Source organism: Psychrosphaera sp. 1_MG-2023, assembly GCF_030548245.1.
GTDB lineage: Bacteria > Pseudomonadota > Gammaproteobacteria > Enterobacterales > Alteromonadaceae > Psychrosphaera > Psychrosphaera algicola.
Window position 1 is genome coordinate 1 of the sequence record NZ_JAUORW010000007.1, and the last position, 57,671, is coordinate 57,671.

At 39.9% G+C, this 57,671-nt stretch carries 46 protein-coding genes (1 of these 46 running past the window's edge); 20 read left to right on the top strand and 26 right to left on the bottom strand.

Annotated elements, in window-relative coordinates:
- The first annotated feature begins 1,153 nt into the window (after nucleotides 1-1,153).
- From Q4575_RS08060 to Q4575_RS08080, 5 genes are all read left to right on the top strand, one after another.
- Nucleotides 1,154-1,768 (top strand): hypothetical protein, encoded by a 615-nt coding sequence (locus Q4575_RS08060; protein WP_215965393.1) that lies wholly within the window; start codon nucleotides 1,154-1,156, stop codon nucleotides 1,766-1,768.
- A gap of 40 nt (nucleotides 1,769-1,808) precedes the next feature.
- On the top strand, nucleotides 1,809-2,747 hold the full coding sequence (locus Q4575_RS08065) for a slipin family protein (RefSeq protein WP_303522215.1): 939 nt from the start codon (nucleotides 1,809-1,811) through the stop codon (nucleotides 2,745-2,747).
- 12 nt (nucleotides 2,748-2,759) lie between these two features.
- Nucleotides 2,760-3,221: an NfeD family protein gene (locus Q4575_RS08070; RefSeq protein ID WP_303522218.1), complete on the top strand. Its 462-nt coding sequence runs from the start codon at nucleotides 2,760-2,762 to the stop codon at nucleotides 3,219-3,221.
- A gap of 117 nt (nucleotides 3,222-3,338) precedes the next feature.
- A complete protein-coding gene (locus Q4575_RS08075; RefSeq protein ID WP_215965396.1) occupies nucleotides 3,339-6,044 on the top strand; it encodes a CHASE domain-containing protein in 2,706 nt (901 codons plus the stop codon).
- A gap of 75 nt (nucleotides 6,045-6,119) precedes the next feature.
- The gene (locus tag Q4575_RS08080) at nucleotides 6,120-7,322 is read left to right on the top strand and encodes an acyltransferase family protein (RefSeq protein WP_303522221.1); all 1,203 of its coding nucleotides are present in this window, start codon (nucleotides 6,120-6,122) and stop codon (nucleotides 7,320-7,322) included.
- 108 nt (nucleotides 7,323-7,430) lie between these two features.
- Here the strand turns inward: Q4575_RS08080 and Q4575_RS08085 are convergent, their stop codons facing one another.
- From Q4575_RS08085 to Q4575_RS08095, 3 genes are all read right to left on the bottom strand, one after another.
- Nucleotides 7,431-8,813: a Na+/H+ antiporter NhaC family protein gene (locus Q4575_RS08085; RefSeq protein ID WP_303522223.1), complete on the bottom strand. Its 1,383-nt coding sequence runs from the start codon at nucleotides 8,811-8,813 to the stop codon at nucleotides 7,431-7,433.
- Between the two features lie 235 nt (nucleotides 8,814-9,048).
- Nucleotides 9,049-10,803 (bottom strand): diguanylate cyclase, encoded by a 1,755-nt coding sequence (locus tag Q4575_RS08090; protein WP_303522224.1) that lies wholly within the window; start codon nucleotides 10,801-10,803, stop codon nucleotides 9,049-9,051.
- Between the two features lie 182 nt (nucleotides 10,804-10,985).
- A complete protein-coding gene (locus Q4575_RS08095; protein ID WP_303522226.1) occupies nucleotides 10,986-11,522 on the bottom strand; it encodes a transporter substrate-binding domain-containing protein in 537 nt (178 codons plus the stop codon).
- Between the two features lie 498 nt (nucleotides 11,523-12,020).
- Between Q4575_RS08095 and Q4575_RS08100 the strand changes: the two genes are divergently transcribed.
- Nucleotides 12,021-13,550 carry an EAL domain-containing protein gene (locus tag Q4575_RS08100; protein ID WP_303522228.1) on the top strand — a complete coding sequence of 510 codons (1,530 nt, stop codon included), beginning with the start codon at nucleotides 12,021-12,023 and terminating at the stop codon, nucleotides 13,548-13,550.
- A 110-nt stretch (nucleotides 13,551-13,660) separates the two neighbouring features.
- On the opposite strand, the gene Q4575_RS08105 is transcribed toward Q4575_RS08100, so the two are convergent.
- Complete coding sequence (locus Q4575_RS08105; protein ID WP_215965401.1) at nucleotides 13,661-14,479, bottom strand: mechanosensitive ion channel family protein; 819 nt, start codon at nucleotides 14,477-14,479, stop codon at nucleotides 13,661-13,663.
- A gap of 52 nt (nucleotides 14,480-14,531) precedes the next feature.
- Nucleotides 14,532-16,097, bottom strand: coding sequence for a hypothetical protein (locus tag Q4575_RS08110; protein ID WP_303522230.1), 1,566 nt, complete (start codon nucleotides 16,095-16,097; stop codon nucleotides 14,532-14,534).
- A 295-nt stretch (nucleotides 16,098-16,392) separates the two neighbouring features.
- Between Q4575_RS08110 and Q4575_RS08115 the strand changes: the two genes are divergently transcribed.
- From Q4575_RS08115 to rraB, 5 genes are all read left to right on the top strand, one after another.
- Nucleotides 16,393-18,387, top strand: coding sequence for an SUMF1/EgtB/PvdO family nonheme iron enzyme (locus Q4575_RS08115; RefSeq protein WP_303522232.1), 1,995 nt, complete (start codon nucleotides 16,393-16,395; stop codon nucleotides 18,385-18,387).
- A gap of 165 nt (nucleotides 18,388-18,552) precedes the next feature.
- Nucleotides 18,553-20,445: a GGDEF domain-containing protein gene (locus tag Q4575_RS08120; RefSeq protein ID WP_303522234.1), complete on the top strand. Its 1,893-nt coding sequence runs from the start codon at nucleotides 18,553-18,555 to the stop codon at nucleotides 20,443-20,445.
- A 68-nt stretch (nucleotides 20,446-20,513) separates the two neighbouring features.
- Nucleotides 20,514-22,820, top strand: coding sequence for a DNA topoisomerase IV subunit A (gene parC / locus Q4575_RS08125; RefSeq protein WP_303522236.1), 2,307 nt, complete (start codon nucleotides 20,514-20,516; stop codon nucleotides 22,818-22,820).
- A gap of 96 nt (nucleotides 22,821-22,916) precedes the next feature.
- Nucleotides 22,917-23,660, top strand: coding sequence for a 1-acylglycerol-3-phosphate O-acyltransferase (locus Q4575_RS08130; RefSeq protein WP_303522238.1), 744 nt, complete (start codon nucleotides 22,917-22,919; stop codon nucleotides 23,658-23,660).
- Between the two features lie 3 nt (nucleotides 23,661-23,663).
- Nucleotides 23,664-24,005 (top strand): ribonuclease E inhibitor RraB, encoded by a 342-nt coding sequence (gene rraB, locus Q4575_RS08135; RefSeq protein WP_215965407.1) that lies wholly within the window; start codon nucleotides 23,664-23,666, stop codon nucleotides 24,003-24,005.
- Between the two features lie 85 nt (nucleotides 24,006-24,090).
- On the opposite strand, the gene Q4575_RS08140 is transcribed toward rraB, so the two are convergent.
- Nucleotides 24,091-25,278 (bottom strand): MFS transporter, encoded by a 1,188-nt coding sequence (locus Q4575_RS08140; protein WP_303522241.1) that lies wholly within the window; start codon nucleotides 25,276-25,278, stop codon nucleotides 24,091-24,093.
- 151 nt (nucleotides 25,279-25,429) lie between these two features.
- Here Q4575_RS08140 and Q4575_RS08145 point away from each other — a divergent pair, with 151 nt between their 5' ends.
- Nucleotides 25,430-26,326, top strand: coding sequence for a LysR family transcriptional regulator (locus Q4575_RS08145; RefSeq protein WP_215965409.1), 897 nt, complete (start codon nucleotides 25,430-25,432; stop codon nucleotides 26,324-26,326).
- Nucleotides 26,327-26,351: 25 nt separating this feature from the next.
- Here the strand turns inward: Q4575_RS08145 and Q4575_RS08150 are convergent, their stop codons facing one another.
- Both Q4575_RS08150 and nhaD read right to left on the bottom strand, forming a co-directional pair.
- Complete coding sequence (locus Q4575_RS08150; protein ID WP_303522244.1) at nucleotides 26,352-26,849, bottom strand: ATP-binding protein; 498 nt, start codon at nucleotides 26,847-26,849, stop codon at nucleotides 26,352-26,354.
- Nucleotides 26,850-27,238: 389 nt separating this feature from the next.
- On the bottom strand, nucleotides 27,239-28,480 hold the full coding sequence (gene nhaD, locus Q4575_RS08155; RefSeq protein WP_215965411.1) for a sodium:proton antiporter NhaD: 1,242 nt from the start codon (nucleotides 28,478-28,480) through the stop codon (nucleotides 27,239-27,241).
- Nucleotides 28,481-28,723: 243 nt separating this feature from the next.
- Here nhaD and Q4575_RS08160 point away from each other — a divergent pair, with 243 nt between their 5' ends.
- The 3 genes from Q4575_RS08160 to Q4575_RS08170 are packed head-to-tail and all read left to right on the top strand — an operon-like array spanning nucleotide 28,724 to nucleotide 31,533.
- Entirely contained in the window at nucleotides 28,724-29,332 is a 609-nt protein-coding gene (locus tag Q4575_RS08160; protein ID WP_272181825.1) for a phospholipid-binding protein MlaC, read from the top strand.
- 2 nt (nucleotides 29,333-29,334) lie between these two features.
- Nucleotides 29,335-30,192: a mechanosensitive ion channel family protein gene (locus tag Q4575_RS08165; protein WP_215965413.1), complete on the top strand. Its 858-nt coding sequence runs from the start codon at nucleotides 29,335-29,337 to the stop codon at nucleotides 30,190-30,192.
- Complete coding sequence (locus tag Q4575_RS08170; protein WP_272181827.1) at nucleotides 30,193-31,533, top strand: magnesium transporter; 1,341 nt, start codon at nucleotides 30,193-30,195, stop codon at nucleotides 31,531-31,533.
- Between the two features lie 180 nt (nucleotides 31,534-31,713).
- Here the strand turns inward: Q4575_RS08170 and Q4575_RS08175 are convergent, their stop codons facing one another.
- The 4 genes from Q4575_RS08175 to Q4575_RS08190 all read right to left on the bottom strand — a co-directional run bounded on the left by Q4575_RS08175 (nucleotide 31,714) and on the right by Q4575_RS08190 (nucleotide 36,126).
- Complete coding sequence (locus Q4575_RS08175) at nucleotides 31,714-31,989, bottom strand: hypothetical protein (protein WP_215965414.1); 276 nt, start codon at nucleotides 31,987-31,989, stop codon at nucleotides 31,714-31,716.
- Nucleotides 31,990-32,080: 91 nt separating this feature from the next.
- Entirely contained in the window at nucleotides 32,081-32,962 is an 882-nt protein-coding gene (locus tag Q4575_RS08180) for a LysR family transcriptional regulator (RefSeq protein ID WP_215965415.1), read from the bottom strand.
- Between the two features lie 139 nt (nucleotides 32,963-33,101).
- Entirely contained in the window at nucleotides 33,102-35,096 is a 1,995-nt protein-coding gene (locus tag Q4575_RS08185; RefSeq protein WP_303522249.1) for a flavohemoglobin expression-modulating QEGLA motif protein, read from the bottom strand.
- Complete coding sequence (locus tag Q4575_RS08190; RefSeq protein WP_215965417.1) at nucleotides 35,080-36,126, bottom strand: glutathione synthase; 1,047 nt, start codon at nucleotides 36,124-36,126, stop codon at nucleotides 35,080-35,082. Before Q4575_RS08190 ends, Q4575_RS08185 begins: the two co-directional genes overlap by 17 nt.
- Before the next feature lie 288 nt (nucleotides 36,127-36,414).
- Here Q4575_RS08190 and maoP point away from each other — a divergent pair, with 288 nt between their 5' ends.
- Nucleotides 36,415-36,759 (top strand): DUF413 domain-containing protein, encoded by a 345-nt coding sequence (gene maoP / locus Q4575_RS08195; protein ID WP_215965418.1) that lies wholly within the window; start codon nucleotides 36,415-36,417, stop codon nucleotides 36,757-36,759.
- Between the two features lie 180 nt (nucleotides 36,760-36,939).
- Here maoP and Q4575_RS08200 read toward each other — a convergent pair whose 3' ends face one another.
- Both Q4575_RS08200 and Q4575_RS08205 read right to left on the bottom strand, forming a co-directional pair.
- Nucleotides 36,940-37,737, bottom strand: a complete 798-nt coding sequence (locus Q4575_RS08200; RefSeq protein WP_303522253.1) for an alpha/beta hydrolase family protein — start codon at nucleotides 37,735-37,737, stop codon at nucleotides 36,940-36,942.
- A 72-nt stretch (nucleotides 37,738-37,809) separates the two neighbouring features.
- Nucleotides 37,810-38,976, bottom strand: a complete 1,167-nt coding sequence (locus tag Q4575_RS08205) for an alcohol dehydrogenase catalytic domain-containing protein (protein WP_215965420.1) — start codon at nucleotides 38,974-38,976, stop codon at nucleotides 37,810-37,812.
- Nucleotides 38,977-39,195: 219 nt separating this feature from the next.
- On the opposite strand from Q4575_RS08205, the gene Q4575_RS08210 reads away from it, so the two are divergent.
- On the top strand, nucleotides 39,196-40,053 hold the full coding sequence (locus tag Q4575_RS08210; RefSeq protein WP_215965421.1) for an AraC family transcriptional regulator: 858 nt from the start codon (nucleotides 39,196-39,198) through the stop codon (nucleotides 40,051-40,053).
- 10 nt (nucleotides 40,054-40,063) lie between these two features.
- On the opposite strand, the gene Q4575_RS08215 is transcribed toward Q4575_RS08210, so the two are convergent.
- The gene (locus Q4575_RS08215) at nucleotides 40,064-41,143 is read right to left on the bottom strand and encodes a 6-bladed beta-propeller (protein WP_303522256.1); all 1,080 of its coding nucleotides are present in this window, start codon (nucleotides 41,141-41,143) and stop codon (nucleotides 40,064-40,066) included.
- A gap of 114 nt (nucleotides 41,144-41,257) precedes the next feature.
- On the opposite strand from Q4575_RS08215, the gene Q4575_RS08220 reads away from it, so the two are divergent.
- Nucleotides 41,258-42,841 carry an MFS transporter gene (locus tag Q4575_RS08220; RefSeq protein ID WP_303522259.1) on the top strand — a complete coding sequence of 528 codons (1,584 nt, stop codon included), beginning with the start codon at nucleotides 41,258-41,260 and terminating at the stop codon, nucleotides 42,839-42,841.
- 404 nt (nucleotides 42,842-43,245) lie between these two features.
- A complete protein-coding gene (locus tag Q4575_RS08225) occupies nucleotides 43,246-44,103 on the top strand; it encodes a hypothetical protein (RefSeq protein WP_303522262.1) in 858 nt (285 codons plus the stop codon).
- Between the two features lie 94 nt (nucleotides 44,104-44,197).
- Here Q4575_RS08225 and Q4575_RS08230 read toward each other — a convergent pair whose 3' ends face one another.
- The 10 genes from Q4575_RS08230 to rpsU form a co-directional block, all read right to left on the bottom strand.
- Nucleotides 44,198-45,445: an NAD(P)/FAD-dependent oxidoreductase gene (locus tag Q4575_RS08230; RefSeq protein ID WP_303522264.1), complete on the bottom strand. Its 1,248-nt coding sequence runs from the start codon at nucleotides 45,443-45,445 to the stop codon at nucleotides 44,198-44,200.
- An 85-nt stretch (nucleotides 45,446-45,530) separates the two neighbouring features.
- On the bottom strand, nucleotides 45,531-45,839 hold the full coding sequence (locus Q4575_RS08235; protein ID WP_303522266.1) for a 2Fe-2S iron-sulfur cluster-binding protein: 309 nt from the start codon (nucleotides 45,837-45,839) through the stop codon (nucleotides 45,531-45,533).
- A 24-nt stretch (nucleotides 45,840-45,863) separates the two neighbouring features.
- On the bottom strand, nucleotides 45,864-47,021 hold the full coding sequence (locus tag Q4575_RS08240; protein ID WP_303522269.1) for a cytochrome P450: 1,158 nt from the start codon (nucleotides 47,019-47,021) through the stop codon (nucleotides 45,864-45,866).
- Between the two features lie 355 nt (nucleotides 47,022-47,376).
- Nucleotides 47,377-49,650, bottom strand: coding sequence for an FdhF/YdeP family oxidoreductase (locus Q4575_RS08245; protein WP_303522272.1), 2,274 nt, complete (start codon nucleotides 49,648-49,650; stop codon nucleotides 47,377-47,379).
- A 3-nt stretch (nucleotides 49,651-49,653) separates the two neighbouring features.
- Nucleotides 49,654-50,415, bottom strand: coding sequence for a formate dehydrogenase accessory sulfurtransferase FdhD (gene fdhD / locus Q4575_RS08250; RefSeq protein ID WP_303522275.1), 762 nt, complete (start codon nucleotides 50,413-50,415; stop codon nucleotides 49,654-49,656).
- 129 nt (nucleotides 50,416-50,544) lie between these two features.
- Entirely contained in the window at nucleotides 50,545-51,216 is a 672-nt protein-coding gene (locus Q4575_RS08255) for a PilZ domain-containing protein (RefSeq protein WP_303522277.1), read from the bottom strand.
- Nucleotides 51,217-51,493: 277 nt separating this feature from the next.
- Nucleotides 51,494-53,329, bottom strand: a complete 1,836-nt coding sequence (rpoD, locus tag Q4575_RS08260) for an RNA polymerase sigma factor RpoD (protein ID WP_215965431.1) — start codon at nucleotides 53,327-53,329, stop codon at nucleotides 51,494-51,496.
- A gap of 253 nt (nucleotides 53,330-53,582) precedes the next feature.
- On the bottom strand, nucleotides 53,583-55,337 hold the full coding sequence (dnaG, locus tag Q4575_RS08265) for a DNA primase (RefSeq protein WP_215965432.1): 1,755 nt from the start codon (nucleotides 55,335-55,337) through the stop codon (nucleotides 53,583-53,585).
- Between the two features lie 152 nt (nucleotides 55,338-55,489).
- Nucleotides 55,490-55,936 carry a GatB/YqeY domain-containing protein gene (locus Q4575_RS08270; RefSeq protein WP_215965433.1) on the bottom strand — a complete coding sequence of 149 codons (447 nt, stop codon included), beginning with the start codon at nucleotides 55,934-55,936 and terminating at the stop codon, nucleotides 55,490-55,492.
- Nucleotides 55,937-55,965: 29 nt separating this feature from the next.
- Nucleotides 55,966-56,181, bottom strand: coding sequence for a 30S ribosomal protein S21 (rpsU, locus tag Q4575_RS08275; protein ID WP_105053374.1), 216 nt, complete (start codon nucleotides 56,179-56,181; stop codon nucleotides 55,966-55,968).
- A gap of 376 nt (nucleotides 56,182-56,557) precedes the next feature.
- Here rpsU and tsaD point away from each other — a divergent pair, with 376 nt between their 5' ends.
- A complete protein-coding gene (gene tsaD, locus Q4575_RS08280; RefSeq protein WP_215965434.1) occupies nucleotides 56,558-57,616 on the top strand; it encodes a tRNA (adenosine(37)-N6)-threonylcarbamoyltransferase complex transferase subunit TsaD in 1,059 nt (352 codons plus the stop codon).
- 18 nt (nucleotides 57,617-57,634) lie between these two features.
- Here tsaD and plsY read toward each other — a convergent pair whose 3' ends face one another.
- Nucleotides 57,635-57,671 carry the 3' end of a glycerol-3-phosphate 1-O-acyltransferase PlsY gene (plsY, locus tag Q4575_RS08285; protein WP_215965435.1) on the bottom strand. Its footprint extends 554 nt past the window's final position, so the window shows 37 of its 591 coding nt (coding positions 555-591); the start codon falls outside the window, past its right edge; its stop codon occupies nucleotides 57,635-57,637.

Sequence of the window (57,671 nt, forward strand, 5' to 3'; positions counted from 1 at the left end):
AAAAAATGCTCGCGAATAAAACAACAACTTTCAGGGAATAAAACTTAACAACTATACAGTTAGACACAGCAATTGGATTTAGTTCAATAAAACGAGAAATAAATTTAAAGCTTTATTTTTAGGCGGTCAGGAGCTGTATTTTCGCTGCTTATTCCGACCTCAAATGTTAGGCAAAAAAAAGCGAGCATTAAAAAATGCTCGCGAATAAAACAACAACTTTCAGGGAATAAAACTTAACAACTATACAGTTAGACACAGCAATTGGAATTAGTTCAATAAAACGAGAATTAAATTTAAAACTTTATTTTTAGGCGGTCAGGAGCCGTATTTTCGCTGCTTATTCCGACCTTAAATGTTAGGCAAAAAAAGCGAGCATTAAAAAATGCTCGCGAATAAAACAACAACTTTCAGGGAATAAAACTTAATAACTATACAGTTAGACACACTCATTGCATTTAGTTCAATAAAATTCGAATTAAATATAGAGTTTTTAATTGGGGCGTTAAGAAATGGGGTTGAGGTTTTTAAGAAATTTAAATTTTAGGCAAAAAAAACGAGCATTAAAAAATGCTCGTGAATAAAACAACAACTTTCAGGGAATAAAACTTAACAACTGTACAGTTAGACACGCTATGTGAATTTAGTTCAAAAAAATCGAAATTATTTTCTCAACGACTTACTATTTACTAATAAACGCGAATATTAAGCAAAAAAAACGAGCACTAATAAATGCTCGTAAATAAAACAACAACTTTCAGGGAATAAAAACTTGAAACTATAAGGTTAGACAGGCTAATTTTAAAAAGTTCAAATAATTTGCAAACTAGTTTAATTAGGTGAGATTTCGTCTTGTTTCTGATGTAAAAGATCAATCGTTAATATTTAAATTAAAGGCAAAACGACAGATTTGACTTATGTGTCGCAGTAAGTTCGAACCCCTGGGCATAAAAAAGCTTAAGCACGACGTTAAAGCGATAGAATCGTAAATAACGACAATGTTGAATTTAAAGTAATAGGTCTGAGCGTTACGAGTCGGTAAAAAATAAAAAGCGGATTATTAAGTGCCAATAGGTTTAAAATAGTTAAACTAAGGTTAAAGGTAATGAAAGTTTATGAGAGAAAATTCATAAACGTTATATAGGGAGACTTCATTATGTTCACAAAAATTATAGCCACAATTTTTTTTAGCTTGCTTCTTTACGGTTGCACGACCCCCCCGCCAAAAAATGTAAATAACATTTGCGAAATTTTTGAAGAACGACCGGATTGGTGGGATGCAGCTAGTGATATGCAGGACAAGTGGGGAACCCCGGTGAATGTCATCATGTCTATGATGTATCAAGAGAGCTCCTTTAGAGCCGATGCTGCGCCTCCAATGGAGTATTTTCTCGGATTTATTCCTATTGGGCGGGCGAGCAGTGCGTATGGTTATTCTCAGGCTAAAACTGGTACATGGGATGAATATATAAAAGAGACTGGAAATAGTTGGGCCGACAGGGACGATTACGATGACGCTATTGATTTTATGGGGTGGTTTACAAATAAAACAAATAAAATCAATAAAGTATCGAAATGGGACGCTAAAAATCAGTATTTAAACTACCATGAGGGGTGGGGTGGTTATAAGCGTAAAACTTACCGTAAGAAACAATGGCTAGTTCGTGTTGCAAATAAAGTTGATAGTCGAGCTAAAACCTATGGACAGCAATTGAAAGGGTGTGAAGATTATCTAAATTCAAGCTGGTTGTGGCGCCTTATTTTTTATTGATTTTAGCAAGTAAATTAATTTAGGAAACTAGGAAATGATAATGGAAAGTATTTTTGAACATGTTTTAACGTTTCAATTTGCGTTATTGGTATTGATAGTTGTATTACTAAAGTCGTCAATTAAATTTGTACCGCAAAATAGAGCTTTTTTAATCGAACGTTTTGGTAAATTTAATAAGTCGATAGAAGCGGGTCTTAACTTTATCGTGCCATTTATTGATAAAGTTGCTTACGACAGATCGTTAAAAGAACAAGCTGTAGACGTGCCAAGTCAGTCCGCAATTACCCGGGACAATATATCATTGACCGTTGATGGCGTATTATATTTCCGTGTACTTGACCCATACAAAGCATCGTATGGTGTCGACAATTATATCTTTGCTGTTATTCAGTTGTCACAAACAACGATGCGAAGCGAAATCGGTAAAATGGAATTGGATAAAACGTTTGAAGAACGTGATAGTTTAAATAGTAATATCGTGTCTGCTATTAATGATGCCGCGGCGCCATGGGGTGTTCAGGTTTTAAGATATGAAATAAAAGACATTGTCCCACCTTCTTCTGTTATGGAAGCGATGGAACGACAAATGAAAGCTGAACGAGAAAAACGCGCGCAGGTTTTAGAATCGGAAGGTGATAGACAAGCGGCGATCAATGTAGCAGAAGGACAAAAGCAGGCCCAAGTATTGGCGGCTGAAGGTGAGAAAGCTGAGCAAATATTACGTGCTGAAGGTGAAGCACTCGCTATTATGCAAGTTGCCAAAGCTCAGGCTGAGGCGCTTGAAACGGTTGGTAATATCGCGAAAACAGAACAGGGTCAAAGTGCGGTTCAACTAGATTTAGCTACAAAAGCAATTGCGGCTAAACAAGCAATTGCTAAAGAATCATCTGTGGTTTTATTACCTGACAGTAGCACAGACGCGTCAAGCATTGTGGCGCAAGCGATGACCATAATTAACACACTAAACTCAAAAAAGTAAGGTGGAAAGCCAATGACGCTATTTAGTGAAACTTATCAAGTATTGTTAGCGGCGGGTCTTATACTCGCGGCCATCGATATTCTCGCTATGGGATTTGCTACATTTTTCCTGACTATTTTGGGTTTAGCCACTATATTGACTGGTATGTTAGTGTTCTTTGGCCTAATCGGTGAAGGTATGCTCGCCATAAGTTTGTCTATAGCGTTATTTTCTATCGTTTGTACGTTGTTGCTTTATAAGCCATTAAAATTATTACAAAGTAATTCAAGTGCTGCTCCGGCAACAGTACATTCAGACTTGACTGACATGACCTTCATTCTTGAAGACGATGTTGGACCAAATCTAGTAGTCAACTATCATTATTCAGGCATTGATTGGAAGCTTAAAGCGAATGAGCATATAGGCTCAGGGACATTGGTTGCTGTTTATAAACTTGAAGTTGGCGAAATGTATGTCCAACCTTTTACAGATTAGTTGAATATACGACGTAATGTTCACACTAGTAAATTTAAACCCTACTTTCTATCTTTTGAAACGAGATTGAGCGCCTATAGTAAACCTGTAGGCGCTTCCGTTGGTTAAAGGAATATTTTGAAAAACATATCAATTGTATTATTTGCATTTATTGCAGAATTTATTTTCTCGAAAATTGGGTTAATGTTTGCTATTCCCTTTGGCTTTGCAAGTTCTATCTGGCCAGCAGCCGGCATTTCGTTAGGTATTTATTTATTATTTGGGCGTCCTGCTCTTGTTGGTGTGTTCTTTGGTTACCTTCTCGCTGTCTATCACTCAGGTATGGCGTTTGATTTGGAAACATGGGCTCTGCCAGTGACCTTATGTGTGTGCAGTTTATTACAACTGATTATTACAAAACGCATAATATTCAAATATATAAAGCTACCAGTGGAGACCTCTAAGCTTTCTAAACTCGTTAAATTTTTGCTCATAATTGGACCGCTATCCTGTTTAGTTGCAAGTGCCTTAGGCGCGTCAATTCTTTATGTTGTAAATGATTTGAATTACCAAGAAGCCATTTTCACGTGGGCTATTTGGTGGGTCGGTGACTTTACAGGCGTACTTTTTTTTGCACCTTTAGTTCTATTTATTAAACCCAACGCCATTGTTGAAACCCCTGCACAACCTTTAAAAATAGTATTCTCTAACGTCATTGTTTTTTGTTTTATTAGTCTGCTGTTTGCATTCTCAAGTGATAAATATCAAGCGCAAAATCAATTAACATTTGAACAAAAAACAACAGCATTTATTAAGCAATTTGAAAATGCTCAGGAATCAATTAAACATCAACTTTTAGCATTAAGTGGCTTGTTTCAATCAAGTGACTTTGTCTCGCGTAATGATTTCGAAAACTTTAGTCAAAAAATAGCGGATAAAAATATTAATTTACGTGCTGTTGCGTGGATCCCAAAAGTAACCCGAGGCAATAGAGCTGCGTTTGAACAAAAGGCTAAAAGTGAAGGGTTCGACGATTTTGAGATTAAGTATCTTGCTGCTAAAGGGTTTAAAACATCCCCTCAAGCCGCCGTATATTTTCCAATTTTATACTCCGAACCGTTAAAGTCCAACAGAGCCGCGTTGGGGTTGGACTTAAATAGTCATCCGTCGGTAAAAAATGAGCTTCGCGAAGCAATGGAGAATGATAAGTTTACTGTTACCGCAACTCTACCGCTTGTGCAACAGCAAGATAAGTTCACTGGAGTGATTGTCTACTATCCGGTATATAAGTCAGGTGCGCTCGATCCTACTCGTCCTCATTTGGAGCAACTTCTTGGTTCGGTAGAGGCTGTGTTCGAACTCGACGTTTTGCTCCAAAATCTACCTGCCGCCGATCAAGACGAGTTTGCGTTTGAGTTTACGTATGGCGCGGGCAATACGTTTCAATCAAAGGGGTTTAACAGTAATGGATTGTTTTCCCATCAAGTCTTAGTCGATGTATTTGATAAACAAGGGACATTGCGATTTACCAGTTTAAAAGAGTTTGAAAGTCATTTAGTCGATTGGGCAAGTTGGTTGGTTGTCGTTGGTGGCACCTTGTTTGGGGTTGTCAGCATTATCTTTTTATATTCCATCACAAGTTTTAGTGCCAATTTAGAAATGCAAGTTTTGAAAAAGACTCAAGACTTAACTGAAAGTAATAAAAAACTGGAATTAGCGAATAGGGCCAAAACCATGTTTTTAGCCAATATGAGCCATGAATATCGTACACCACTAAATGCTATTATTGGGTTTACTGAAATTGCAAAACGACAAACCAAAGATGTTGAAGCAAGCAAATACCTAGGGAAAATTGAAGCCAGTTCACAAACCATGCTAAATATCGTCAATGATGTGTTAGATATTTCTAAGATCCAAACAAATGAGTTTGAGCTCGAAAATTCGTCGTTTCAACCAACTGAAAGTTTGAATCATGTCGCAGACATGCTGAGAGAAATTGCCCTTGGCAAAGGTTTAGATTTTATAGTTGATATTGATGACCTTGGTGATATTTGGGTCAAAGGTGATAATTATCGTTTTAAACAAATCGCAATTAATTTACTAAGTAACGCCATTAAGTTTACAGATAATGGGTTTGTTAAATTGTCCGCCACAGTTTTTAGTAAAACAGTTGATAGTTACCAGCTTCAAGTCGTCGTTAGTGATTCAGGTTTGGGAATTGAAGAAGATAAGCAAAAGATTATTTTTAAACCGTTTCAGCAGGCGGAAAGCACTACAACTCGGCGGTTTGGTGGAACAGGGCTAGGACTATCGATAGTCAACGAACTAACGCACTTAATGTACGGTGATATTCAAGTATCAAGTAAAGTAGGTGCGGGCAGTGAGTTTAGAGCAATGTTAATGTTTAGTAAAAGTGAGCCACAGATTCTAAAAGCCACCTTAGACGATAAAGAAGAGGTTAATGAAGAGAGTTTTGTTGGCTTAAATGTCCTTATTGTTGAAGATAATTTAGTTAATCAAGAAGTTGTTAAAAAGCAATTGGAGTCGCTTGGTGCGGTACCTTCAGTGAGTAATAACGGGCAAGAATGCTTAGATTATTTGCAATCAAACACGCCGGATATCATTTTGATGGATTTACAAATGCCGGTTCTCGATGGTTTTATGACGTCTAAAGCTATTAGAAATAATCCAAATTGGGATGGTATTTCAATCATTATCCTCAGTGCCAGCGTTACGCAAGAAGATAGGTTAATTGCAAGAGAATTAGGGATAAAGTCGTATCTTGCAAAACCATTTTTCCTAGAACAGCTCAAAGCGGTTTTAAGAGTCAACCTGCCTTCATAAGTCTGGGCGCGTTGTTGTACAAGTGCATTTCAAAATTGAAAAATATGTAGTTATCGAAAGTAGGAGATTTGGTTGATGAAAGGTTGGTTTAATCGATTTTCAGCCCAGATATTAGCCACTCTACCACCGCAAAGATTATTGTCTCTTGATGTTTTTCGTGGCGTTACGATAACGGCGATGGTGCTCGTCAATAATCCCGGTAGTTGGTCCTATACATATGCCCCTATGGCCCACGCGAAGTGGCATGGTTGGACCCCGACAGATCTTATATTTCCTTTTTTTGTGTTTATCATTGGCATATCTATGGCCATCGTTATGGATAGAAAACCCAAAACCCCTGAAATAAATACCAAGTTGATTAAAACAGCATTTGTCCGGGGAGCTAAATTATTTGCGCTTGGGTTGTTTTTAGCCGTTTTTTATTATGATTTTACAAATCCAAAATTTGATTGGCTCGAACAGCAAGTTATGTCTATTCGTATTATGGGCGTTCTACAGCGCCTAGGCCTAATATTTTTTGCAACAGTTTGCATTGTACTCTGGTTTAAACAAGTCGGCAGAGCGTTGGTTATGGCAACGTTATTATTAGGATATTGGGCGATATTGATGTGGGTGCCATACGGTAACGAACATACCGGCCTTTTTGTGGGGAAATTGGAATTTGGTAATAATATAAGTGCGTGGTTGGATGACACTTTATTTGCTTCTAAAAATCTCTATTTTTCTTCTGCAACGCCGTTTGCGTTTGATCCCGAAGGTGTTTTAAGCACGTTTCCTGCAATTGCCGGAGCATTAGCCGGGGTATTCACTGGTGAATTATTGTTAAAAAAACATATCCCTTTAATTAAGAAAGTAAAATTAATGTTGATTGCCGGAGGGGTATGTTTATTCGTGGCAAAAATTTGGTCTATTTATTTGCCAATTAATAAGTCAATTTGGACTTCAAGTTATGTGGTGATGAGCACGGGATGGGGCCTAGTTTGTTTAGGCGTGTTGACATACATCGTCGATATTAAAAAATTCAAATATTGGACAGCGCCATTTGTTATATTTGGTGCCAACGCCATTGCATTTTATATGTTCTCAGCGATAGTCGCGCGGTTACTTATAATGATTCCTGTTGCAGACACGACATTGCACGGCTGGCTTTTTCAAAAACTATTCCAACCCTTATTTGGGAATTATCTCGGTTCGTTGATGTTTGCTATTGCATTTTGCCTTGGCAGTTTTTTAGTTATGAAATGGCTCTACCAAAAGAAGATATTTTTTAAGGTTTAAGCAAATAGTAAACTTAAAATAGGCCTCAATTGAAATGAGGCCTATTTAGTAAATATTCTATATCTATTGGCATTACGCTGTTGAACACCCAAAGTAGTTATGGCGTCGCTAAATCATCATTAATCCCAACACAACATAACCGATGATCGATAGTGCACCACCAAATAGAGCATATGGGAGTTGTGTTTTAACGTGCTCTAATAAGTCACAACCAGACGCCACAGAGCTCACAGCGGTTGTATCTGAAATAGGGGAGCAGTGATCGCCAAATATGCCGCCACCTAAAATAGCCGCTAGAATTAGTGGTGCAGGAAGACCGATTTCGATTACAAGTGGCATTCCAATGGGGATTAATATTGCGAACGTTCCCCAGGATGTACCCGTCGAAAATGACATTAAACCGCCGGCAATAAATAACATGGCTGGGACTAGAAATAGCGGTAAGTTATCTGCGACCAAATTAGCAATAAAAGCACCCGTACCTAATTCTTTAAGGCTAGCGCCAAGTGCCAGTGAAAATAATACAATTGTCACTAAAGGAAGAAGGTCTGACATGCCTCGGAAGCCTAATGTAGTAGCCTCTTTATGATTAAACTTTTTAGAGCCAATTAACATAAAATACGCTGTTAAACAGGCAAGAGATGTCGCATATAATACGGACTTAGAACCCGAACCGTCGGTAAAATTACCATTTCCTGTTAAAAACATAAAACCGACCATAGACACTGACATAACGGCTAACGGTATTAACATAAAGGCTGGATGACTAGAGGGACTGGTTATTTCCGACTCTTGTTCGTTTAAGCTTGTATTTTGTTCCGCGACTTTCATTGGCCCGTGGGTCTTATCGGCGATGATGGTATAGAGCACGATAAGCAATGTGATAATTGGGTATAAATTAAAAGGGATTGTCTGCAATAAAATGCTCACCGTCGATTGTTCTAATTCATAAGCTCCCATTAGTCCTAATATGTAGGCTCCCCAACCGTTAAGTAAAATGAGGATACATATTGGTGCAGAGGTGCTATCGATAATATAAGCCAAGCGCGCTCGGCTCATTTTGAACTTATCAAACAGACCACGGGAGATAATACCTGCCATTAAAACACTTAAATTTGATTCGATGAAAATTGCCACACCGGTGAAAAAGGCTAGGAAACGAGCACGTCGAGGTGTACCGCTTAAACCTTTCTTAATTAAATAGTTGACCGTTGCCGTTACACCGCCAGATTTACGCATAAATATGAGTAAGGCGCCGACTAACATCGAAAATATTAAGATCCTGGTATTTCCCGGAGAACTAAAAACCGCCACAACACGGTCGATACCAGCCAATAAAAAATGACTAATAGCGGGGTCGTCTTGTTGTTTAAACATGAGCAGCAATTCTGAGCTAAACATTGCCAATAGCAACGCTAGAACAACTTCTTTTTGCCACAATACAACTATTATGGCGATAATTGGGGGAAGAACGGTTAACCACTCAGACACAAAAACTCCTCGTTCGGACACTTAGCAATTGTCTTTTTACTATTGCAGTAATGTTAACTGGTTCAAATAAAAAAGATAGTTAGATTCGTTAGACATCTGGAACAAAAGCGATAAAACGTATTGTGAGCGACAACGTGCGGTGAATTTACCGAAAAGCGCTAAACACCTGCTAAAAGATGCAATCACGCGCGAATAAACTAACTAAGGAGTTTTTAAAGCTCTTTGTGTCAAAGCTTTATTGGTTCACGAGTGCGAGTTGATTGGCAAAGACTTGATCTCGGCCACCGTGCTTAGCACCATAAAGCGCGTCATCGGCAAGCTGAATGAGATCTTCAAGTCTTACGGCTTTGACATTTTTACCATTAATATGAGAATCATGAGTACCAGCAACGCCGATGCTTGCGGTGATATATAAAGTCTCGCCACCATAATAAATGGCGCTAGAACTCACTGCGACTCGAAGCTTTTCTGCCAGTAGAATACCTTCTTTTTGATTTGTATCAGGCAGCAATAATATAAATTCTTCACCCCCCCAACGAGCCAAAATATCGCCACGGCGGGCAGTTCTATCTAGAACCTTCGCTATGTGAGTCAAAACCAAATCTCCAGTTGCATGTCCGTATTTGTCATTTAGTGACTTAAATTTATCAATGTCGAGCAATACAGCTGTGACGTCTTTTTTCTCGTGCCGCAATCGTTGCCAAAGTGGTGCAATAGCCTCTCTGAATCCTCGACGATTGTTTAGTGAGGTTAGTTCGTCAGTACGAGCATTTTCTTCGGCGATAATTTTATCTCGCTGTGCCGTCCTAAATCGTTCAGCAAGTAAAATGGCCAATAATATACCCTCTAAAGCCATACCGACTTCAATCGCTTTAAAAGTAAAGTCGTTGTAAGGCAAGATGCCAGCGACAGCAGAAGTGCTGATCCCAATGCATGAGGCAGCCGTTACAGATGCGAAGAAAAACAAGTTTGCCGAAGCTATGTTATTTTTTACTGCTTTAAAGCCCATAATAATAAATAAAAAGGCAAATGATGAATTAAGTGCAAATGCCAGTATCATCGAAATTTGGAGATTATTAAACAACGCCCCAATTAACATTCCAATAGGTATACTGCTTGCTACCCAAACCACAAATTTATTTAGTTTTGGCGCATACATTTTGGTTTTTAACGTTGTCCTCGCAAAGTGCAACCCAAATACACTGTAAGTAATCATCAAGGAGATATCCATCCAGTCTTGATATAACGGACCCAAATTAGGTGTGAATATGGTATGCAGTTGTCCTGTATAGGACAAGCTGTTAAAGACAAATCCAGTTAGATACAGTGCATATAACCCAAATTCATTTTGCCTAATTTTGATAAATAAAATGAAATTATATGCAGCGAGAGCAAACATCAATCCATAAATTAGACCATATTCATATGCCGTACTAATGTCACGTTGAATCGCTTGTTGAACCTCATCAAGCCTGATTGGAATAACCATAGGGCCTTTAGATTCAACTCTGATAAAAATCTCAGAATAACCAACTTCAAATCCAGTCTCAAACGCAAATACTCGATATTGCATCGGTCTTTCTTCATAAGGAATGCCGTCGCCCCCACTAACCGCACTTAAGGTTTTGCTGTTGTGGACAATATACGTGTCAACGTAGTCCAACCAAGGTGTTTCGATAGCCAGGCGGTAATTTAAATCTAAATGAGCGGGGCGATATATCCTTGTTTTCAACCATACTGTTGGTACCCCTAGACCAAAGGTGAGGGAGCTCCCAGTACTTTTTTTTACATTGCCTTGGGTAAAACGCAATTTCGCTTGTTCAAGGGTTAACCGTTGCCCGTCTATTTCTTGGAAATAGCTGACATTTTTGCCAATGGCGCCTGAATTAAAACGGTCGAGGTGAATTGTTTCTTCGGAAGTTGCTGAAAAACTAATGAGAATTAAAAGTAGCACTAGGATAGCATTCGATATTTGTTGAAAAACAAACATAATGTTTACTGCCTCGAATGTCGGTACTAATTTAAATGGGTGTCTAAATTTTAGAATAAAAAACTGTAATATGCAGTAATAAATCAACATTTAACCTTACTTCATAACACTTCGACGGGGTTACAAAGTTTATTCTGTTAAATGTTTGAGGTTTTATAATGTTAAGTTTTTGGTTATGTGTATTATTTCTCGTGCATTTTTAAGGCGTCAATTATCTTGTTGGCGTTGGCAATGTACTTTTCATTCTGCGCATTTTTATAACATACCATAGCTTCATCCGCTTCGTAGATAGGCTGCTCTTTGTTGTAGTAAGGAAGGTGTCTTTCCCCTATTTTGTGCTGCGCTGCAATAAGGTCAGGAAGGTATGCCACGATTGCATCTACACGTTCTCTTTTAAGCATTTTCAGCACAAGTTCGTCTGTGTTAAGTTCAACGTAATTTGCAAAAATTCGGTTACGAATATTACCAAAACCTAGGCCGCGCTTTAACGCAATATTTTTGTCGGCTAAAGATTGGTTTAGTAACGCTTTATTTTTAACAAATATGTACGCGTATATAGTCTTAAGTGGCTTACTCTGGATGAACCTTTCCTTGTTACGCATCTGGGCGGTACTGGCTGGAAAAATACAATCTACAAGTTTACGCTCAAACATTCGGTCTGCCCGAGCCATAGGTACAAAATCCAATATTGAATCTTCTAGTTGCCGGATAAAATTCATATAGTCGTTTGATAATTTTGAATTTACGTCAATAGCGCCGGGAATAATTCCAATGGTAACTTTTGTGACTGCATAGGATTTGAAAGACAGCAAAACCGCGCACATCAATGTGCACACGAGGAAAATTAAGTCCGTTTTGTTTAGCCGCGTCATTATTACCACTCTTGAAGCTCTGAATTCTTATTCAAGCAAATTGGGGATTAATATGCCAATTTAAAAAACTATAACTTATTAAATATTTGTTTGTCGCTATATTTTAGCTCTGTAAAATAAATTTATCTATGGGGATAATTTGTAACCTAAATTTCAATTGTTTGCTAAAATTTTCAATTATAAGTGCATTAAGGTGTTAAGAAAGCGTTAAAAATCAGTTAGTCTTAATTACTTAAAAAGGTAATGTTATGGTCAAACCAAGTTCAATGCATTATTAATGCTTTGCTTCTTTAAGTAACATTAATAGAATTGCTCAAAGGTAATAACCATTTACAAAAGGATTGTATGTCAAGTTCTTCCACAGCGTCTTTTGACCGAGTTGTTGCATTAGTTTCGGTTGTTATTTTAGCCGTTTTAATGTGGTTTTCTGCGTCTTTATATTTTGAAAATGATATTAAAAGGAAGTTAGTAAGAGAAGCCCAATCGGGTATTGAAAAGTTAGACATCATTATTTCAGAAGTCGCCGAGACTCTGCATCAGTTAAACAACATACCCGAACAAGATTGCAGCAAAGATTTACTAATTCAAATGCGTCGAGAGTTGTTTAAATCTAACTTTATAAATGACATAGGATTTATACGCAATGGCAAGTTGGTTTGCACAACAGGCTTAGGCGTCTTAGACAATCCGATAGATGCTGCTGATTCTGACTATGTGAGTTTAAACGGTTTTGAAGTTTCAGTTAACCATAATATTGCGCTATTTGATAACCTGTATTTAGCCAGTATCGCCCGCTTAAAATCTTATAACGCGGTTATTAGAGATGAGTCTCTAAATGGCTTAGTGGACAACCAATTTCATTGGCAGTTGGTATATCAAGATAATGGAAAAAACATTCACATTGTCGGTGAAAAAGGCATATTTCAGCCTGATAATTTGTCCACCTATTCTAATTTTGGTTGCAGTAAAAAAGCACCTTATTGTATAGGCTTGTTAAGTGACAAAGGTCAGCTATATAAACATTATCATCAAAGTCTTAATTTAACCTACCTACTTATTATTTGCTTATCGTTAATTTTTTACGTGTTAATTAGAAAACAATTACGTAAATATCGCTCAATAAAATCAAGAATTAGGCGTGGATTTGGCAATGATGCATTTTATTGCCTTTACCAACCAATAGTTGAATTGCGCTCAGGCAAGATTGTTGGGTGTGAAGTTTTGGCTCGATATAAAGATATTCAGGGGCATGTGTATCCTGATGAATTTATACCGCTAATTAACAAATTGGAGCTTACCTGGTCATTTACTGAAAAAGTTATTTTGGAAACGCTTAGAGATGTAGAGTTGATTGCCCCAGAATTGAAAGGGTTTAAATTTAACATCAACTTTTTTGCTAAAGATATATCTAGTTCACAAGTGTTGGAAATCCTTAAATTACCCGAATTGTTAGAGTCAAAGGTGCAGCTCGTTATTGAGATCACAGAAGATGAAAAACTGTCGACTCGAAGCAGTGCTAAAGCGCTTAAAAAACTTTCTGATAAAGGCTTTTTAATTGCCGTAGATGACTTTGGTACTGGCTATTCAAACCTTAAGCAATTACGAGACATTAGCTGCGATACACTGAAAATAGACCGCAGTTTCATCAGTGAGATGGAAGATGGTTCAATCCGTTCAACATTAATACCTCATATTGTGGATATTGCAAAACAGCTGAACTTAAAAATCGTCGCAGAGGGCGTTGAAAATGAAATGCAACGTTCAGCATTACTAGATGAAGGTGTGGAGTTTGCCCAGGGCTGGTTATTTGGTAAAGCGATGCCAATGGCAGAGTTGTTGGCATTAATAAAAAAGCAAGAGCAAGAGCAAGCTTAGGTTGTAGCCTTAATTAGAATATTCGGATGACGCTTAGACATAAAAAAACCAGATATAAGTTTTTATATCTGGTTTTTATTTACGGTCTGAATACAAGACAATGTATGTTATCAGTCGTTTTTATGAACGTGAACATCCATTTGTGGGTAAGGGATGCCGATTTCAGCTTCATCTAGAGCGATTTTAATTTGTTCAGTAAGATCGAATTTTACTGTCCAAAAATCTGCTGTATTTGTCCAAGGCCTAACAACGAAGTTAACAGAAGAATCTGCAAGTTCAGCGACGGCAATTGTTGGAGCTGGGTCAGCTAATACTTTCTCATGACTTGTTACGATATCAGTTAGAAGCTTTTTAGTAACTTTAAGATCAGCGTCATAGCTTACGCCAATTACCATATCTACACGACGGGTAGCTTCACGTGAATAGTTAACAATTGCGCCGCCTGTGATTGTAGAGTTAGGGACGATAACAACTTTGTTGTCACCGGTTTTAAATATAGTTGAAAATATTTCAATTTTTACAATGCTACCAGCTACGCCAGCCGCTTCGACAAAGTCACCCGCTTTAAATGGTTTTAAAATGATGATAAGAACACCAGATGCGAAGTTTGACAACGAGTCTTTTAGCGCTAAACCAATGGCTAAACCAGCCGCACCTAAGATAGCGATAAAGGACGTTGTTTGTACACCAATTTGCGACAGCGCCATTAGCACAACCGCCACTAAGACGAGTGCATAAACCAAGCTACCTAAAAAGCCACTTACAGCTTTATCTACATTCTTTTTCTTTAACGCTTTTTCTAGCAAACCACTAATTGCACGAGCAATCATTTTACCAACGATAAAAATCGCTATGGCATAAGCTAGCTGAATACCAGATTCAACTATTTGATCTGAGTTATTTGAAAACCAATTAACTACTTGTTCCATGAAACTTCCTCTTAAAAATTAAACTTAATAATATGATTTGAATATGACAACGCTATGGCATTGATCCATAGGTCGTAAACTTTAGTACGGCTTCCGCTACTTTATTCGTATTTATCGCGTTTTCAAAGACGTGGGTATTAAATTGACTGTTTTTCGTCAATTTTGCACTCTCCTTTAGATTTACATCGCGAATTGTCGAAGTATTGTCGGTAATTACTGGCTTGTCACTTTTTATTTGCGTGCCTAGTATTTTTTGTTGCTCAGGTTTATTTGATCTTGATTTTCTAACTAAACCTCGTGTTTTCCTCGCAACCTGCGAAAACGAGCCGTTAATGAGGTAATAGGTCCCATCAAATTGCGTAGTTGGCAGCTTGTCGTCTGGGTAGTCGAGTGTGCCGAACGCTTGAATCGATTCACTGCCATAGGGGGCTGTCACGTCAAACTGACCGATATCAACCCAACGGTTAATTTGTTCAACTCCGAGGTAGTGAATGAATTTCTGATTATCGCTACTGTCATTTAAATCCACTAAATATGACTGTGACTTTTGACTATTCTGGCTGTGACCTACGAGATAAAAATAGCCAGGATGCGAAAGCTTTACCAGTAACTTAACGGTTTGGCCTTTTTCAAATAACAAATCTCGGGAACCTTTATTTGTTTTAATCTGGATCTTGAAGTCATTGCCAATTATATGTTCTTTAATGAGTTGTTGGTCAAACTCTAATGATTTAGGTAGGTAATCTAAATTGGCAATTGAGCCTAATGTCAATTGCTGGCTATTGGCATGGACAATTTGTTTGTTTTTTTCTTTAACTAGGGCAATTAAGTTGTTTTGAATGCTGATGTGCTTTTCATTATACGAATAGTTTCCTGTTAGCTCGTAAAAAGCATAGTCTCGGTCAGAAATAACATCTAGATGCGAAATTATTTTTGCCCTGAGTGTTCTAGAAAATGGCGTAACTTCTAACGATTCAATTGGGGTGAATGGCTTCACAAATATACGACGGTATTGTTTTAACGGAGTTGCAATCGCAATAGCGAGTTCGTCGATATTGGAAGGTCGACTTTGAATATTAGCCAAAGCGCTATTAATTTGTGGCTCACTCACAATAGGGCTGCCAATGGGGGTATTTGGTGCGAGTAGTTCATAAACGACAACGATTGTTTTGAGCTGTTCATGCAGCAATAACAGCTGCTGTAATTGTGCAAACTTGTCGTTACCTAATGACTTTTTAGTCAGTTCCCAGAGTTCATCAATTTGACGAATCAGCCGAGTTATTTTGGCCGCATATAGTTCAGCCTGTGCTTCGCCAAGCTCTACGGTGCAGTGATGTTCGTTATTAACCTGTAAACAATCGTTTTGAGTCCCCATAATCTGCAGTTGCGACGACAATTTGCTGGTTAGTCGATAGTAATTTGCTGTTTGAGTGCCTCGCTCAACGTGCGTTTTAGTTTCAACGTAGACGTACAGATTTTGCTGTAAATCAGATAAAGCGAGCTGTTTTGCCTGCGCCAAAGATTTGTCGACCCCGAGCCCCATATAAGACATTGCCATTAATGATTGACAAAAAAACGACAATAACAGGGTCGCTAATATAGAAATGTTTTTTGACATTTAAATGCCCTCATTAAATTTTGTTGCTTTTTATCAACCGTTTATACCATCGACTTGCGTTTGTAAATCGACCTAAGCTCGTTCGATGTTAGCGTATTAGTGTAAACACTGTGTTGCAAACTTTAGGCCTAATTTACATCGGCATAAAGATTGCTTTTGTACTTAATAAATAATTTGTACTTAATTAATAAATTGATTGGTCATAAAACCAATAGGCTCATTTCGATAGTCGACAAACTTTAAAATTAAGTTGGCTGGTACAGTAATAGGTGATGGAGATTGCGTGGGAAATAAAATGATTAACCAGTTAGCTATCTTTATTTTTGCTTGTTTGTTGATGCAAACGGATTCTCTTGCTGGATCAAAAATAGAAAAAATCGCGCTGGTGATTGGCAATGCGAATTACGACGACTCTGATTTGAAATTAGACAATCCGATAAATGACAGTGTGGCAATGAGTCGCAAGCTTACCGATCTTGGTTTCCAAACTCATCTAATCCACAACACGAATAAAGGGGCGTTTGAATCAAAGTTTGCAGAGTTTATCGCTGATATTAATGTTTTGAAGGCGAAAAACGACAATGTTGTAGTAACTGTGTTTTATGCGGGTCATGGTGTTCAGCTAAACAGAGTGAATTATTTAGTGCCCGTTGATACGCAATTGATGCAAAAAGAAGAATTGAATAACCGTGATATCGAACAGCAATTTATCTCAATGCAATGGGTGACCGAACAGCTAGAACAACAAAATAACTTATTGAATATTGTGATCTTAGATGCCTGCCGGGATTTACCCTTCACCTCACTAAATAGCAAAGTGGGCGGGTGGACTGAAATTGTGAAACCGAACTTTTTTGTGGCTTTTGGAACCGGTCCTGGTGAACAATCTCTTGACGGAAAACGAAATGAAAACAGCGTTTATGTCTCTGCTATTTTGTCCCATATCGACTCCCCGGGCATAAATTTATCACAGTTGTTTCAACGGGTTAGGCTGGACGTAATGGAGGAAACTGAGGGGTTTCAAGTTCCTCAAGAATCAAATCGGTCGGTTTATGATTTTAGCTTCAGTCAAACCCAATCTAGCAGTAGCCAGTTTTACATTGCCTTTTTAATTGCCATTGTCGGTGTTTTGGCGCTGGGGCTATTGCTCTTATGTAAACTAAAGGTATTTTCTGAATTTAATCCTTTGCAAACATCTAAATATAGATTGGCCAGTGTCGCTGTATTTACCTTGGTGGTTGGTGGTTTTACATTAACTCAATTTATCGATTCATCAGGGACAATTGAGCAGTATTTCAAAAAGTTAGCGGTGTCACTTAATACCAAAAGTGATGGGGAAAATGGGGCTATAAATGGATCTGAAATTGACGCAGGAACTTTTGATAAAAAAAGAGCAAACAAAACCACTGAGCAGATGAGCGCTGAACAAACGCCTGCTGAATATACTGTTATTGAATCAAATGAAATGGCAATCAATGCAGACCGAGGGTTGAAAAGAGTTTCACCAAAAAGCGTCGCGTTTGGTAATAAACCTGGCGTGTTAGATGAATTTGAAGCTAACAGGACAGAACAAACCAACAAACAAATTGTAGAATCAATGTTAAGGGCAATGGTTCGGTTTGAAGGCGGTTCATTAGAACTCGGGTCTAATCAATTTGGCAAAGAATCAAAGCCTGTCATTGTCACCTCAGTTGGGGCTTTTTCGATAATGTCCCATGAAGTAACAAATGAAATGTATCTACTTTGTGTAGACAGTGAGTCATGTGTCTTAGACTCAGTGAAACGTTCGTCACTTGATGCTCTGCGTCCTGTCGAGTCAGTCAGTTATGAACAAATAACAAAACAATTTATACCTTGGCTTAATGGCCTATCTGATATCAAATTTCGATTACCTACAGAATTAGAGTGGGAATATGCTGCCAAGTTTGGGGTGGATGACCCATTTAATGAAAAATTACTTTTAGGTGAAATAGAAGCCAATTGTGCCGATTGTTTTGGTAAAAGCTTTGGACGCAGAACCGCGCCGGTTATGAGTTATTCACCTTCAATATCAGGGGTATTTGACTTACTTGGAAATGTCAGTGAGTGGACAGCAAGTTGCTGGACCCCGAATTACCAGCAGCAATATTATGGCGACCCCTGGCCGAACATCAACAATTGCTCAAATGTCGTGATCAGGGGGGGCGCTTGGCACCAAAAAATGAAAAACATCTCTAGTACGGGCCGTGAGAAAATGGCCAAGAGCAGAAAAAGCGGCACCATTGGTTTTCGCTTGGCATTGTCGTTTTAGTTATCTTTAACATTGCGTTTCAAAGTCTAAAGTTGAAGGTATTTAGCTAATAAAAAATAGTCGGATTGGTTTTTGTCTCGTTACCTGCCAAAATAGTGACATACGTTTAATCGATATAACTGTATAGAGCGATTGAAATTAATGCTTAAATTTGTGTTGCAGATAATGTCAGCTTTTACTTTGTTAATTGTTAGTTCAGTTGCTTATAGTCAAAACTCGCCTTTTGTTGACGATGATAAAGTGGTCGTTGTTGGCTCTATAGACGCCTTAGAAATTGAGCAGATGCCAGCAAAGTTTGCTGACTTTTCCGCCATGATTAGCTATATCGATTCACAGCAGGACGAAAGGCCAAAGCGTGTATTGCAGTCAATAATCCGGTTTTTGAAGGAGAGTTCGTCACTTTCCCCAGAACAAAAAAAGGTGCTACTGACACATAAAGCCCAGCTTCAAAAACATTTAGCTATGCCTCACAAAGCCATAGCAACTATGGCTGAAATACATCAATTAGAGCCCAACTTAGACAATACCGAAAAACAACAATATGCAAGTGAACTCGCTGAATTATATCAACAGGTAGGGAATTATTATCACGCCATTGAATATACTCAGGCGGCTTTTAACTTTGCGATCTCAAATCAAAATGTGCGTGATGCGGTTATGTTCGGTCAGAGGTTAGCCAGCTATTTTTTATTCTTAAATGACCTAGACCAGGCGCAATCTTGGGTCGCCAAGGCGGAAAACTTGGCTGTTAAACAGGGAAATAACATAACTAAGATTGTCTTCTATTTAGAAAAGGCTCGTTGGCATAAAGAAAACCGAGAGTACTTTTTAGCAGAAGTCGCCGCCAAAAGTGCAATAAACATTGCATCTCACTTATCTCTGCCAAATATTGCACGCGAAGCGTCTCTTTTGTTAGTTGATGTCTTATTAATCGAGCGTAAATTTTCAACTGTTGAGCCATTGTTACAATCATTATTTGACCAAGCGCATGCCATTCGTGACCGAGCAGCACAATTTGAGGTAGTGATAGCAATTGTCGAATTACAGCTTAAACAGAAGAAAATTGAAGAAGCACAGCACTTTTGGACAATGGCGAAACAATTACAACGATTTGCCTATTCAATGCCAAATGCACAAAAGCTAAATAATCAATTGATAGGGCAACGAGTTCAGATATTAATGGCGCAGGAAAAATGGCAGCAGGCGCAAAGTGAAATTGTCCAAATACCATATCAAAATAATGTTCAATGGTATGCCCGTTACATGTCCATATTATTCAATGTTAACGACAACATAGACATTACCGCAGAGCTTGCGGCGTACGTAGAGTTATCAATAGAACAAGCGAGTCAGGCAAAACTACAAAAAATAGCATACGAATCAAAATTGTTAGCGATAAGCAAAGAAAATTTACAACAGCAGTTAGCGTTAATCCAAGTTAACGCCGACAATACGATTAACAAACTTCGTCGTTTAATCGATGCGAAGTCAAATTTAGTCACCGCCTTGTTTGTCATCCTTATCGTTTGTTTAATAACGATTTATATTAGGCATTTTAAGCCTACAAACTTACTCATTGCCGATAGTTTAACTGGCCTGCCCACCATTAATGGGTTGCCTGATATTACTGAACCATTACTTTTGCAACAAACGCCATTTTCGTTTTTGTTATTCGACCTAGATAATTTTTCGCAGCTCAATGAAAGCCAAGGGTTATCAGGTGGAGATCAAGTTTTACAACAAATGGTCGCGGCTTTAACCTTATTACTGCCGCCAAATTGTATTTTAGGGCGATTACAAGGTGATACTTTTTATGTTGTCGCCACCGATTTTGACCGTCAACAAGCAAAAATATTGGCCGACCGAATTAGATTGCAGTTGCATAAATGTGACGCTTCCATACAATCAAATAAGTTGGGATTAACAGCGTGTGTCGTTGTAGCTGAATCTTGTGAGTTTTCAGATATTAGTCAAATGATAACGGCGACCAAAACACACTTGAAACAAATCCAAGCAACGGCGGTTGATAAGACTGTCGTTTTTGAAAGTAACTGTTAGAATTCTATTCAACTGACTTGCGCTAAACTCGGATATCGCCGAATTATAATAATAAAAGGGTAATACGAATGACCGAAGTGACGACCACCATAAGCAGTGATGGTGTTGAACAACTGCCACTTAGACGCTTTACTGAAGATGCATATTTAAATTATTCCATGTACGTCATCATGGATCGTGCATTACCTCATATTGGTGACGGCTTAAAGCCTGTTCAACGACGCATTATTTATGCAATGAGCGAATTGGGACTGTCGGCTACCGCAAAATATAAAAAGTCTGCTCGTACCGTTGGCGACGTTTTAGGTAAATACCACCCTCACGGCGACAGTGCGTGTTATGAAGCGATGGTATTAATGGCGCAGCCGTTTTCTTACCGTTACCCTTTGGTTGATGGCCAAGGTAACTGGGGTGCTGCAGATGATCCTAAGTCATTTGCTGCAATGCGTTATACCGAAGCTAGGCTTTCACGAGTTAGCGAACTTCTATTATCCGAATTAGGCCAAGGAACCGTTGAATGGCAACCCAATTTTGACGGTACTATGGATGAGCCAAAAACACTTCCTGCACGTTTACCTCACATTCTACTGAATGGTATTACAGGCATTGCGGTTGGTATGGCGACTGATATTCCACCTCACAATATTCGTGAAGTGACCAATGCATGTATTCACTTACTCAAAGATCCTAAAGCCGAGCTATCTGACTTAATGGGTTATGTACTGGGCCCAGATTACCCGACAGAAGCTGAAATTATTACACCATCTTCTGACATTGCGAAAATTTACGAGACGGGCAAGGGCAGCATTAAAATGCGCGCGACGTACGTTGAAGAAAGCGGTGACATTGTTATTAACGCGTTACCGCATCAAGTTTCTGGTGGCAAGGTGCTTGAGCAAATTGCAGCTCAAATGCAGGCGAAAAAGCTACCGATGATCACCGATCTTCGTGATGAATCAGATCATGAAAACCCAACTCGGATCATCATTGTTCCGCGTTCAAATCGCGTTGAAATTGAACCTGTAATGCAGCACTTATTTGCTTCAACAGATCTAGAAAAGAACTATCGCGTTAACTTAAACATGTTAGGACTCGATGGTTTACCTAAAGTAAAAGGTCTTAAACAGATATTAACTGAATGGTTAGAATATCGTCGCGAAACGATTACCCGAAGATTGCAATATCGACTCGATAAAATTTTAGCAAGACTCCACATCTTAGAAGGCTTGTTAACAGCCTTTTTGAATATTGATGAAGTCATCGAGATTATCCGTGGGAACGATAAACCAAAGCCGGTATTAATGGAACGTTTTGCTATCTCGTCGACTCAGGCAGAAGCCATTTTAGAATTAAAATTACGCCAATTAGCCAAATTGGAAGAAATGAAAATTCGTGGTGAGCAGGACGAACTAGCAAAAGAACGTGACACCCTTGAAGCTCTATTAGGCTCTCGCGTTAAGTTAAGTAACCTCATTAAAAAAGAACTTGCTGCAGATGCTGAAAAATATGGTGACGACCGCCGTTCACCAATTGTTGTGCGCAGTGAATCAAAAGCAATATCAGCCAAAGACTTAGTGCCAAGTGAGTCGATTACGGTGGTGGTTTCAGACAAAGGTTGGGCACGTTGTGCTAAAGGGCATGGCATTGATGTTGAAGGGTTAAGTTATAAATCTGGTGATGGATTTAAAGATGCGGCCCAAGGTAAGAGTAATCAGCAAGTCGTGTTTATCGACAGTTCTGGACGCAGTTTCTCGACAGAGGCGCATACCTTACCGTCGGCGAGAAGTCAGGGGGAACCGCTAAGTGGTCGATTTAGTATTGTCGCGGGTGAAGTGATTGAACATGTCATTATGGCCAAAATGGACAAACAATATTTAATCGCATCCGATGCTGGTTACGGGTTTGTTTGTACGTTTGAAGATATGGTGACGCGACAAAAAGCCGGTAAAGCACTTGTTAAATTGCCAACAGGGGCAAAACTAAACGCACCTCAACCGGTTTATGATATTGAAACGGATTCGTGTTTAGCGATTTCCAATGAAGGCCGTATGTTGGTTTTCCCTTTAAAAGATTTACCAATACTAAGCAAAGGTAAAGGCAATAAGATCATCAATATTCCTTCGGCACGTTCTGCGAGTCGCGAAGAATATGTTCGTCAACTCGTAGTAGTGCCGCAGGGTAGTGCCGTTGTGTTACATGCGGGTAAGCGTAAATTAACATTGAGTGAACGTGATATTGAACATTATCGCGGTGATCGTGGACGCAGAGGAAGTAAACTTCCACGTGGTTTGCAACGAGTCGACAAAATTGAAGTCGAGGATATTGTGGTGACAGACGTTGAACAAATCGAATCTGATGGCAACGCTGCTATTTAATTTGGCTTTATAGATAGGCATTAGCGCAATATTTAGCTAACGAGTGTACGCTGAGTTTGTTACAATGCCGTCCTATTTTTTATTGGAGCAATCTACGTGTTGAAATTAGTTCGCCTACTCATGTTGGCGGTATTTTTTGTGTTGTCTACCCTATACCTTTTATTGTTTATGGTAGTTAGACCATTTAAGCCAAATAACGTATGGCATGTAGCTCATACCTATGGTTTATTTTTGCCTTTTTTAGGGGTGAAAACCGAGATCCGTGGTGAGCACAATATTCCAGATACACCTGTTGTTTATGTTGGCAATCATCAAAATACGTATGACATTTTTACAGTTGCAAACGCCGTGCAACCAAATACCGTTAGTATTGGTAAAAAGAGCCTTAAGTGGATGCCATTTTTTGGTCAAGTTTATTGGTTGTCAGGCAATATCTTAATTGACCGCAAAAACAAAAATAAAGCCCACGGCACAATTAGCCAGGCGGCGAAAAAAATTAAAGAACAAAACATTTCTGTTTGGCTATTTGCTGAGGGCACTCGTTCGCGAGGTCGTGGTTTATTAAAGCTTAAAGCAGGTGCGTTCCGAACGGCCCATATGGCTGGCGTTCCTGTTGTTCCAGTCGCAATTAGTAATACACATGAATTGATTGATTTGAATCGTTGGAATAATGGCAAAGTTATCATCGAATATTTACCGCCAGTGGCAATTGAACAAGATGATAAAACCTATATTCGCGAACAAGCTGACCACGTACACAATTTAATGGCGGCAAAACTCGAAGAATTAAATACGGAGTTAACGCCAACCACTGCAACTTCTGAAAGAAAGGAAGCATAAGTAATGGAACAAATCGATTGGCAACAATTTACCAATGACATCGTAGAGCAGCTACTAGAAGATGGCTCTAATGAAGAAGCTATGTATGTAATAGAGCACCATTTTGTTGCTGACGATGCGACAAAAGCCGATGAAGCTATGCAGCAAGGTTTCCTCAATGGTTGGGACTTATCTGAACTAGAAGTTGCTGAGACTGAAGATGGCGAGCAAGTCTTTTGCTTTGACGTTGAAACTGAATGTCCACTAGATGAAGTTATCATCTTCGAAGAAGTTGAAATCATGGTGGCATTTGCAGAGAAGTCTGGATTGGAATATGACGGATGGGGCACTCACTTCGAGGAATAACCCGTTTGTAAATGAGATAAAAAAGGCTACCGATTGGTAGCCTTTTTGGTTTCTAAACTCGACATTAAATTAACTCAACCGCAATCTAACTTACTTTAGCAAGTAGAGACAGGTTAGCCTTGTTGTCCAATGACCCGCTTATTCGAGTGAGCACTAACGCAACTAATACTACTAATGCGCCTACCCAAGTTGTATTTATTAAATTAGACTCCGCTACAATAAGTCCGCCACCCCATGCACCTAAAGCAATACCAACATTAAAGGCGGCTATATTGAGACCGGACGCAACATCGACAGCGTCAGGTGTGTGCTTTTGGGCCAGAGAAACAACGTAAACCTGCAAACCAGGGACATTGCCAAAAGCAAATGCTCCCCATACTAAAATTGTAAGTATGGCGGCTATAGGGTGGACCGCAGTAAAACTAAAAGTAAATAATATAATCGCTAGACCGCTAAATATAACCGTTAAGGCTTTAATAGGGCCCATTTTATCAGCCATTTTTCCGCCCCAAATATTACCAATGGCGACTGAAACTCCATAAACCAACATCACTAAACCGATAACATTGCTATTTAGTCCTGTAATGTTGTTTAAGATCGGAGCCAAATAAGTAAATGCGACAAATGTCCCGCCATAGCCAATCGCAGTAATGGCATACACCAATAATAATCTTGGATGTGTCAGTACCTTTAATTGCTCTGAAATTTTCGCCGGTTTTGCTTGTTTGAGGTTGTTAGGAATTAACATTGCACTGCCACACATTGCGATTAGCCCTAATGCAGAAACGGCTAAAAAAGTTGCTTCCCAACCAAAATGCTGGCCGATATACGTACCGAGCGGCACACCAGTAACTAAGGCCACTGTTAAACCTGTAAACATAATTGCAATTGCGCTCGCGGCTTTTTCTTTGGGCACCAATCCAGTGGCAATTGTCGACCCTATGGAAAAGAAAACACCGTGGGCAAGTCCTGTAAGAATTCGGGCTACAATAAGTATTTCAAAACTCGGTGCTTGCCATGCAACAAGGTTCCCCATGATAAACAAGCCCATTACTGTGAGAAGAAGGTGTTTTCTATTCCACTTACCCGTCAGTGCGGTAAGTACAGGCGCACCAATTGCAACACCAAGTGCATACAAACTAACCAGTAATCCGGCAGAAGGTATCGTTACATTAAGATCTTGAGCCATAGTAGGTAACAAACCTACGATAACAAATTCTGTGGTGCCTATCGCAAAGGCACTTAGTGCCAAGGCTAGTATTGCTAAGGGCATAATCATCTCCAAATAGTTAAAAGTGTGTAGGTGAGTGCATATCCAAATTAATTGGCTTGTCACTTTGTCGACGCTATTATTAAGCGTTATACTGTTGTGATAAATGTGGTTATTGGCAAATTACTTTTGTTGTTAATGGTGTTAATTGGGGTTGGCTTTGGATTTAAAAACGCGTTCTGATGATTTAGAAGTATTGCTCTGTGTCGTAGATTCAGGTGGTTTTTCTGCGGCAGCAGATGTGCTCGACATACAGGTTGCTCGGGTTTCGAGGGCGGTGAGTAAAATAGAGAAGCAGCTAGGCGTGAGTATTCTCACCCGAACGACCAGGCGAATTGAATTAACAGAAGAAGGCCGTAAGTTTGTAAATACCATTAGGGCTGCATTGCTGTCGATTCAAACTGCAGAAAATGAAATTATTAGTCGTGGCGAACTGCCGGCGGGTAAACTACGTATTAATGCCGCTAGCCCATTTATATTTCACCAATTAATCCCACTAATACACCCTTTCAAATTGGCTTATCCTGATATTGAATTAGAGCTAAGGTCAAACGAAGCATTTATCGACCTTATTGAAAAGAGAACTGATGTTGCAATACGTATCGGTAAACTTGAAGATTCCACATTACACGCTAAAGCATTAGGTAATAGTCCGCTTTATATTGTCGCATCGCCAGAATACATAGCAAAAAGAGGCTTGGCCAAACACCCTAAAGATTTATATCAACATGACATTATTGGTTTTTCCGATATTAAGTCTCTCAATAAGTGGCCTTTAAAGGGAGGAGAAGCAATTGCGCCCACCGTTACAGCAAGTAATGGTGAAACAATACGGCAGCTTGCTTTAACAGGTAATGGCATCGCCTGCTTATCTGGTTTCATGGTTCATGGTGATATAGCGTCTGGGGCACTGATCTCGTTATTAGCGCCATACCGAATACAGAATACGGAAAGAGAACAGATAAATGCTGTATTTTATAAATCATCTGCTGTGGCTAGGCGAATAACTGCTTTTTTAGACTTTATCAAACCCAAATTAACACTAAAATAATGTGATCAAAATTTCTGCTTTTATGTTATTCGCATCTTTCTATGACAGTTAGGTTTTCTGTGGCAATTTCGTTGGGTTCGTCAAAGTACTTTGTCACATGATTAAATACTTGTTCTGTATCGAACTTTGCCCTAGAAGGTTGCTCAATTCGTCTTTGTGCAATTTGTTTTAAACATAACTCATTGCTGGCTTTCAAATAGATAAGCTCATACTTTGCATTCGCCTCCACACATAAACTAACGAACCACTTTCGTTGATTAATTGTATTTGCAGGGAAGTCCATAACCACATTTGCACCGGTCTTTAGGATGTTTTGCACATGTGTTTTTAATAACGGTTTTAATAAACCAGAAAACCGAATGTAATCTTCAAACGTGGTGATTTGATCTGGATAAAGTGACGCCAGCCATTTATCTTCAGAGATTAGGATCCCATTACGTTCATTGTTGATGTTAACTGCAGCTGTCGATTTTCCCGCCCCCATTTTTCCGCAAAATAGTATTAATGTTCCATTTCTTGCCATTGGCTTTCCTAAATTAGGCTATCGTTTGATCGAGTTAACATTTCACTATTATTGCCTATGATTATGGATCTGTGAATTATTTCCTAATTGCAATCACTAACAGGAAATACATTATTGAATCGTTCGGTTCAGATACAAGCGTTAAATCGCTGGGAATTGGCTTTTTCTATGAATAGAGGTATGAAGGAGCTTTGCCTCCGTGATTGCGTAATCGGGGGAAATGATGAGTGACTTAAAATAGGGTATTGCGAGCTTGTCCCTCAATACTAATTTTCGTTAAAAACGTTTTCTTATTGGCAAAATAGTAAAGCAAGGACAAACATACACTGCAAAATAATATACAGGGGCGCAGGATGCTGTCCTAGCTTTGCAATTTTAGGATGACATGATTAGTTTAGGACTGTACTTGTCAGTCCATAGCTTAACCAGTAACCAACTGAGTAAGCGACGATTAGGTAGCCAAACATCGACAAATAACTGATGAAATTTAGCTCTTTTACTTTACTCATTGCGATAATGCCAGCTGCAGAACCAATGACTAACATCGAACCCCCGACGCCAGTAGCGTAAGTTAGCGCTAACCAGTTTGCTACGTCCATTTCTATGTCTGCTTTTAACAACGCGGCAGTCAATGGTACGTTATCTAGAATTGCAGATAGCATGCCTAGAATATAGTTTGCGACGCTGTAATCCATAGCCGTATATATTTTTGTTAATTGGTTTAACACGCCAACTTCTTTCAAAATGCCAACGATTAGTAAAACACCTAGGAAAAATAGCAGGGTATCAAATTCAATTTCACGAATGTAATTTAAGACGTTTTTATTTGTTTTTCTAACTAAATACTGGGCGATTAAAAACATGCAACTTAAGCCAAACAAAAACGTCAAGACCGGTGGAATTTGATAAAGCGCATTTAAAAACAAAGTGGAGAAGATAGTGACGAGAAACACCGACGCGATGATTTTGTCATTTCGTTCAATGGGTAATGTTTCCTGCTCAAAGGTCAGCTCGCCACGCATATTTCGTGCAAGTAACAATGCGAGAACTAGTACCGCAGTAAAAGATGGAATAATTAACAGCAATAAGTTCGCAATACTCACTTTGCCTTCTAGGAAAATCATCAGTGTGGTTACATCACCGGTGATGAGTGAAACCCCACCGCTGTTTACTGCGAAAATTATTAATGTTGCATATTTTAATCGTTGACGGGCTGGGATATCGAGAGACGCGATAACTGCAACAGAGACTAAGGTTGCGGTCACGTTGTCGGCAAATGAACTGAACAGAAACGAGAAGCCGCCAATTAATAGCATAAACTTACGTTCGCTCATTTTTTTCGGAAGCAACCGCTGAACGAGATTCGATATAAATCCTTTGCTGTTTAAGTAAGCGACAAATGTCATTGCAGCCATTAGGAACAGCCAAAGCGTCGCAATTTCTAAAATATTTTCGTTTAACTCATTAGTTATCTGCGCTGAGGTAGAACCATGAAGTGGCACAAGGTATGCCAATAACCAACTTAACGTACCAATGAACAAAGTCGACTTTGCTTTATTGACGTGGATGACTTCTTCGAAAATTACCAGTAATAGGGCAATAATCGCCAAGGTACAAATTATTATGGTCATGGGGGCTCTAGGCAGTTAGGTCAAATTTGAAACACATTTTAAAGTATTAACTCTATTATGGAACTGTTTTTATATAATTAAAATTTATTAACCTATACATTTTTAACAAAATTGAACTTAAAACGGCTAGCTAAAACGCCAATCACTGAAATTTGTCACGGCAATTAAAATAATTCGTTTTAATTATTAACGATTTCCCTCTATAACTAACATATAACGTGTTAAACCAAATTGGATTTTATGATGGTAAACCTAAAACAATTAGGGTTAGTGAGTACAATATTTTTTATGGCTTTGTCTTTTTCAATCAAGGCAGAGGAATTGAGTAAAACGGCGACAATCGTTTTTGATCAAGTTGAAGTTGCTTTAAAGCAACTAAAAGCAAATGACGGTTTAAACTCAACCGAATTAAAGGGATTAGTAAATACAGTTGTTTTGCCTCATATTGATCACAAGTATTTTACCTTTAAGGTTTTGGGCAAACATTTAGAAAAGTTAACGCCTGAGCAACGAGCTGAATTTGTAGAGTTGCTCACGATAGATTTAGTGAGTAACTACGCAGAGTCGTTAAAAAGGTACAACAACGAAAAAATAACGGTTGTTTCCTCGACCTTAGCACCGTCAGGTAAATTAGCTTCTGTTGCAATGAAGTTTACCGGTCAGGATAAGCCAATCAATGCGACCACCAAATGGCGCATGTCGGATAAAGACAGTGAATGGTATATCTACGATTTTGTCGTTGAAGGTGTGAGTCTATTGCAAACCAAACAAAAAGAATTAGGTAGTCAATTATCTAGCACAGGTATTTTGGGTACGATTGATAAGTTAAAGTCTAAAACAACCAAGGGATAACATTGGAAAATTTATTAACAAGCCAATTTTTTATTAGTGTTTTATTCGTCGTTTTTGCGTGGCTTGGCAAAAACGGCGTCACTCGTTTTATCAAAAAAAAATCATCTAAACCGGTTGCAGACAAACGTTACTTAATAAACAACACAAAAAACGTAATTAACGCGATTTTATTTATTTCGTTGTTTGCGTTATGGAGTGCTGAGTTACAACGTTTTGCGTTAAGTATTGCGGCGTTTATCGTCGCTATCGTATTAGCAACAAAAGAAATCATTCAATGCGTTGTTGGATTTATTTATATTTCCAGTACGAATCCATTTCGAGTTGGGGATTGGATCCAAACCAAAGATTTTACCGGCGAAGTAACCGCTACCGATTGGGCAAAAGTGACTTTATTAGAACTTGACCCAAAAGATCATAGCTATACAGGCCGCAGTGTATTTGTTCCTAATAGCCAATTGATCATGTTGCCGATTATTAACCTTAACTATATGCGACGTTATGTTAATCACTCGTTTTCGATTGTACGAGAAGATACCAACTTTAACCCCTTTATTATAAGGGACCTGATGATTGAGAAGGCCAATCAATATTGTGCCGATTTTAGTGACGTGGCCGAGCGATATAATACTTTGATAGAAACTCGCTTAGATATAAAAATATCTGGGCCGCAACCTGCGTTTATTGTGAGTACAACAGATATAGGCAAAATCAAGATAACAATGAGTTTATTTTGCCCAACAAAGCAGTCTAAAAAGATTGAACAACGATTAGTTGAAGACCTTTTGACGTTATGGTCAATTGAACAAAAGAAACATAAACAGTTAGAAGATACGTCAAAAAACGAAGTGTTGGACGCGTAGATGGAAAACCATTCACTTGCAATAGATTTGGAGCCGCTCATCGCGGCGTTGGCAATTGAGCCTATTGAATTGCCTGATGTCTGCCAAACGTTAAATTCATTTCAGTGGGCTGGTGTATTTGAAGGGTTAACAAATGACCAGCGGATAAAATTGTGGGCGTTTATCCCTGTAGAATTGCAAAGTACAGTGCTCGCTGTTATGCGCGAGGATGCAAGAAATCAGTTTATTGCAGTATTGCCGCAACAGGTAATTGCAGAGGCTATTAGCTCGGCAACCAACGCAGAAGTAATGGGCATACTAGATGTATTGCCTAAACGTACAGCGGCCAAACTGGTTAACAAACTTGACCCCGTAATGCAGAGTGTTCTCGAAACGTCACTGAGCTATTCTTCAAATCAAGTTGGTCGGTATGCCAACGCAAATGTATATACAGTAAATGAAAAAGCGTCTGTTAAAGACCTTATTAATGAAATTAAGTCGAGTGACATAACAAATGACGGGGGCAGTTATTTTGTTGTAGATGATAGTTTGATATACGTTGGCGAAGTCAAAATTAGCGATATTTTAAATTCCAGTCAAAAAACCGATGTAAAAGAACTGGTCATTCCAAATGAAAAAGTGATTTTAGATCAAGCCAGTTTATTGGAAGCATCAGACTTAGTTCGTGGGTCAAACAAAGCTGCGTTGCCAATCGTGACTAAAACCGGTGTATTTTTAGGTCAGTTTTCAATCCATGACGCACTGGATGTTTTTCAAGCGCATTATGAAGAGCAACTCGCGCATATGGGGAAGGTGAGTGACGAAGACCTCTTTGCACCGGTTGCAGTGTCTGCAAGACGCAGAGCGGTTTGGTTAGGGATAAACCTTGTTACGGCATTTCTAGCATCGTTTGTGATCGGCATTTTCGATGCGGTACTCATTGAAGTTGTGGCACTTGCAGTGCTTATGCCTATTGTGGCAAGTATGGGCGGGATTACGGGTAGTCAGACATTAACATTAACTATTCGAGGGCTAGCCACCGGGCAATTAGGTAAAGGTAATTTTAAAGTATTGCGGAGCAAAGAGTTAAAAGTTGCGGCGATAAATGGGGTTTTGTGGGCTATGTTGGTCACTGTCGTCACTATGTATTGGTTCGACAATCCAGGCTTATCTTCAATTCTCGCACTTGCAATGGTGGTCAATATGACAATTGCGTCTTTTGCCGGAATAATGATCCCTATGATATTAGACAAATTGGGGATTGACCCAGCACTGGCGGGGTCGGTGATATTAACTACAGTAACAGACGTAACGGGATTTTTTGTATTTTTGGGCAGTGCAACATTGCTATTTATTCATTAAATCGCAGGGATTGAACACCCTAAATGACATAGAAAAAGTACGGTTGAACTCATCCTTTTGTTGGTGTTTTTAGGATGAAAATGGAGAGTTAATGCTGTTATTAACTCTCCTATAGAGGCAAGTCTCAGATAGAAAGCAGTTGAGGAAACCGCCTCTTAACTCGCCAAACAACGTATTGTTTTATTTACTTTCGTCGTCTGCAACTTTAGCAAAAGACAAGGCTTGTTCTATCGACGCAAACCCCGTGTATTCATAATATTCTAATTCACTGTTAAGACATTCTAACAAAGATTGTTTATCGATCTCTTCGCTAGTCTGCATGCTTACACAGTAATCATAAGTTTCTTGAACAAATTCTTTATCTGCTGGTTGTGTAACCACGTCACCATCAGCAAACGCCAAAGTGCTAAACATAAAGCTATTTATTAATGCGAACCCAACTAATAGTTTTTTCACGTCTTTTTCTCCTATGGAAAAACTAACGTTAAATTAGTCCCAATTTTGAAAATTGAAAAACGATTAATTTTTGTGGTATCAACAAAAAATATTATTCGACGTTTGAGGCCATTTCTAGAATTGCAGGACGTTGAGGCGATGACTGATCGATAACCTCTACAACTTGCTCAACAATGTCGACATTACGATTATGTTTTTGATAGACGGCGTAGATAGAGCGCTTCATGGCATGTTTACCTTTTACTCGGTGCAATTCACCACTTTCGATAAAAGGCTCAGCTAGAGCATTAGGAAGGTAGGCGCTGCCACCTTGGGCTAATAAAAAGTCTAACGCGATGCGGCCCGTGGAAGTTTTGAGTTTTGGTACAAAATTACGACCATATTTAGCTTCATGTTCTGACGCAAATTGCGCTCCCCAGTCAACAAAGATATAGCCTTTAGACATGGCTTGTTCGGCACTGACATTAGGTTCACTTGAAACGAGGGACAAATTAATTTGAGCAATTTGTTCACTGCATACTTCGTTAGTCAAGAAGGGGTCAAACATCAGAGCTAAATCTAAGGTGTTATCAATAATAGACGCATGTAATTGACGAATGCCCAACATTTCAGTTTTAAACGCCAATTCATCAAATGCGTTAGCAGCGACGGTCAAATAATTTTGAAAATACGCATCCCACACATTTGGAGTTGCCGCGATAGAAAACGGCATAAGCTTAGCGTCAATTAGCGAAATTTCGGATTTAACTTGCTGCAATGCACGCACCATAGTGGTGGCATAAGGTAATAGTCGCTCGCCAGCGGGGGTCAACGTAATGTTGTTTTTAAGGCGAACAAATAGTGGTGCGTTAACAAACTCTTCGAGCTGTTTTATCCTCGCACTTACCGCAGCTTGGGTAATGTAAAGGTTGTCAGCAGCGCGACCAAAGTGGCGCGTATTGGCAACCTCTAAAAATGTTTTAAATACTTTCACGTCCATGCCAGTAGGATAACTAATCTACTGGGTTAAACAATAGTTTTCTCAATAAGTCAGGGTTTTTGGCCATTAAATATTCGTGGTATTAGATAGATTGTTTTAAATCGCTATCTAATACCACTCATATCCAGACCAGTTAAACGTGTACGCCGCGAATAAGATAATCAATAATGGTGTTTTCTTTGCCTACTTTTAATTCAAAAAGCGGTGCTGATTTTTGTAACATGCCACGGGCGATCATCTCAGAAATGACGGGTAAATCGAGTAGACCTGTTTTACCTACCAATAGATCTTCAATAGGTTCTCCATTTTCAGCCATCGTTACAATGTCGATAAATCCACGTAAGTAAAGGTGGTCTTTGGTAAAGCCACCACCACGATAAACCCGAGTGGTTATTGTGAAGGCTTGTTCTTGGCCTAAGTCGTAGTCATTAACTAACGTTTGATAGGTTTTTAGAAAGTTATTTTGTTCTAACATCAAGTGTACGGCGATAACCCGCAGTGCCAATGACTTAAGGCGGTTCAAGGTTAGGTTGCCCGAGCAATATTCACTGAATATGGCTAATCCTTCCTGAGTGTGGGTATTTCCGACAAGACCGAGGGAAAACACTTTAAGCGGTTGAGCACGGGCACTCAACGTCGTAAACATATGAATGCCCAATTCATGGTGCGCAAAAGCACGCAATTCAACGTCGCTGAAGGTCGCGCTTTTATTAATCAACAATTGTTTTTTTGAATTGTTAACCATAGCTTTTGCGACGATTTTGGTCGACGTTTCGATTTTACATTCCATCGCCCAATCTGCCGCCTGCTGCTTAAAGTATGCAACCGCACCATCAGCATCAATACGGGTTGGATTAAGCTCAGACTGGATGTCTGGGGCGTGTAAAAGGAATTTAGCGTTAGCGATATCACGGTGACTTGGCTGACCATAATATTTAAGCGAGTTGTAAAGAAACTCGTCTGTACCTATGGTAGTTAACATGTCGATTTTAGTTGCCAAGTTATCCACCACGTGGCGGTACAATTGCTGAATGCCAGCGTCGTCAATGTCTTCAATTGGTAATTTGTACAATTGTTCACGGAACAAGTACGGACTGATATTCAGTTGTTTGTATTGAAACTCAGGTGTTACGGTTGCTTTGCGACCAAAGAATTTTTTCTTCTCTGCAGCGATGTTCACCGGATTGATGAAGTTCAAGGTTTCGATGTCTTTACACAGAGCGTAGAGCTTTTTGTCGAGCTTGATGACTTCTGGGGTAATCGTCGACGACAATACATCGGCTTTAGAAAAGGATTTTTTCTTGCCATAACGACGCATAAAAAAGGCGGTGGTTTCACCAATCGATTCTTTGAATCCAGCTTTGAGCTCTTCTAAAACAAGCGGGTATAGCTCACCTGATACTTCATCCATAAAGACTTTTTTCGCTTCAACAGGTATGACTAAGGTGTTGTCAAAATGCGAATTAATATGGGTGATCAAATAACCTCGTCCCTGGAAGACTTCGTTGCAAGCCGCACGAGTTTCGAGGTTAGGTAATTCGATTTTATTGAGTTCTTTTTCAAAACGCTCAATGACATTGCCCCAGCGTTCAATGTCGATTTGGGCCGTACCAATATTAAATGTTGGTGTATCGGCTTCAATCCGTTGGTAGTTATACGAATGCACGTCAAACACAATCGCGTTGCGGTAAAGCGATTCAATAACTTCAACAAGCGCTTCTAGAATATCGTAAAATGCCTGATGTTTTTCGTGACTCTTTGCTCGTTGACTGGTCGTTAACGGCTTTTCCCAAACTTGTTTATTCCACGCCGTTTTGAAATAAGTAGACAGGGTTTTTGGGCGGTTTAAGTCGTATTCAAAACGCGAATCATTACCGGTAAGTACTATTGGAAACGACGAAACCAAGTCGACGGTATACGGGTCTTCTTCGTACAAACGTTCCGTTTGGCTCAATAAAAACGACTTAGTCAGTTCTTTCCTGAGCTGGTGGCCATTGTGAATTGCAGTACAGATAATTGGCGAATATTCTTCAATTTTAATTGTGAAAGCGCCGTTATCTACGTCAGCATGAAAACATTTCTGTTTTTTAATGAGTGCAATGCACTCTTGTTTAGAAAGCGTTTGCATCTTCAATTACCTGTCTGAATTGAGACTTTCTTGAAACCACTAATTCTTTGGCGTGTACAACACTTTCGACAAAGTCGATTACTTGGGTTTGTAAACGAGTACGATTTAGTTTGTTAATTCTTACGATGCCGCCTGGGCTTAATACATTGACTTCAATTAGTTTTCCGCCAATAACGTCGATGCCGGTAAAATACAAACCGTCGCGCACCAATTTAGGACCGATGTATTTGCAAAGGCGTTTTTCTTGAGCAGTCAATTTATGTTTAACTACAGTGCCACCAGCGTGCACGTTTGAACGGACGTCATCCAACGCAGGAACGCGTTTCATCGCGCCAATTGGCTCGCCATTGAGCATTAATATGCGAACATCACCTTGCTCAGCACCGGGCACATAATCTTGTAAAATAACGTAGTTGCTGCCTTTGCCGTGTTCATCGCCGCCGATGTAAAAGTCCAATAAAGAACGGAAGCTTTGTCGTGCGCTTTTTTCTAATACGATAACCCCACGACCACCAAAACCGTCAAGGGGCTTTAGTATCATACGGTCACTTTCAGATTCGTCAAAAATACGTTCTAAATAATCACGGTTTTTAGACACGTGAGTCGCAGGAATAAACTCGCTCGCCGTGTCTTGGAATGAGGCGGTATAAATTTTGTTGTTAGCAATTCGCAATCCATCAAGGTCATTCATAATAAAGGTATCGCCTTTAACTGAATCGAGGAAGTTCAGTGCTAATGCATCTAGCGGTGGGTTCGCGCGCATGATAATAGAATCAAATCCAGCTAAGGGCAGGGGCGTACGCTTAAATTTAGCTGATTTGTAAAATGTGACGATGTTTTCAGGACACTTTTGAGCTTTGGTAAATACATCGCAAAATGCACTTGCAACACTGTCGCGAATCGTTAAATTATGAATTGTCGAAATCGCCACCGTGTGACCACGTTTTACACATTCGTGGATTAATCGCAGTGTTGTATCTGTTTCAGGGTCCACGCGATCCCACGGGTACATAATAAAGCAAATTTTCATGGTATTTCTGACTCATATATAAACGGGTAAATTTTTGCGGAGGCTACCGACTTATGGTGGTAATTACCCACAAAATATTTTTATGTTATCCATAGAAATCTTTAATGATTAAATGGATATTTCTTTGGTGGGATTTTTAGGGCCTATAAATTGTGGGGTTTAAAGGTAGAGCCCTTGTGTACTGTAAACTACATCGCTTTTGTTTATCGAGATAATAAAAATTATTTGTTTTTCAAATAGGCTAGTGATCTCTATGTTATTGAAAGCAAAATAACAGAGAGTTAATCCATGATAAATATCGAGCTACGTACCGGCGCTAAGCTATTTTTTGATGATTTACATTTTCCTCGCGGTTTCAATCGAAGTGGCGAATTTACAATAAATGAATCGAAACTTCTAACCGATTATGGCGATACCATGAAGCGGTTAGCAGAAGGCACGTTAGATCCAATTAATGAAGAAGAAAAACGCTTCATTCGATGTGCAAATGGAGAGCAAGAAGCAACAACGGTTATTGAAAAAATCTGGCGTAGATACAAGCAGATCATCGTACCAAAAGTCGTAGTGACATTACATGGTCGCGGTATTCCAAATTTTGATATGGACTCATCTGAATACAGCATGGAACTGTAGTTTTAGATTTTTTGGTAAATGGGGATAATATTTCATTGTCTGTCTATTGGGCATTTAGCCAATAATTCGATGTGAAATAAACGCCCCATTTATTGCGTTATGGGACTGTTCAACGCCCGCCGTGCGCCCACCGAGTTATAATGTTTTGGTTGGCTAAATTTAGACTAAAATCTACTGACTTTACTGTTGTTCGATGGCATCAAAAAATAGCAAGCTTTTGGCGACATGTTCGTGCCAATATTGCCATTGGTGGCCACCATCAAATACTTGGTAACTGTGCAGTACACCAAGTTCATCAAACTGTTGACTTAATGTGTTGTTGCTTGCAAAAAGTGCATCGTCTTTACCACAGTCAAATCTAATTGGCGGTAGTGCCGCTAAATTTTGTTTACTCCAATACAAAATATTGTCTTCATCCGGTAACGCACATTGATAGTCCGCAATGGGGTTGTCAATAAAGGTCTGTAAGTCAGTTAAGTTGGTTACTGAACTGTGGGCAGAAATGCCGGCGAACCGACTCGCAAATTTTGCACCTAATCTAAGTGCGCCATAACCTCCCATCGACAACCCTGTGATGTATATATTACTTTGTGATGATGCCGCTGGAATATGAGTTTGTACAGCGGTGAGTACATCGTCCATTATCCACTGTTCATAATTGCCATGCTCTTGTAATGGCAGGTATGCTGAACCTTGCCAAAGCCCTCCGTCTGACGGCATAACTAAGATAAATTCATTAAGGCCTTGTTGTCGTAATTTGTCATATACTTGATGCACACCACCTAAATTCATCCATACCCAATTAGATCCGTAAACACCATGCAGCAAAATGACAATAGGTAAATTGTTTTGGCTCGTTGGCTGGTAATAAACATTAACGTCCTGCCGGGCATTTAAATGACTGCTATGAAATGTGAGCATAGTCAGATTGTCGGCCGTGTATTTGGGTTCAGATATTTCAATTTGCGATATTGTCATGATGTTTTGTCGCTCTTTTTATCGATGAATTGAGGTTATGTCTCGGTATAAATTTGCCCCGTTATAAATCCATTATTGGTCTTCTGCGATGACAAAAACACCTTTAGCAACACGACCATTTAATAGATCATCAAAACCTGACTCTGCTTGTTCGAGTGTATATGTTTTGGTGACAAGCTCTTCTAACTTCATGGCACCTTGTTCGTATAACGCTAAAATCTTGCCAAAGTCACGTTTAGGATTACACATTCCATAAAGTGGATTGATGTAAATTTTATCCCACTCAAATAACTCACAATCAAAATCTATTCGCTGTTCAATACCGCTAACCTGGACTGCGGTGCCGGCATTTTTGATTAATGCTAATGGTGCTGACCCAAGTGCGGGGATCGCTGTGCATTCAAAGGCGTAATCGGCACCGATGCCGTTGGTTAACTCTCGTACGGCTTGTCGAACGTCAATAAAATCAATGTCTTGATGATGTGCAACAATACCATGCGTCGCGCCAAATTCTTTTGCTTGTTCGATACGTTGTTGATTAATGTCGATAGCAATTATGGTTGTGGCACCAGATTGTTTGGCTGCCTGAATGCAGTTCAACCCAACCCCGCCAGCACCGATGACACAGACACTAGAGCCTACCTCTACTTTCGCGGCATTGACCACTGAACCCCAGCCTGTCATAACCCCACAACCTATAATTGACGCCGCTGGAAACGAAATGCCATTGACTTGACTATTAGCATTTCCATTGGGTGTCATAGCAGTCTGACTGGTATTCACCTTTACCACAGCGGCTGCTTGGACAACGGTATATTCACACATGGTGCCTAAATGAAACGAGCGCTCAATAGGTTGACTTGCTAACGTTGTCGACGCTAAAGCGGCATGGCCAGATAAACCGCAACCGCAAACAGGTGAATTAACCTCGCAAATATGTAAATTACCTGCTTGGCACTGGTGACAGTCACCGCATGGGATCGCCCAATTAAGGATCACTTTATCACCAATGGCCAACCCTACAACATCGTCACCGACGGACTCAATAACACCGGCACCTTCATGACCAACAATAAATGTTTTGTCCCAATTCTGGATTGAATCCCAATCGGTATGGCAAATACCAGAAGCGTATAGTTTTACACGCACCTCACCGCTTTGGGGTAAACCTACTTCAACAGTTTGGAGCGAGTATTTACCACGCCCATCTGAAACAATTGCTTTGGCTTGTTTGATCATGTGTCACCAGAGATAAATTAACTTAGGCTTATTTGACCATCAAAACCAGAGATAAACTGTCATCATTTTTATCTAAAATATAAAATATATGTCCAGTTTTAGTTTAGTAGTAGACGAGAATGGTTTTAAATATCATTATTGTGATGTTGTGAAATGTTGGGTCGTAAAAAATTACGATGTTCAATTTCTGTAAACCCACTTAACTTTTGCGAGAACGTAATGAAACGAGCCTACTGCGAACCGTTTTGCATAGAAAAAGGGTATGCGTTCGAGATCCATAACGTGGCCTATGATATACATCAGCCTTATTCGTGTTTTATGCATTTTCATGAAGTGCACGAATTCATTATATTTGACCAAGTCGACGGAAATTATTTTTATAATCAAGGACAATCAAAATTAGAAAGTAACGATGTCGTTTTTACTCCCGCAATGGAAACGCACGATTTTGAACTTAACGATGGTGCTAAGTCTTGGCACATTATTCAACTTTTGCCTGAGTTTTTTCACCAAGATGACATTGCCCACTATGCGTCCTTCTTTAATCAAGGCATGCATCTACGGATTGACGACGTTAATCAACAGGAACTAAAACAAATAGTTGCTTGGCTGTTGGCGTCTTATCAAGTTGATCCGCAAAGCGCAAAAAGCAAAACCCTATTAAAACTATTGATCATTTGGATTGCAGAACATGCAACGGCAGTAACGGCCCCCAATATTCTGCCTATTACCGCAACTGTAGGTTATGAAAGATTATTGCCCGTCATCAATCGATTTAGACATGACTCCGCTGTGCGCTTTAGTCTTGTCGACGCGGCAAAGATGTGTCATCTGTCACCATCTTATTTTTCTCGATTATTTAAAAAGATTTTCCGTTTTAGCTTTTCGGAATATGTGCTGCGGCATAAACTTTATTCCGCAGCTCGGATATTAAGTATGGCTGACGTATCAATAACTGAGTTGAGCTACGACTTGGACTTTTCCAGCCCGTCGCATTTTATTGCACAATTTAAACGGCAGTTTTCGATGACCCCACTTCAATATCAAAAGTCGGTTATCAAACGCAGCAATATGTAACGAATTCTGCTTACACAGGTGTGAGTTTCATCGGATAACTGCCATTTGCACGCCATTGGCCCACATAAATATTACCTTCATCATCGACACACAGTCCGTGGCAGTGAGTAAATACGCTCCAATCCGTTACTAATGGTTGGAGTTTACCGTCAATATAACTCGGCGGCTCTCCGCCTAAGGTTGCAATCACTTGGTTGTCAGTGTCAAAAATACAAATAAAACCGGAACCATCGACATTTGAGCCGTCGATATGCGACCAGCAAACGGCGGAATACATCAAAGAACCGACGATAACCGGCGCATGGATCCAAGCCCCTGGTGTGGCAATCGTTGCGAGGTATTCACCAGCTAAAGTAAATTGTTTTAAACATTGTTCTGCACGGGAACTGACAATAAGCTTTGGATTAGCTTTGTCGCGATTATCCAGTTCAATACCGTGGGCATTAATGAGATTATGGTCGGGATCTTGATTGTCATGTCCGCCCCATTTTTCTTGGTACTGCCCTTTGCTGTTGTAACGAAGTACATAGTCAGAACCATATCCGTCGGTGATATAGATGTCGCCATTGGCCGCGATTGCTACGTCTGTTGGCCGAAAGGGCATGTCAGGCTGATAAGCGCCAACAGTTTGTGGGTGTCCTATAGTGTAAATCAATTTGCCATCGATTGTTAATTTTGCCACAAAGCCACTTTGAGCGATGACTTTATTGGTTGGCGAGTCCCATTCATCTGTTGAAACACCATCCCAATTACGATTTAAGATCCAACCGCTGTCTACCAAATAAATGTAATCTTGGCCCTGTTCTGAGACAATTTTGATGCCATGAGCGCCGGGGTATTCACGCCCCCAGACATCAATTAAATTTCCCTCTTTATCGTAAACAACAATGTTATTATCCGGGTGGTCAGTGACCATAAAAATTCGGCCAAGGCTGTCTATTGCAAATGCGTGGCAGTTTTCTACAGCGATTTGTTGTTCGTCAAGTTTGCCCCAGTGAGTATCTATGCTGTATTGATATTTGTCAGTTCCGATAATTTTACCGTGGCAATTGTTGCTCGACTTTGGTATTGCTATTTTTTGCTTCAACATATGGTTTTTTTGATTAGAGAATGATTATTAATATTAGTAACAAATAAATCTAGGGTTGACCATACTTGTTTAAATGTTTATTGTTAACAAAATGATTATTAAAACGGCAGTATTATGGATAAATTTGTAAAGGCCGCGTTTATCTACGCGTCAATTGTAACTATTGGTGGTTTTGTCTTTGGGTTAGACGCTGCGGTTATCTCGGGCACGCTTCGCTATGTTGCGGCAGAGTTTATGTTAGATGATATGCAATTGGGGAATGTAGTAAGTGCGCCTGCGTTAGGTGTTTTACTGGCATTAGTGATCACAGGTGCAGTATGTGAGTCCATTGGCCGTAAAAAAACGCTTATTCTGATTGCCATGTTATATGTTGTATCGGCTATCGCATCTGCGCTCGCACCAAGTTATGAAGCCTTAGTCGCTGCGCGTTTTCTTGGCGGGTTAGCCTTTACTTCTTTGTCTCTCGCCTCTATGTATATAGGTGAAATTGCCCCTGCAAAACAACGTGGCAAACTGGTATCGATGAATCAAATTATGATTGTAGTTGGTTTGACGTTTGCTTATTTTTCTAATTATTGGTTGCTTGGCGCAACTGAAGCAGGCGCAAATTGGATCGTAGAATTTGGCGTTGCTGATAACCTCTGGCGTTGGATGTTAGGTATGGAAATCGTACCGGCCTTAGTTTGGTGTTTATTACTGTTTATTATTCCTGAAAGTCCTCGTTGGTTAGTGTCGAAAGGTAAGTTAGAAGAAGCCAAACAAGCCCTAAGTAAATTAATGCCGGCGGAACAAATTGAGGGCGAAATCCAATCCATCGAAGCAAGCTTCAACAATAGCGAAGTACAAGAAGGCGGAATTAAGCAAAAATTTAAGGCGTTATTAGACCCTCGTGTGCGACTCGCTATGATTGTCGGATTAGTGTTTGCCATTGTTCAACCATCCACAGGTGTAAATCCAATATTGTTTTATGCGCCAATGGTATTTGAACAGACTGGCATTGGCACAAATGCAGCGTTTGCACAAACAATTATCATTGGTTTGGTTTCATTTGTATTTACTGCACTGGCCATAGTGTTAGTTGATAAAGTCGGGCGTCGACCGCTGGTAAATGGTGGGCTTATTGCTTCTATATTATGTCTATTACTATGTGTAATCGCTTTTAATCAAGCTTCTTACACGCTTGACCAACAGGATGTCTCTAAGCTTGCTGCAGCGCACTCAGAGCTTAATGAAGGTGCTATGCAGTCGCTAGTAGGACAAACATTTAGTGATGACAAGAGTTTTAAAGCTGGTGTTGCTGAAGTGATTGGACTAGATAATGTTCGGGCACTGGAGAGTCAGTTTATTCAAGCGGCAGTGACGATAAATAGCATGTTGGTTTTAGTTGGTATCGTAGGCTTTATCGCCGCGTTTCATATCTCTATTGGACCAATTATGTGGGTGGTCTTTTCGGAGATTGTGCCGACCTCAGTTCGTGGCGTTGCTATCCCAATGTTTGCTTTAGTTTGCAGCACGATAAGTTATTTTATGCAGAAATTTTTCCCTTGGTTACTTAATGCCTTTGGTGCTGCGGATGTGTTTTTATCGTATATGTTGTCAGGCATCGTTGGTCTTGTTTTACTGTATCGCTATTTACCTGAGACAAAAAATAAATCGATTGAGGAAGTTGAAAAACTGGTGGCGGAATACAAGTCGTAGCCTCTGGTCCAATATTAAATTTGTTATTGGGCGGTTAAGTATACTTAACCGCCTTTTTTTGTTCTTAAATAAAGTGTGATGTTGTCGATAAAGGCCGAGACTTGCCTATAATACAAAAGCGGCAACTCTGTTATAAAAAATTGTTTTCAACCATCTAAATCAGCCACCCTATTAAAATTCCCCTTTTGAAAGCTAAGGTGACATCAAGCTCAGCCTTAGATTTACGAGCTAGCGCAATGTAAGCGGTTACTGATTGCGTCGCAGAAGTGTCCCGTTATAGTGACGAGTGGCCGCCTTTTACCCATTTTGTAACATTCCCTGAAATTGACAGTCAACCATAGTTGATTTATACCTAACTCTGACGAGCCCAAATCAGGATCGTAAATATTTCCTTGGGGAGAATAGTGAAGTTACCAATAATTGCATTTTTACTGTCGATTTTTTGTTTTAGTATTAACTTGAAAGCGGAGCGTTATACTTTAGGCATCGCTGTTAGCCCTCATATCCTCGAAGTTTTTAATCAATGGACGTTAAAACAAGATTGTTGGAATGTTGACGAGTTTAAATCTAAACATTCATCACGTGGTGCCATCGAACTCGTTATTATCTGTAAAGCTCTGCATTTAGGCGGGCTAGACGTCAGATTGGATTTTTATCCTTCTCCCAATTATACCCGTAGCTTAGTACTGGCAAACCAACGTAAAGTTCATATTCCAGGGGAAACGATTTGGAAAGATGAAATAGACGAATCTATTTTTTATGTTTCTAAACCTGTAATTGACGTTGGTGAAATGAAAAAGGGCATCTTTACACTGGGCAACCATCCAATGTTAGATGTTGTTAAAACTAAACAAGATTTACAAAAATACGTTGGCATTTCACCAAATAAGTGGACCCATGACTGGCAAGTTATATCAAAGTTAACGCCGCAATTGTTAAATGCGCCGTCTTCTACAGCTGTGCATAAAATGATTGCTAAAGGGCGCGCAGACTTTACGCTAGGTGAATTTAATAGCGATATGAAAATTGGATTGGAGAATGTTGTTCTGGTGCCAATTCCAAATATGTATGTTTCGTTAGCGCAATCTCGTCACTTTATTGTTCGTAAGGACGTCCGCAATAGTAAGTTGATATTTTTGGCGCTGGAAAAAGGTTTATCGATCCTAAAAGAGAACAAGTTTATTAATAAAGCTTATACGGCTTCTGGCTTCACGCCTGCTGAAATCGCTAATTGGCAGGATATAAGTGTCGATTTGGAGTAATTATTTTACTTCGTTAACCTTCAAGCTCTTGTCTTGCTATTCTTAAAAGAAGGATGACCTTTTCGTTTAAGATCATCTAACTTTCTGTTTTTGACTATAGAAATTGTACAGCCGTACTATGATCCCCTAAAGTCGTTTTATCGACGACAAGTCCATTTTTAATGGTTTTAGTTGCGACGACATAGTCTTTTGCATTGTTCACTGCATCCACAGCGAGGAGTTGTGAACCGTTAAAATACCAAAGTGAAAATTTATCTGTATGTTCTTTACGAACGACAACATCCGTAAATCCCTCCGATAAACCTACCATCTGTAATTTAATATCAAATTGATCTGACCAAAACCAAGGTATTGTATTGTATGGCACAGGTTGACCACAAATAGCCTGCGCGACACATTTGGCTTGATCAACTGCATTTTGAACGGATTCAAGTCTAATGAAGCGGCCGTAATGAGGGTTGAAGTGATTGCTACAATCACCAATCGCATAAATGTTTTTGGTCGCGGTAGCGCCAAACTCGTTTACTTTCAGACCATTGTCTATTTCGATATTCGCCATTTTTGCTAGTTCTGTATTGACCCTGACACCCACTCCGACAATGATAATATCAGCTTCGTAAACGGTATCATCATCACAATGGAGTTGATTGATATTGCCTTTAAGAGACAAACCCTCTACATTTTTTTTACATAGGATATTAACGTCATTTTGCTCGTGCAAATTGGTAAAATAAGACGACATGGTTGGTGTTGTTACACGAGCTAGTATCCGCTCCTCTCGTTCGAGAACCGTAACATCTGCACCGAGTTTTTTTAGGGAAGCCGCGGTTTCTAAACCAATGTACCCACCACCAATAATAACGACTTTGGGAGCCGCTTTTTGACGCATGGCTTGTTTGATATTATTCACATCTAAAGCGGTGCGCAGTGGAAATAGGTTTGCCGCCTGTTGTAAACCAGGGATTGGCGGAATAATAGGACTAGCGCCGGTCGCCAATACCAATTGGCTATAATACATGACCTCTGTTGTTCCATTAGAAGCCGAGTCAAAGGTAATTGTTTGTTTGCCCGCATCTAAGTGAGTTACCCGACAACCTAAGTGCAATGATATCGTCGATTTTTCATAGCTCTCTGGTGACTTAAGGGCATTTCTTTCAATGGGGTCATCCGAGATCAAGTAGGCTTTTGACAGCGGTGGGCGATGGTAAGGTAACGTCGGGTCAGCATCTATTAACGCAATCGCACCAACATAACCTGCTTTACGTAATGAAAACGCCAAATTAACTCCAGCGTGACTTGCGCCAACGATAACGCAGGTCGATTGTTCAGGTTGATTTGTCATAAGTGTGACCTTTTAAAAACAATTTTTGATAAATGTCTATTTTCAGAATGGACTTAAAATAATGACTAACGTTTATATAATTTGATTAACCAACGACTTTTAACGTGATCCCGTCAATGTCGTCAGATATGTCAATTTGGCAACATAAGCGGCTATATTCATTCACGTTGTCATCTAGTTCGAGCATGTCAGATTCTATTTCGCTTGCTGTTCCTGTCTTAGCCATGTCTTGTGCTGCAACATGAACGTGACAAGTTGCACATGAACAAACGCCGCCGCAATCGCCATCGATGCCTGGAATATTGTTGTCGACTGCCAGTTCCATAACGCTGCCACTTGTTGCTTCAACTGTAATTGATTGTTCGTCTTGTGTTACAAATGTAATTTTAGCCATGGTGGTTTCCTCTATTTATCTAAATTAGCGCTGTTTAAATTGTACGGTTAAATGATCAAAACCCACTTTTCGTTTAAATTCACCCAATGTTTCAATGTTGTCTTTGCTATCGACGATTGCTATTGAATCGAGCTTATTGATCATCACACTGAGTAAGGTCTGTAATATTTGACGCGCATGTGTCGCGCCTAAACAATTGTGAGTACCAAAACCAAATGCTACGTGAGGATTCAGCTTTCGGTCCAATACCACGTCATTTGGATTTTCAAATACGCGCTCGTCACGATTAGCAGATGCCCAACACAACGAAATACGGGTATCCGCCTTAACGGCATGTTCGCAAATTGAGGCGTCTTCAGTCGCAACTCGTCCCATTTGAGTTAATGGCGAAAAGTATCGTATTAACTCTTCTACGGATTTGTTGATAATACTTGGTTCATCTCGCAAACGATGCAAGTCTTCAGGGTGCTCAGCAAAGTAGCCTATGGTATTGGTCACCATATTTATCACTGTGTCTCGGCCACCTGCGAAGGTCAAGATCATAACGCCTTTGATTTGTTCCTTTGTCATAGGTTTACCCATAACTTTTGACTGCAATAACAAAGAGTATAAGTCGTTTCCTGGAGACTGCTCAGCCCGCTCGATTTGTGCTTCTATATAATCGTAAAGTATTGCAGCTTTGTCGCCATCTAGGGCTGTGGTATCACTTCTAAAAACGTGTGTACCCCAGTTGATCCAAGTTTCAGAGTCTGACATTGGTGTGTTAAGTAACAAGGTTAACGCTCGAGATTGAAGAACAAGCGCGAGTTGCGACACCACTTCGGTTTCAGGCTGTTGTAATACATCGTTAAAAACACCTTCGATAATCGCAGTTAATTGCTCTTGGTAGTCTGCTTCCAATGGTCGTTTAAACCAAGGATCGATTAAATCCCGGTAAGTTTTATGCTCAGGTGGATCAACTTCAAAAGGGATCTGTCGTGTCTCACGAATGTTCACTTCAGAGGGGATGACGATTCGACCAGGTTTAGCGCCAGACTGGTACGTTTTCCAGTTATGGGCGCATTTACGAACGTCTTTTAATCCCAATACCATAGTTACAGGATCGTTTTGGTCATCCATAAATCCCAATCCAGTTTCAACTCTTGCGGTGGCAAACGGGTCAGATTGTTCACTTTTTTTCATCGAGATACCTTTTGATTATGACGCCTAGTTTGAGCCTAACTCGAGATAATATTGTCTCGGTTAATTCGACCATGTAGCGGTATGTTTATGCTGTAATCTTAATCAAGAAATTGGCATTAAAATACAAAGGCTAGAGAATAAAATGTTAAATATATGACCTATTTTTTAGTTGATGTGACAATATTTTATTTAAAAAGACAAAATAATGTTTTTTAGGAACTAGTATTGAGAAGACTAGTGAGTTTAAAACAAAGCACCAAATGGGAATGTTATTAAGGGGTTCTCTAAGAAAGTAGGGGGTTCTACTAAATGACGCCAATGAAACTCCCTGGCGTCATTGTTAACCTACATTGTACTAGGAGGTTTTCATCAAGACGGTTTTAGACGCTGAAATGATAACTGGAATAGACTTAGACGTTGGAGTAAAACTGCCATCACCAAAGCTGTCTATTGGTACAAGTGGGTTAGTTTCAGGATAATAGGCTGCTACATTGCCCAGTGGAATGTCATAAAATATCAATTTAAAACCGTCCACCATGCGTGTTTGATTATCGTGCCAAATTGAAGTGAGAGATACCCACGTCCCTTCTTCTAGTTTTAATCGCGAGGCGTCTTTTTTGTTTATAAAGACAACATTCCTTTCGCCAAATACGCCTCGATAGCGGTCATCCATGCCGTATATCGTCGTATTGTATTGGTCGTGAGAACGAAGCGATTGTAAAGTAAATATTGGTGCTTTTTGTTTTTCGATTATTGCAACGACCGCTGCTGGGTAGAGGCTAGTAGGAAGTTGGGACGCAGTGAAGTTGGCTTTGCCACTATGAGTCTGCCAATGATAATTAGCCGCTGAGTTAACAAGGTGAAAGCCACCTGGCGTTGCTATTTGTTGGTTAAAGTTATCAAATCCTGGAATCGTTTTTTCAATTAGGTTTCGGATCTGTCCGTAATCCTCCGCCAGCGTTGACCAGTCGACAATATTGTCACCTAATGTTGCGTTTGCAATGGCAGCGACGATTGCGGTTTCTGACTTTAAGTTTGGCCCAACCGGAGTGTTAGCGCCTTTGGACGCATGAACCATACTAAAGGTATCTTCTACCGTTATCGCTTGCTCGCCACTACTTTGTTTATCTATTTCTGTGCGGCCTAAACAGGGCAGAATAATCGCGTCGTTGCCAACACAAAGGTGACTTCGGTTCAGTTTGGTACTAATTTGTACATTGAGCTCAGCTTGTTGTATGGCATCAATAGTAAAGTGCGTATCAGGTGCAGCGGCGGCTAAGTTGCCACCCAAGCAGATAAGGACTTTGCTTTGTTGTGTAGACAAAGCGGTTAACGCTTGGTTGACGTTATGGCCGGGTCGCTTGCTGGTCGAGATACCAAATTCGGCGTCAAGGGCTTGTAAAAAGGGCATTGAAGGGTTTTCATTTATCCCCATCGTTCGGTTACCTTGCACATTACTGTGTCCACGCACAGGGCATAGTCCTGCGCCCGGTAGGCCAATTTGCCCAAATAATAAGTGTAAGTTGGTTATCTCTTTAATCGTATCAACAGAGTGTTTATGTTGTGTTATACCCATCGCCCAGGTGGTAATGACACGCTTTCCACTTGCAAACAAATCAGCAGCCTGCTCAATATCTTTCTGGTTTAAGCCTGATTGTTGAGTGATTAATTCCCACGGCGTAGCAGAAACGGCCGTTAGGTAAGCTTCTAATCCATTTGTATGCTCTGCAATAAACTCATCGTTTAGTTTTGTATTTATATCGAGGAGATGTTTGACCATGCCACGGACGACAGCAAAATCGCCGCCCAATTTGGGTGTGAAATAACGATGGCTTATGGTCGTTGCCGCTGGAGTAAGTAATTCAATAGGATCTTGAGGGCTGGCAAATTTCTCTAAGGCAACTTCTCTTAGATTATTAAATGAAACAATTTTACATCCCCCTCTTGAGGCTTTGCGCAACGAATTCATCATTCTAGGGTGATTAGTGCCGGGGTTCTGGCCAAAAACAAAGATAACGTCTGCGTGGTCAAAGTCGTCTATCGTGACGGTTCCTTTGCCAACGCCTATAGTGTCTTTTAGAGCAACACCACTAGCTTCATGGCACATATTAGAGCAGTCAGGAAAATTATTGGTGCCTAAAACCCGGCCAAATAATTGATACAAATAGGACGCTTCATTACTTGCTCGTCCCGAAGTATAAAACTCCACTTGGTCTGGCTCTACGTTTCGTATTTTGGTACCGATTATTGAAATTGCCTGTTCCCAGGAAATAGGTTCGTAATGATCGGTGTTTGCATTGTATGACATAGGGTCAGTTAACCGACCTTGATATTCTAACCAGTGGTCACTTTGCTTTTTGAGTTGGCTTACCGAGTACTCACGAAAAAATTCAGGACCTACTTTTTTGTCTGTAGCCTCCCAAGTTACCGCTTTTGCTCCATTTTCACAAAACTGAAAACGGTCATTTGTATTGTCGCCCCACGCACAACCTGGGCAATCAAAACCATCGCTTTGATTTACTTTCAGCAAATTTTTGATATTGTCTTTTGCGCGTTGGCTGCGCATCACTTGTTTGAACGTGGAGGCGACTGATGCGAAACCACCGGCTTTATTAGATTTAACTGTCATAAATTACTCGATACCATAATAGATAGGCTGATCTTTTTTCGGGATCTGGACTAACAAAAGGTTATGTTCTGCAGCTAGATTAACCGCAAACTGGCTTGGTGAGGCAAGGCTAATTAACGTAGGTACGCCGGCCAAAATTGATTTCTGCACTAATTCGACACTGCATCTACTTGTCATTAAAATTGCGCCTTGGCGTCTATCAATACCATTTTTTAAAAGGTAACCAATTAACTTATCAAGCGCATTGTGTCGGCCGATATCTTCACGGCAGGCGACTATCTGACCGTCAGTGTTGAGCCAAAATGCCGCGTGCAAAGCGCCACTATTTTTAGCTAGGGTTTGCCAAGTCGACAGCTTGCGCCGAATGACGCTAAGAGTGGTTTTCAGATTAGGCGATATCGCTGACATCGCAGGCAACGTTGGCAGTGTAGGGAATGCTTGGGTTAACGTTTCTGTACCGCAGAGCCCACAACCCGTGGTGCCTTTTAGTTGCCTTTGTCGTTGTTGCAAGTTAACTAAACATCGGTTAGCAATGATTACGTTAACGATATAGGCATTGTCCTGCTGGCTGATATTGATATCATGAATATCGCGATTGTGGCTAATAACTAAGTTGGACAACAGAAAGCCGATGACAAATTCTTCTAAATCATGAGGGCTTGCCAACATGACAGCATAGCTCACCTGATTTATTTCGATAGCAACAGGATGTTCTTCCACTAAATGAGTCGAAAGGGCTTTTAATGGAGTTGCAGAAGTCGGCATAAGGCTTGGGCTAACCTTGTATTAAAATATAAGAATGGCAAATATGTTAATAATTAAACCATATCGCGGATCAAAATGCTGTTACTTGTTGGTTGTAAAATAACAAATATATGATGGATCCGAGAAAGGTTATAAGCCGTATTCTCGCATAAGAAGGATCGCAAAGGCACTTTTTACGACACCGGAGTCTTCTTCTGTAAATTCGACGCCCAGTTGAACTTTTTCTCTTTGTCGAGCATTTTTAACGACACCGCTGATGGAAAAATCCATATCTAAGTCGTCGTTAGCAACAAATTCAACATTGACCTCTTGTCCAGTTAACTCTTCTGACGTTGGGTTCTCTAATACTTCTTCATTAAGTAAGTATTCACACTTTAATCCTGTCATTGAAAAGTCAGAAATCAAAGCCAGATATTGTCGGTCTAACTTTGGATAAGTAATGTTAGCCATTAACTCTACGGAAATCCTAGGGGTGGTTCTCAGCCGCTGACCTTTCACCATTTTAGGGTATTCAACAAGTAAAAGGGGTTCTCGAAGTTTACTGATCCCTAATGAAGATACCTGAAAATTAAGTGCGGTAAGGTACTCTTGAGCTACTACAGTTTGAATTGATAACTGGACTCCGGCTTTCAAGTCATGGCTGTCATTGGCAGCACTAGTGATATTTTGAAATTTTAGAATTAAATATTCATTTTCAATCAGGCCAACGTAAATCATTTTAAATTTTAGTCGGTTATGCACTTTGTCATATAGGCTGATGTTGACAATAGTACCTGGTTGTAACTCTTTAATTAGATTCAACGTTTACTCCACCAATGAGTTAAATATGACGTTATCACTTGCAATAGGGAAACCAATATTAGTTGTTACTATTCGTTAAAATTATGCGTAATAAAATAATTTGTAAAAAGTCCCAAATAATTCTTTTTAACGAATATTCAATAGTATGGCGGATATTCAGTATGTGACAAAGAACTAATTTTTTAAAGTGGTTAAAGGGAAGATTATTAAAAATAAAACGCCAAGCAATAAAAAACCCGCTAGTGCGGGTTTTCTAAAAGTGTTGTAAATTGACTTATTACTCGTCTAAGAAGGTTCTTAACGGTTCTGAACGAGAAGGATGCCTTAATTTACGTAATGCTTTTGCTTCAATCTGACGTATACGTTCACGTGTTACGTCAAACTGTTTACCAACTTCTTCCAAAGTGTGATCCGTATTCATGTCGATACCAAAGCGCATACGCAATACTTTAGCTTCACGGGCGGTTAGGCCAGACAATACATCACGGGTTGCATCTTGCAAACCTTCAGAAGTAGTTGTTTCCACTGGTGAAGATATTGTTGTATCTTCGATAAAGTCACCTAAATGTGAATCTTCATCGTCACCAATAGGCGTTTCCATTGAAATAGGCTCTTTTGCGATTTTAAGCACTTTTCTGATCTTGTCTTCAGGCATTAACATGCGCTCAGCAAGTTCTTCTGGTGTAGGCTCGCGACCCATTTCCTGTAACATTTGACGTGAAATACGATTAAGCTTGTTGATCGTTTCAATCATATGTACTGGAATACGAATTGTTCTTGCTTGGTCAGCAATTGAACGCGTAATCGCTTGACGTATCCACCATGTTGCATAAGTAGAGAACTTATAACCACGACGATATTCAAACTTATCTACCGCTTTCATCAAACCGATATTACCTTCTTGGATCAGATCCAAGAATTGTAAACCACGGTTTGTGTATTTTTTAGCGATGGAGATAACCAAACGTAAGTTGGCTTCGACCATTTCTTTTTTCGCACGACGCGCTTTAGCTTCACCAATGGCCATACGGCGGTTGATGTCTTTAATCGCTTCTACATTTAGTCGTGTTTCTTTTTCAATTTCTTTTAACTTTTGGATGCTACGACGAATTTCAATGTCGACTTCTTTAAGTCGATTTGCAACGTCATCGCCGCCCGATTGCAATAACTCTAACCAAGACGTTTTAGTTTCGTTGCCTGGGAAGATCTTAATGAAATCTTTTTTAGGTAATTTAGCGTAACCACAAGTGTGTTTCATGATTAGACGTTCTTGAACGCGAACACGGTCCATCATGTCACGCATATTTCGAACTAATTTATCAAATTGCTTTGGAATCAGTTTGAATAAGCGGAAATGTTCACCAAGAGCCGCAATCTTTTCTTGAGTTTTTGGGTGAGAACGACCAAGTTCATTGATAGAGACTGTTGACTCATCATACAAACGGCGTAACTCTTCAAAATGCTCACGAGCTTCTTCAGGATCTGGGCCTGTATCAACTTCTTCTTCGTCTTCATCATCGTCATCTGAATCGCCGTCTTCATCGGCTAAATCAGTTTCAGACAATTCTGATCCAACATGAGTTGCAGCAGGTGCTACATCTTCTTCGTTTGGATCTAGGAAACCATTAATGATGTCGCTTAAACGAATTTCTTCTGCTTCATATTGGTCCCACTGATCCAACAAGTAGCTGATAGCTTGCGGGTATTCCGCAACTGAAGATTGAACGGTATATATACCTTCTTCAATTCGTTTTGCTATGACGATTTCGCCTTCGCGAGTCAGTAATTCAACCGTACCCATTTCACGCATATACATGCGAACAGGGTCGGTAGTACGACCTATTTCTTTTTCAACAGTAGCAAGTGCTGCAGCTGCCGCTTCAACGACTTCATCATCGCTGGTTTGTTCTTGCATCAACAATTCATCGGCATCAGGTGGTGTTTCACATACCTTGATACCCATGTCGTTGATCATCTGAATGATGTCTTCGACTTGATCAGCGTCGATCATATCCTGCGGAAGGTGATCGTTCACTTCTGCAAAGGTTAAGTAACCTTGCTCGCGACCTTTAATAATAAGAAGTTTTAGTTGAGACTGAGGAGTTTGCTCCATACAGATTATCTTCCACCTACTAGTTGAACATGAAATACTTGGGAAAGTGCTTATTTATTCACCGTAAAGTGATTTAAAAAGCGAACTACATATTATAACAGCTGTTTTAATTTCTGGCTATGTATTAATCGAATTGAAACAAATCAATGGCAATTAAATCTATTTTGTGAAATATCAATCTACGATGAAGGGGGTTAAGGGTTCTTAGAAGGAGTAATACAGTGCCAAAATCAAACTTCCGTTCGGTATTGTTTTAGGATTTTAAGGCGCTCATTAATGCCACATACTCAATCTGTTCTTGCTTATCGAGTTGACCAGTTTTCCCTTTAATTAATAAGGCCTCAAGGCGTTTCTCCAGATAACTATCTTGCAATGACTTAAATGTCTCGGCAAATTCTTGAATCAAGTTCTCATCGTCAATTTGGTGCTCCCAAGAGAATAAACGGGCCAAAAATGAGTATTCTTTTTGTGAACGAAAACGCTCTAACAAAACCGATTGTTTAATTTCAGGTTCGTCCAAAATTAACTTTTGAATAGCGATGAAGGTGGCAAAACCTGGCATTTCTGCATTAGCTAATGCTGGAATAAATGGGACTTCTTTAGCTAGATTAGGATGTTGTAATAGCAAACCAATGGCCCGGCGCATCGGCGTTATTTGAAACTCAGTCTGTTGACGTTTAACTTCAGCGATAGGTGAGCGATTTGCCAATTTAATTTTATCGGCGTCGCGGCCGATTAAACGTGCTAACTTTGCTAATAATGCTTCTTTATAATAATCACTAGGAACAACTTCTATTAGTGGTTTGGCTTGCGAGAGAAGGGCAGATTTTCCTGCGTCACTGGTAATGTCCAGAGCGTTTACAAAGTGCTCAAAGAAATAGTCGAGCAAAGGTTTTGCTTCACCGAGTCTAACTTCAAAGGCTTCTTTGCCTTCCTTTTGCACCATAGTATCTGGATCTTCACCGTCAGGTAAAAATGTAAACCGTAAATCGACACCGTCTTTTAAATGGGGCATGGCGTTTTCTAACGCTCGCCAAGCGGCATCACGTCCAGCTCTGTCGCCGTCATAACAACAGATTACCTGACGCGTACTGCGGAACAAGAGCTGCATATGCTCAGGTGTTGTCGCTGTACCAAGTGCTGCTACAGCGTACGATATTCCCTGTTGAGCCAAAGATACAACGTCCATATAACCTTCGACAATAAGAACTCGTTCGAGGTTTTGATTGGCCTGTTTGGCTTGATAAAACCCATACAGTTCGTTGCCTTTATGAAATATACGTGTCTCAGGTGAATTTAAATATTTTGGGGTTCCGTCATCAATAACGCGTCCGCCAAAGCCCACCACTCGTCCACGTTTATCACGAATTGGGAACATCACTCTTTTACGGAAAAAGTCGTATGTTCTGCCTGAATCGTTCTGGTTTAAAACTTTTAGATCGAGAAGTTGTTGTTGCTGCGCTTTTGTTTTACCAATCGACTTTAAAATACTGTCCCAACTATCAGGCGCATAACCAATGCCGTAGCGTTGGCAGATTTCGCCAGATAAATTACGATTCTTTAAATAATCAATAACCGCTTTTGAATTCTGATCATGTTTGAGATTGTGTTGGAAAAACTTTGCGGCGAGTTCCATTAACTCGTAGTCCGATTGTTTTTGTTCTCTACTTACTGTTGGATATTTTTTCTGTTTTCCGGTCCCGTTATCTTCGCGGGGGACATCAATACTGTGCAGTCGAGCTAGTTCTTCAATGGCCTCGACAAACTCAAGTTGTTCGTATTCCATTAAAAAACTGATGGCATTGCCATGAGCACCGCAACCAAAACAATGATAAAACTGTTTTTCAGGGCTTACCGAAAATGACGGTGATTTTTCATTATGAAATGGGCAACAGGCTTGGTAGTTTTTGCCGGCTTTTTTAAGCGGAACTTTAGCATCAATTAAATCAATAATATCGGTGCGAGCAACAACGTCATCAATAAAGCCTTTCGGAATACGACCAGTCAATCACTTGCCCCTTTGAGTAGTAAAAATAATTTAATTGGATGGTGATTATTGCAAATTAACAGTGGATTTAAAATGATCTATACGGCAAATAAAACAAAACCGCAAAATTTGCATTTTGCGGTTTATGTTGCTGAAGTGTTGCAGGTCAAAAATTAACTGTTTAATTTCGACCGTACTAAACCACTTACCTTGCCCATATCGGCACGGCCAGTGATTTTTGGCTTCAATTCGGCCATTACTTTTCCCATGTCCTGCATGCCAGATGCCCCAGTGGCTTCGATGGCGGCAGAGAGCAAGGTTAGAACTTCTTCCTCGGTAAGCGCTTGAGGTAAGAAATCTTCTATAATGGCGATTTCAGCTGCTTCAATATCAGCTAGCTCGGGACGGTCAGCGGCTTCATACTGCGCTTTAGAATCTTTTCGCTGTTTTACCATCTTAGTTAAGATGGCAATAACATCTTCGTCACCAAGCTCAATTCTTTCATCTACTTCTCGTTGCTTAACCGCGGCCAAGGCCATGCGAATTGTGCCTAAACGGATTTTATCCTTAGCACGCATAGCATCTTTTTGGGCGTCTTTAAGCTGGTCAATAAGACTCATAGGTACTTCCTGACTCGAGAGTTAGTAGATTAATAAAGTTTGATGCGACGTGCGTTTTCGCGAGAAACTTTTTTCAAGTGGCGCTTAACAGCAGCAGCTTTCTTACGCTTACGAGCCCAAGTTGGCTTTTCGAAGTGTTCACGACGACGTACTTCTGAAAGGATCCCTGCTTTTTCACATGAACGTTTAAAACGACGTAGTGCAACGTCAAACGGTTCGTTCTCTTTAACTTTAATTACTGGCATTTAAAAATCGACCTCAGTATTCTGTATTTTATGGTTAAACTTTAACCAAGACTAATAAAAATGGTGCGGCATTTTAAATCCAAGCCCCGTCTTTTGTAAAGTACTTTTTTTAAATTTAAACAGGTTTTCAGGGATTATTTAACAAGACGTAATGTCTAAGAGGTTATTACTGAAATAAACTGCTCGGGGATTCAATTGAATCTCTTTGTTTCGAGGGGTAGAATGCGCGCCTTTCGCTAAGAGTAACATAGTTGCTACGGGGCGAAAACAGTCTAATTTGCACGATGGTTGGAATCGTTAGTCAAACCAGCCGGTAAACCCTGTGTATATTGATATTATCGTTATGAAAAACAAGCGAGTTTAAGGTGAATTTAACATGTTAATTTTAGGTATAGAATCTTCCTGTGACGAAACAGGCATTGCGTTATACGACACCGAAAAAGGGCTTGTTGGACATAAACTTTATAGTCAAATTGCGGTTCATGCCGATTATGGCGGTGTTGTCCCTGAACTTGCCTCGAGAGATCATGTGCGTAAAACAATACCTCTTATCAGTGAATTGTTGTCGGAATGTGATCTGACAAAACAGGATATAGAAGGAATCGCGTTTACGGCTGGGCCTGGACTTGTTGGGGCTTTAATGGTTGGAGCCTGTATTGGCCGCTCAATGGCTTATGGCTTAGGGATCCCAGCGGTAGAGGTTCATCATATGGAAGGGCATTTACTTGCGCCGATGTTGGAAGATGAGCGCCCGGAGTTTCCATTTATCGCGTTATTAGTTTCCGGCGGCCACACGCAACTTGTAGAAGTGCAAGGTATTGGCCAATACAAAATTTTAGGTGAGTCTATTGACGACGCAGCGGGTGAAGCGTTTGATAAAACCGCAAAACTACTTGGGTTAGATTATCCTGGTGGACCTATGTTGGCAAAATTAGCCGAACATGGAACTCCGGGGGTATTTAAGTTTCCTCGACCAATGACAGACCGCCCAGGATTAGACTTTAGCTTCAGTGGCTTAAAAACAGCAGCGGCAGTTGCGATTCGTGGTGCAGGGATTCATTTGTCTGGAAGTAAATCAGACGCAACTGAATTACCAGAGAATATTGACCAACTTAAAGCTGATATCGCCCATGCGTTTCAGCAAGCTGTCGTTGATACTATTGCAATTAAATGCCGACGTGCGGTAGAGCAAACTGGAATTAAAACTTTAGTTATCGCCGGTGGTGTCAGCGCAAATACAGAACTAAGAGAGAAACTAGCTCAATTGATGGCCAAGCAGCGCGGTAATGTGTTTTATCCTAGACACGAGTTCTGTACCGACAATGGTGCGATGATCGCATTTGCGGGCGCTCAACGTATTTTGAGTCAAGGGGATCAAAACTTAAAAGTAAAAGCGAAACCACGCTGGTCAATTGAAGAATTACCTAAACTTTAATGTAAGTTTACAATAACTTTATACTCTTAAATTCGACTTAGGTTCGCTGCCATTG

Bases quoted from the DNA above. Each gene is read 5' to 3' on its own strand.
- Q4575_RS08060 (WP_215965393.1), top strand. From the start codon at position 1,154: ATGTTCACAAAAATTATAGCCACAATTTTTTTTAGCTTGCTTCTTTAC.
- Q4575_RS08065 (WP_303522215.1), top strand. From the start codon at position 1,809: ATGGAAAGTATTTTTGAACATGTTTTAACGTTTCAATTTGCGTTATTG.
- Q4575_RS08070 (WP_303522218.1), top strand. From the start codon at position 2,760: ATGACGCTATTTAGTGAAACTTATCAAGTATTGTTAGCGGCGGGTCTT.
- Q4575_RS08080 (WP_303522221.1), top strand. From the start codon at position 6,120: ATGAAAGGTTGGTTTAATCGATTTTCAGCCCAGATATTAGCCACTCTA.
- Q4575_RS08090 (WP_303522224.1), bottom strand. From the start codon at position 10,803: ATGTTTGTTTTTCAACAAATATCGAATGCTATCCTAGTGCTACTTTTA.
- Q4575_RS08095 (WP_303522226.1), bottom strand. From the start codon at position 11,522: ATGAATTTTATCCGGCAACTAGAAGATTCAATATTGGATTTTGTACCT.
- Q4575_RS08100 (WP_303522228.1), top strand. From the start codon at position 12,021: ATGTCAAGTTCTTCCACAGCGTCTTTTGACCGAGTTGTTGCATTAGTT.
- Q4575_RS08105 (WP_215965401.1), bottom strand. From the start codon at position 14,479: ATGGAACAAGTAGTTAATTGGTTTTCAAATAACTCAGATCAAATAGTT.
- Q4575_RS08110 (WP_303522230.1), bottom strand. From the start codon at position 16,097: ATGTCAAAAAACATTTCTATATTAGCGACCCTGTTATTGTCGTTTTTT.
- Q4575_RS08115 (WP_303522232.1), top strand. From the start codon at position 16,393: ATGATTAACCAGTTAGCTATCTTTATTTTTGCTTGTTTGTTGATGCAA.
- Q4575_RS08120 (WP_303522234.1), top strand. From the start codon at position 18,553: ATGTCAGCTTTTACTTTGTTAATTGTTAGTTCAGTTGCTTATAGTCAA.
- parC (WP_303522236.1), top strand. From the start codon at position 20,514: ATGACCGAAGTGACGACCACCATAAGCAGTGATGGTGTTGAACAACTG.
- rraB (WP_215965407.1), top strand. From the start codon at position 23,664: ATGGAACAAATCGATTGGCAACAATTTACCAATGACATCGTAGAGCAG.
- Q4575_RS08140 (WP_303522241.1), bottom strand. From the start codon at position 25,278: ATGCCCTTAGCAATACTAGCCTTGGCACTAAGTGCCTTTGCGATAGGC.
- Q4575_RS08150 (WP_303522244.1), bottom strand. From the start codon at position 26,849: ATGGCAAGAAATGGAACATTAATACTATTTTGCGGAAAAATGGGGGCG.
- nhaD (WP_215965411.1), bottom strand. From the start codon at position 28,480: ATGACCATAATAATTTGTACCTTGGCGATTATTGCCCTATTACTGGTA.
- Q4575_RS08160 (WP_272181825.1), top strand. From the start codon at position 28,724: ATGGTAAACCTAAAACAATTAGGGTTAGTGAGTACAATATTTTTTATG.
- Q4575_RS08170 (WP_272181827.1), top strand. From the start codon at position 30,193: ATGGAAAACCATTCACTTGCAATAGATTTGGAGCCGCTCATCGCGGCG.
- Q4575_RS08185 (WP_303522249.1), bottom strand. From the start codon at position 35,096: ATGCAAACGCTTTCTAAACAAGAGTGCATTGCACTCATTAAAAAACAG.
- Q4575_RS08190 (WP_215965417.1), bottom strand. From the start codon at position 36,126: ATGAAAATTTGCTTTATTATGTACCCGTGGGATCGCGTGGACCCTGAA.
- maoP (WP_215965418.1), top strand. From the start codon at position 36,415: ATGATAAATATCGAGCTACGTACCGGCGCTAAGCTATTTTTTGATGAT.
- Q4575_RS08200 (WP_303522253.1), bottom strand. From the start codon at position 37,737: ATGACAATATCGCAAATTGAAATATCTGAACCCAAATACACGGCCGAC.
- Q4575_RS08205 (WP_215965420.1), bottom strand. From the start codon at position 38,976: ATGATCAAACAAGCCAAAGCAATTGTTTCAGATGGGCGTGGTAAATAC.
- Q4575_RS08210 (WP_215965421.1), top strand. From the start codon at position 39,196: ATGAAACGAGCCTACTGCGAACCGTTTTGCATAGAAAAAGGGTATGCG.
- Q4575_RS08215 (WP_303522256.1), bottom strand. From the start codon at position 41,143: ATGTTGAAGCAAAAAATAGCAATACCAAAGTCGAGCAACAATTGCCAC.
- Q4575_RS08220 (WP_303522259.1), top strand. From the start codon at position 41,258: ATGGATAAATTTGTAAAGGCCGCGTTTATCTACGCGTCAATTGTAACT.
- Q4575_RS08230 (WP_303522264.1), bottom strand. From the start codon at position 45,445: ATGACAAATCAACCTGAACAATCGACCTGCGTTATCGTTGGCGCAAGT.
- Q4575_RS08235 (WP_303522266.1), bottom strand. From the start codon at position 45,839: ATGGCTAAAATTACATTTGTAACACAAGACGAACAATCAATTACAGTT.
- Q4575_RS08240 (WP_303522269.1), bottom strand. From the start codon at position 47,021: ATGAAAAAAAGTGAACAATCTGACCCGTTTGCCACCGCAAGAGTTGAA.
- Q4575_RS08245 (WP_303522272.1), bottom strand. From the start codon at position 49,650: ATGACAGTTAAATCTAATAAAGCCGGTGGTTTCGCATCAGTCGCCTCC.
- fdhD (WP_303522275.1), bottom strand. From the start codon at position 50,415: ATGCCGACTTCTGCAACTCCATTAAAAGCCCTTTCGACTCATTTAGTG.
- rpoD (WP_215965431.1), bottom strand. From the start codon at position 53,329: ATGGAGCAAACTCCTCAGTCTCAACTAAAACTTCTTATTATTAAAGGT.
- Q4575_RS08270 (WP_215965433.1), bottom strand. From the start codon at position 55,936: ATGAGTCTTATTGACCAGCTTAAAGACGCCCAAAAAGATGCTATGCGT.
- rpsU (WP_105053374.1), bottom strand. From the start codon at position 56,181: ATGCCAGTAATTAAAGTTAAAGAGAACGAACCGTTTGACGTTGCACTA.
- tsaD (WP_215965434.1), top strand. From the start codon at position 56,558: ATGTTAATTTTAGGTATAGAATCTTCCTGTGACGAAACAGGCATTGCG.